The sequence below is a fragment of the Pedobacter sp. JCM 36344 genome, assembly GCF_046546555.1.
Classification (GTDB): domain Bacteria; phylum Bacteroidota; class Bacteroidia; order Sphingobacteriales; family Sphingobacteriaceae; genus Pedobacter.
On the sequence record NZ_JBKHKK010000014.1, the window covers coordinates 1 to 57,671 of the forward strand.

Below are 57,671 nucleotides of genomic sequence, written 5' to 3' on the forward strand. Positions count from 1 at the left end.
TACCAGGTCACGAAGAGAACGTCCAAGACGATCCAATTTCCAAACGACTACCTGATCACCCTTACGAAGAGTCGCCAAAAGATTTTTTAGTTCGGGTCTGTCTGTATTTTTGCCGGAGATCTTTTCCTGGTATATTGTCGTGCATCTATAATCTGTCAGCGCATTGAATTGAAGATCTAAATTTTGGTCTGCAGTACTTACTCTTGCGTAGCCTATTTTCATGTTATTTTTATTATCAAAAACTCATTATCAAAAATATAAAAATCATTTTGATTAATGGAATGGGTTTATGATAATCGGCAAAAAGAGAAAAGATATTTTAAGCTTAAATGAGATAGGTCTGATTTGTTTAAAGGCATCGGTTTATGCTCAAGATAAATTATCGAAAAAGGAGGGTTTTAGTTAAAGATACAAAAGGTAGAATCAGTCTCCAAAAGGGAAGGTTGAGATAATCAATTAATACTGCTGCCCCTTTTATGTCAGTGTATAAACTGCACATCAGTATAATATTGATTCAGTTTAAGACAACTAAGGGCACAGCCCATTATATGATGCTGTGGGCTAAGCCAACCAAAATGATCCTGGATTAGATCTTGTTGCCTGATCAGGGTGTTTGCACAATTTTCATAACTATAAATAGAAGCCTATAAGTTCTTGTTTATTAATTCTCTGAATTTGGCTTCACTGGGTCGGGGAGCATTGTCATTTAATACTCTACCTACCTTTCCGATGAGCATATATCGTGGGATACTATTGACGTTATAATGTTTGATGAATGACGCATCATCAGCATTGAGTAATAAATAATTTTCTTTCTCATCCAAAGCCTCCTCTTTTGCAGCTTTCTTCCATCCACCGACCTCACTGTCAGTCGATATGCTAATAAATATAATACTTTTCCCTTTGTACACCTTTTTCAAATCAGCAATGTAAGGCATCTCGTCACGACAAGGAATACACCAACTTGCCCAAAAATCTAAAATTATGAGTTTACCTCTATGAGTTGCGAAGACATCATTTAAGTCCTGTACGCTCTTTCCGTCTAAAGACAATAATTTATTTGTACCCTTTTTGAAGGCCGCCGCAACTTTGTTCTCCTGCAAAAGCGCGGTAACCTGGTTGAAATATCCTTTGTCCTGACACAAAACACTAAATTTATCGATGTAGCCTTTAGGAATGTCAACATGATTAGTTTTTGCTCTCTTAAGCAGATGGGCTAATAAAAAATCGCGGGTACGGCCCTTGAAGTTGTTTTCTATGAAATCGAATGACTTAAGAAAATCAGGCTCGCTTTTTCCTATCCCATCAATATCAAAGCGGTTGGTTCCCACAGCCATAGAAACCAGATCAATGCATAAACGATAGAAAGTTGCATAATTTAAAAATCCAAGTTTTTGAATACTGAAAGCTTTTGCTTCTATAAAGCTTTTGTATGATTTTTCCTTCATCAACAAGCTTCGGTTATTATGGTACAATAACAATGAATCGCGAATTGCTGTACTTGATATGCAGTGTTTGGCAAAAACAGCAAATTTCTCGCTGATTGGATGTGAATGAGAGTAGGAGTTTAAAAAAGTCAGCCTTTCCTGTTTTAAGCTGTCTATGCTAAATTCCAGTTTAGTAAGCTGATTCATACTTCCAACTGATCTCTGGTAGGACATTTTGGGAACAAAATACCACATATTTCCAGTCTGGGTTACTACTCTTCTAAAGAAATCCAGTTCGTTTGTGCGCATCACGTTTCCAGGTATATACATCTGTAACGAATCAGTACCCGCGTTCCTTACATTTATCTTTTCTCCAGGATGAATAAAAAAGGGTGTTTGCTTTTCGGTAGATTCTAGCAACAGAACCGGGCTGGTTAATGCAAATTTGGTTTTTATGGCATCCATACTTACACCATGGGTTTGTGCTAATGAATCATGATAATAAAAAAACACCCCAGAGCGTTTTCCATTTACTTGAAAATTGTCATTTGAAAGAGTAACCGTATCTACTTTAGAATCTGTTACCTTAGGCTCTACTTTGGTGTTTATAGAGCTTGAATTGCAGCAAAGGATAAATAAGGTGACCCCCGTGAGCAGGGTATTGGTATAGACGAATCGTTTCATGTAATTTGATTTAAGTAAACAGCTCCGATTATAAATAACCGTAGTATGATAGGAATTATCAAAGAATGCCAATTAAAATGTTTTCAGAGATTTTATACAAATTTGATAAACTGTGTAAGTGGGCTAAGCCCGAGATATCGAAGCCACGAAAAACATGCGGCAAAATAGTTTCATTAGAGAGCATATTTATTTGGTTAGATTTAAAATAATATTAGGGAGTAAAATTCAAAACTCAAAATAATGTATTGTTACACCCAAGCAAAGTGTATTTTTTACAGTGAATTTCATTAATTAAAAATTTAAAAAAAGTTTCACAGAGATTAAAAACGATGTTTCTTTAACCAAAATAAAAAAACGATATAAATTGTAATTTATTTATTACAATTCGAATTTGTGTGAAAATCACGACATATTGAGAAAATACAACATATTTAATCTAATCTGAATTTAATAAGCACCAGTATATAGACTTATGAGTCAGAACATTAGCAGCGATAAATTTAAGAATACAGATTACAGTATTTATTGCTATACCGGGCGTTTTACTATTCTGCGTATCGAATCAAGGCTTTCGCTCGCCCTATCCTTAGCCTTTTTGTTAGCCATGTATAAAGGCGAAACATAAAAATGAATATTTTTGATCTGATATCTTACAAAAGCCTCGAATCATATTAAGCTGCTTTGACGATCTATCTCAAAAAACGAAGGTATATCTAACTCGTAGGCTCACTTTAATCACTTGGCTCTACATTATCATTTAAGGGTGGAATAATGATAATAGTACACTACTGTTTTTTTTCTAAATTGCGAGGTGCATTCAGATGTATTAAATACTGTCGGCAGTTTTTTGGACTGGGAAAGGCTACTTTTTGAAAAGGAGGTTAAGCTTCGTTATATTGATAAGAATGAGATACTGCTCCAAAAAGGAGACGTTGCTGCATCGGTATTCTTTAATTTGAAAGGCTTGCTTTATCAACATATCCAAAGTGAAGAAAAAGGCCACACCATTGTAGATCTTCATCTGGAGAATGAATGGTTATTAAATCACAGAAGCTTTGTTACTCAGCAGCCTGCTGACAGTAGTATATCTTCATTTACAGGCGGCTTAATCCTTGAGCTCAGTATTAAATCCATACACTACCTGATCGGACGCTCGCTGTCATTTCTTCAATTGAATAAGATTATGGACAATGCGGTTTCTAGAATTGTTTTGTTTGACAATGCCTTAACGCCAAAAGAGAAATACCTTTATGTCTTAAACAACAGGCCACAATTGATTCAGGAATTTCCACTAAAGATGATTGCTTCCTATCTGAAAATTACGCCTGAGACACTTAGCAGGGTTAGGGAGAAGATTATCCGGCAATAAGGTCTTTCTTGATCCTAATCAAGTGTAGCTACGGATTTGGTTCAATATCTTTGTTCCCATTGATAAAAAACTAATCAAATATATGGAATACAATGTGATTTCAATCCGGCCATTTATTGGCTCGAGGAATTTTGAACAGTCTGGTAACTTTTACCGAGACCTTGGATTTAGCGAAATAAGCTTAGGGCCAAAGATGTCTTTTTTCCAAAATAAAAAAGTTGGATTTTACCTCCAGGATTTCTTTGTGCAGGATTGGGTGGGTAATACGATGGTGTTTCTGGAGGTCGAAAATTTGGATCAGGTTTATCATGACTTGCTCGCCTTGGATTTAAAAGCTAAATACCCAGACGCAAAGCTAATTCCGATTTGCGTAGAACACTGGGGTCGGGAGTTTTTCCTGCATGATCCCTCTGGAATTCTCTGGCATTTTGGAGAGTTTAAATAACAGGTGAAAGCGGTTTAGATGTTATCAAACTATGAAAGAATGAGAGTATTCCATAATTTCATTTGATGACCAGGTTTTCGTTGAACAGAAAGCAGCGGGTTGTAGATTCTGAGCCTGAAACCCTTTAAGCGAAGTATAAGGTGTAGGCGGGCATAGCCCGTCTACACTCCGTTTATGATGAATATCGTGTTTCTACATCCCAACTACAGCGTTCCGGGTATATTTTCTGGTTTGATCGAAATGACTTAAAGTTAGGATTGCCCTCGTTACAACCATAGTACTCAAAGTATACTCAGAGCATATTCGTTGGGATAAGGGCGGCCTTTACGCACTAATACCGCAAGGAGTATCCTAGGAGATACCTCTGAGCTCCGGTCTAGAATGAGTTTGTATCTTAAAGCAAATCGGTCGTTCAGCCTGTCATCTAGAGTCCAGTATTTTCGGATTTATCGAAAAGTAAGAAAAGTTTCGCCGACATAATAGCGGACATTTTGCATAAACGGCGGACATTCGCGGACATTTTCCTAGATAATTAGTTGTTAGGCATCTATATAGGTATTTTTGTATAAATATATATTTGCCTTCTGCGAAGCGGGCCGAGAAGTTCATTGACGTATTAATAATAAACGAGTGTTTGATCAGAAATGGTATGGTGATAGGCCCAGTTGATGCTCTCTTATGACCGCTGCAGCGGTTACAAAAGAGTTAAAGTTCATTGACGTATCGTACAATAATTACTTTAGGTGCGCTGTTCTGCATTCTGACAGGTTGTTGATGATGGTCTTTAACGTCATGCTTAATCTGTAAATTGATATTGAACAGATATAGGCTGAGTATCTAATACAGTTCCGTCACGTCGAGATGGCGATGGATAGTGACAATTAGGTTGACGCATTTGTTGGAAACAGAGGTACTGCTGTTTTTACAAGGATGTCACACTGAATTCGGTCATGGAAGAGTTGGCTTAGATCAGGAAATAGCTTAAATTTGAAATACAATTGATTTTCCATCTATTTCATTTAAAGTGAAATAATTATTAAAATTTCATAAAAGAAGAAATTTTCTTCGGAGTTATAGATAAAGTGAAATTTGTAGGTGATTTAGTATCAACCTTAAGTATCGATCTAAGTTTGGGAAACTCCCATTATGGAATAAAGTAGTATAAATCGCTAATATTTAAAATCAATTATATCTTTATCTTTGTAGTAAATGGGCACTGAAATTAATATCAATCCAACAATGCTTACTTGGGCAATAGCTCGAGCAGGATATGTAGTGGATGATTTTTTGGAAAAGTTCCCGCATGTAAAAAAGTGGATTGAGCAAATCAAAAACCCAACAGTTAAGCAGTTAGAAGAGTTTGCCCATCGTGTTCATATTCCTTTTGGTTATTTATTTCTTCAAGAGCCACCTAAAGAACAAATCCCTTTTCCTTTTTTTAGAACAGGTAATAATCAAACTCATCAGGTTAGTATAAATGTTTACGACACAATATTAATATTGCAAAGGAGACAAGATTGGCTTACCGATTATTTATTGGAGAAAGAGGAACTTCCTCTTCCTTTTGTAGGTAAATTTAATAGTGAAGCAGGCTTTGAAACAATCGTAGCGGATATTAGACAAACTTTAAATCTAATTCCAGATTGGGCTAATGATTTTCAAACCTTTGAGAATACATTAAGCTTCATTACCAAAAAAATTGAAGAGATTGGTATTATGATTAATTTCAACGGAATCGTTGAGAATAATACGCACAGAGTAATTCCTGTTGATGAATGCAGAGGTTTCGTTTTAGTAAATGAAATGGTTCCTTTTATGTTTGTGAATTCAGCTGATGCTAAAGCTGCCCAGTTATTTACTATTATTCATGAACTTGCTCATATTTGGTTAGGTGAGAGTGCAGGATTTGATAATCAAAATTTACTACCAGCAAACGATCCAATTGAAAAGTTATGTGATCAAGTGGCTGCAGAGTTTTTAGTCCCTGCTATTTCTTTCAATGAAATTTGGGCTAATAGTGCTGATATCCATAAATTGGCTAGATATTTTAAAGTTAGTCCTATTGTAATAGCTAGAAGAGCCTTAGATCTAGGAAAGATGAATAAGGGAGAATTCTTTCAGTTTTATAATCACTACATGGAGGGAATTAGACTTAAAAAGGAAAGCCAAGGAAGTGGAGGCGATTTTTATGCAACTGCAAGAAAACGAATAAGCGTAAATTTTGCTGCTTACGTTGATCAAGCTGTTAAGCAAAACAAACTTTTATACCGTGATGCCTATAAGATTACGGGTTTAAGGGGAGATACCTATCAAAATTTTGTTACTAAACATCTCTTCTAACCTAGTATGGCATCCCCTTTTGTTTTAGACTCCAACTTCTTTATTCAGGCACATAGAATGCATTACCCAATGGATGTTGTGCCAAGTTTTTGGCTGAAAATTAAAGAATTGGCTGAAAAAGGAATAGTTGTTTCTATTGATAAAGTAAAAGATGAACTTCATTTAAATAAGGATGACCTGACGGTATGGTGTGACGAAAATCTGCCAAAAGATTTCTTTAAAGAAACTGATGTCGTAATAAAGGAATATATTGCTGTGACAAGTTGGGCTAATTCAAAATCTACTCACTACAATTTAGCAGCTTTAAATGAGTTTTTAGATTCAACTGAAGCAGATGCATGGTTGGTGGCTTATTCTTTAGCGAACAGTAGTAGGATTGTTACTCATGAAACAAGTGAGCCAAATAGAAAAAGTAAAGTTAAAATCCCAGATGTTTGTTCTCCATTTGGAATAAGTTGTGTTAATACCATAGAGATGTTTAGATATTTGGGTGAACAATTCTAAGCATTAATAATAGATTGGAAATTGGAATAATTACAAGGGTTAAGTCTAAGCTTAAAAATGAAACAGTTTAAACAGTTCCACTCAATTTTTTGTTGCACAAATTTCTGAACAATCCATTTCCGCCAAGACCAAGCCCTTCGGGTTTGCTAGAAAAAAATACCTCGCAAGCGAAGCGAGCAGGGAAGATTTTTCTCTGCAAAGCCTTGTCTTGAAATGAATCGTGTTCAGGAGCGGTAGTTTACCAAAAAGATTGGAGTGGTTTGCTCGTGAATGGACGAGGCTAATTTTAAGAATTATCTCTTAGCTTACGTATTTGTTCCAGTGCTAATACATCTATTTGGTCTTTTGGTCGATTAACAGCCTTTTTGTTTTCGATCAATTGATTGATATGGAGAAAAGGAACATTTACATCCTCGATATTGGCAACAGAAGCCATTTCTAAACATTCATCGAAGGTATATCCTTCCAGGCCTTTCATATCAATTAGTATATCTAATCGAAGCCCATTGTTAAGATGAAAATCAGTCCAACCTGGAATAAATTGCATATAGTCAATCTTAGGATAGTCTCCCATATCGCATTTTAAAAAAGCTTTACGCAATGCCTTTCTATTTTCTAGATCATCCTTTAGCCAAATATCTAAATCTACAGTAAAACGCTGGTAACCGTGCAAATTTGTCGCATAACCACCAACCATAATATATTTCACATTAAATTCTTCCAGCGCTTTCCAGAAATTTAAGATTTCCTCGTCAAATATATCCACAAATTACTTGCTGATAAACGGTTTATGGGTTATGGATGCTTTACTCATTGTCTGCTGTATTTTATACAGTCGGGTTGCCATTTCAAAGCGCTCTTTATAACTGCGGTTTAATCCTTCCTTTAAGAGGTCTAATTCAGCTTTATCGAATGATTTTTTAATTTTTTCCATGACATATCTGTCTTAAAACTATATCAAATTTATGCAAAATGTTTGCCATTAACACAATAAGGCCATGGTATTTTTGGATCTAAAAAACTTGATGTTCCATTGTGGAACATCAAGTTTTAAATAACTGCTAATTTCTTTTTCAATAATGCCATATCAGCGCCAACTTTAAGTAGTGATATAACGAAGTTCTGCAGTAACATCCAATTAAAGCTGCAATATTATTTATCACTTTACATAAAAGCCACAACCATCCGAGTTCAAACCTGAAACCCAGCCAGTCAGACCTTAAGCTCACCAGAAGACTGGTAGAGGTTGGAAAATTACTGGATTTACTAATCTTGGATCACATCATCCTGACCAAACGTGGTTATTTCTCCTTTGGGGATGAAGGCTGTTATAGCCCTTTTTAAATCATGTCTGGTTATACGTCGAAGAGTGCATCCATTAGAACTTCAGATTGTACCAGCCCTGGATGGCTTCCTGGTTTTTTAACGCCATAGGTAGTGACCATTGTTAAAAAAACCGTTTTCTTTGTTCCGGTTTGTTGCTGGAAACAATCGATTTTATTGTTTAGTTCATTGGCATAAGTTTTAGTGATCTCAAAAGGCTTGGCAGAAAATTTCATTTCGCAAACGCTAACACACCCATCATTACGATCTATGAGCAGATTAATTTGTGCGCCTTTTTCTGTTTTAGCTTTTGGTTGGTATCTCCATACAGATTCTTCAGTGTAGATCGCTTCTATTCCCATCGCCTTTTTAATTTGGGGTATGTGCTTTAAACAAATACTTTCAAATGCATTTCCGCTCCAGCTTGTCCAGGATTGTCCGGTCATTGCCTTTAGCCATGTTCCGCTGCCGGTTGCCTTGCTTCCATCTATATATTTTAAATAAAATAACGAGTATTCATCGACCAGTTTGTACAGTTTGTTCCTGCTGGTTTTTCCAAATGGGGTATAATCTGCTATAAAACCAGATTCAATCAATTCATCCAATAATTTGGTAGCATGTCCACCGGTTGTCAGTTTACAGGTATCGATGATTTCTTGTCGTGACAAACCCTTTCCTTTCTTTGCGAGTGCCTTTACGATATCGATATGGCTTTGCGCATTGTCAAAAAGGGAAAAATAGAGGTTTTTGAATTCGTCCACCAGAAGCCCGTCTTTTGTAAAGCACAGCTTATCGATCATTTGGGCTGCACTCTCTCCCAGTACAATTTCCTTTAGATAATGCGGGATGCCTCCCATAGTCATATATAGTTGCAGGAGCTGGTATTTATCAAGTTTTATCTTCCTGTTTTTCAGATAAGCAGCTGTTTCTCCTATTGTAAAAGGCAGTAGTCTGATCCGTTTTGTCACCCGGTTATGTAACCCGCCCTTGTTGTTTATAATCTTTGTAATCATCCAGGAGGCGGCTGATCCGCAAATAACCACTACAAGTTTTGGCTGTCGTGATGCCCAGGTATTCCAGAATTGTTCAAATGCCGGCAAAAAACCAGACTTTGGGGTATCTATCCAGGGGAATTCGTCCATGAAGATGACTGTTCTTTGGCTTTTAACCAGAGGGGTTAAATATTGTTTGAGCATTTCAAATGCCTTAAGCCAGCTGTGCGGCTTGGCCAGGGGCAGAGATCCGGAAGCATGGGTTAACGCCAGGCTGAATCCTTCTAATTGTTGATCTAAGGTAGCGTGGTGAATACCTGAAAATTCAAACGCAAGTTCCCTGCTGAATCCATTTCTGATAAGGAAGGTTTTACCTATACGTCTCCGTCCGTAGATTGCCACTAGTTCTGCATCCCCGGATTTCTCTATATCCAGTAATAGCTTTTTTTCTATTGCCCGCCCTATTATTGTTTCCATCTGATCTTCATTTGTATAACAAAGATAAGAATTATGTCTGAGTTATGGCGTGATATAAGGTTTTATAATACGCCATAGCTATGTTTTTAGGATCACTTATGGCGTGATATAAATTTTTATAATGCGCCATAAGTGTACTTTTTAAATTGAAATTCACGAGGGGAGCCTTCATGTGTTCATAATTACACCATGTTCATGTTGATAAATAGGGTAGAGGCTAAGTCTTTATTCATCCAGTTATTTTCTAAACAGATGATTTTCAGTAATACAACAATATCATGTGGGCGCATCCCTAAACTTTAACGCTTTATGTTCTGTCATTAATAAATTAATTTAAGGAGAGAATTATATTCATGTTGTTTATTATCATCATTTAAATTATATTTGTTGATAATAAACAACATTATGAGATCTAAAAAGCAAATTTTGTTTCCTAAGTTTCAGAAAATATTGGAACAGATGGGCGAGAATATCAAGCTTGCTAGGAAACGGCGAAAGTTAACCGCTATACAGGTTGCAGAAAGAGCAAATATAGATCGTACGACTCTTTACCACATCGAAAAAGGTAATCCTAGTGTTTCCATGGGTGCCTATTTTAATGTTTTGAGAGTGCTGGGCTTGCAGGACGATTTCTTGGTATTGGCATCAGATGATGAGATGGGAAGAAAGTTGCAGGATTTAGAACTGATTGGTAAATAATGGCAGACAAAACTGATATATGGGTTTACGCCGATTGGAAAGGAATGCCCTCGCCTAAATGTATTGGTATTTTAACCGCCCAACAGGAAAAAGGGAGAAAGGCTTTTAGCTTTGCTTATGATAAAAATTGGATAAGTTCGGAAGAACAGCTATTACTCGATCCAGATATTGCATGGTACGGCGGACAGCAATATCCAAATGGAAAAGAATATTTTGGTGTTTTCTTAGATTCCATGCCCGATAATTGGGGCAGAACGCTGATGAAAAGAAGAGCTTCAATAAATGCAACACAGCAGGGGAGAACGGCGCCGGTTTTGTACGATATTGATTTTCTGCTAGGAGTACACGATTTGAGTCGTATGGGAGCTTTAAGATTCAAAAAAGATCCCAACGGAATGTTTTTAGATAATGATGCTATTTCTCCTACGCCACCATGGGCAAATATTAGAGAGTTACAATATGGCGCTTCCTTGATCGAATCTAATGAAGATAGCGACGAGGTGAAAAAATGGTTAACCATGTTAATGGCGCCAGGTTCTTCTTTGGGTGGCGCTAGGCCAAAAGCTAATATTCTGGATGACGGTGGTCAGCCATGGATTGCTAAATTCCCGTCTAAAAATGATACAATTAATAAAGGTGCGTGGGAATTTTTAGCTTGGCGATTAGCATCGGAAGCTGGTATTGAAATGGCGGATTCTAAGCTGGAAAAAATTGCCGGTAGATTCGATACATTTTTTACAAAACGTTTTGATAGAGAAGGACAAGAACGCATTCACTTTGCTTCTGCAATGACCATGACTGGCAAGAACGAAGATTTAATTCGGGACGAAACCCCGTCATACTTAGATATTGCAGAGTTTATCCAGTTTTCGGGAGCAAACATAAACGAAGATCTTCATCAGCTTTGGAGGAGAATGGCGTTTAACATCATGATATCCAATACAGATGATCACTTACGTAATCACGGATTTATTTTAACTAGTGCAGGTTGGAGGTTATCGCCTGCTTTTGACATCAACCCGTCTATTGATAAAAATGGTCTCGCTTTAAACATAGATACAGATAATAACGCACTGGATTTTGAGCTGGCAAAAAGCGTGGGTTCGTATTTTAACTTGTCTAATAATGAAATGAACCTCATTTTAGATGAACTAAAGAGCGTAGTTACCAAATGGAAATTTTTTGCTAATGAAATAGGAATATCAAGAGCCGAGCAAAATTTGATGGCAGGTGCATTTAAGGTTTAAAAAGTCGAGCAAAAAAAGGAACGACGTCCCGCCATTCCTTCTCATTTATGTTTTGTGTTCACAAGCCTAAATTACATCAGGAAAATTTCTTCCTCAAATGAGCCATGTCTTCGCCAATTTTAAAATCCAATATCTTAGCGTAATGTTGCGTCATTTGTATATTTCGTTGTTGTACATCCAAGCCCATGCCTGAGCATATTTTCTTAATTCAGCCAAGCTGTCGAACATATAACAATCAAGCACATCCTGTCTAAATGTCCTGTTAAAGCGTTCGATCAGGCTATTCTGAGTGGGTTTTCCAGGCTGTATATAATTCCAGCTGACGCTATTTGTCTTACACCATTCTGATATCGCCGTAGAGATAAACTCTGGCCCATTATCCGAACGTATGGTGTCCGGCTTTCCTCTCCAATCAACTAATTTGTCTAATTCCAGTATCACCCGTTGTGAGGGTAAGCTGCTGTCTACCGTTATGGAAAGTACTTCCCGGTTGAAATCATCAATGATATTTAATTCCTGAGCGTTTTCCCATTTGCAAGTGTATCATGCATAAAGTCCAGGCTCCAGGTGACATTTGGATAGATTGGATAAAGCAATGGTTCCTTAACTCGTGTCGGAAGCCTCTTTTTCCTCTTATTTCGAAGGTTTAGACGCATGGAAGTATAAATCCGGTAAACGCGTTTATGATTCCAAATGTATTGCAACTTTCGAAGTCGGTGAAACATCAGCCAGAATCCCCAGCTGCGATGTGATTCGGCCAGAGAAGACAACTGATCTATGATTTGTTCATCATCTTTTCGCTTAGCAGGAGGCCTGCCGAAGGCTCATCTGGAATGTCTCTCTGGCATATCCAACAAGCTCCCGCTTTTCGGCAGGCCCTAAAGCTTTTTTTCAATCACATCTTTAAGAACAGTAATCTGAAATATCTGTTCAGCTACAATCTTTTTGTATTGTACCAGCTCCTTCTCCAGGTCTTTCAGTTGCTTAACCTGGGAAACCTCCATCCCAGAATACTTGCTTTTCCATTTGTAAAATGTCCCCTGACTAATGCCATGCTCGCGGCAGATATCCGAAACTGATTTCCCTGATTCCTGTGAAGACAAAATCTTGATGATTTGTGGATCACTAAAATTGCTTTTTTTCATTACCCTAAATTTATTAAATACTACACTTATTTCTGTAGCTGTTTTTAGGGAAGATTACAGCTTGCGCGCAAGCAGTTGTTGCTGAAGATGAAAACAGAACTGGGAATAGCCATACCCATCGGAATAAACCTGGATATATTCTTCCCAAAGCAGCTTTTTAGTGACTCCAACAAGGGCAAGTTCTTTACGGAAATAATCCAGATTACTGCTTAAGTGTTCAAACCTGGGGTCTTTATAGGCCGGGTTACCCGCATGAAACCTGCTCTTCAGTACCGGATCTTCAAGGGCTAAAAGTTCTGCTACAGGCAACTTACCGGTAGCTAATTTGGTTAAATAAGACTTAACGGTATTCCTGCTGATCCCGAGATTTCGGGCCATACTTTTGATGGAATCCCCTTGCTTGTGTAAACGTAATAGTTGTTTGATCTGACTCATTGCTTTTGCTTTTCCAGCCATCAGCGTTCTGTTTAGGTGAAGAATATTCATCTAATAAACCAAAACCATATTTAAGAGGGGGTCAGCATGCTCCGGTACATGACCGATTCCACTTAATTAAGAGGGGTCAACATGCCCCGGTACGCACCGTTTCTTAATACAAGGGGGGTCAGTATCCGCCGGAATGTCAGGGTTTGTTTAAAAAAAACCCTTTTCAAATCCTTTGCTTTTAATCCAATATGGTGGGGTCAGTATGCTCCGGAATATCCACCTTATTGCCAATGCTTAACTTTTTAGCGGGATATACGGCCATAAGCCCCATGAGACGCATTAACCTTCGTATTCGCTTTACATTGACCTTATGGCCTTCACTCCTGCATAAATAAGCACAGATAGTCAGAACGCCGCTATGAGGATGTTCAAGAAAGTATTTGTCGATCAGTTTTCATCAGATCCAGGTTCAGTTCACTTTCCCCTTCAGGGGCATAGTAGAAGCCTGAACGGTGAATACCAAGCATCATGCATTGTTCAGTAATATTAAACTTCGAGTCTTTTACCACCATTTGCCTGCGCTCAATGATACCGCACTTCATAACAACTTTTTTTTTAACCACTCATTTTGCATCTGAAGCTTACCGATCTGCTCAAATAAACGGGCTTCATTTGCCTCAGCATCTTTGTTGATTGATGGTTTCTCGGAAAACAACATCGAGCTGTTATCAACAAATTGCTTCTTCCAAAGGGAAATCTGTGTAGGATGAAGATCATACTGAACCGCGAGTTCTGCAAGTGTCTTCTGCTCTTTTAATGCCTCTATGGATACTTTCGCTTTGAATTCATTAATGCTCTTTTAGTAGGGATATTTTCTTTAAATCGCTGTAGTTATAAACTTTTGATTCGCCACCTAAAATTCTTTGAGGAGAACTTTGAAATGTTTTACTAGCCAAACTTTTAGTGACATCTATATTAGGATATTGAATACTGCTTAAATCTAACAGGGTATAAAATAAATCTTGAGAACCAATAGGCTTATCTTTATTAGCATTAAAATTTTTAATTTTATCCGTAAATGAAGTTCTATATGCTTGGGAAGACCAAATAAAATACGGAATGCTTGCAACATATTCAGACGGAACAGAATTTATATGTTGGGATAATTTACGTTCATCATCAAACAAATCCTCACCATGATCTGAAATATAGGTAACTGTACTTACTGAATTTGTCTCTTTTATTAAATCAATTATTTTAGAAATTACCGCATCCGTATACAATATGGTGTTATCATAGCTATTAATAATGATTTCTTTTTTAGAATAATCTGTTGGGTTAATTACATCTGTTTTGGACGAAGGTTTAAATTTATCATAAGCATCTGGATACCTTGCAGCATAATTATAATGACTTCCTAAGGTGTGTAAAATGATGAAAACCTTTTTTTCGTTCTTATTTAAGATTTTTTGTAGATATGGAACCAGTTCCATATCTAAATTTACGTTTTTACTAAATGTGTAATTAGAAGGAAGATAAAACTGCTCATCAGATTCTCTAGCAAACATTCCGATTTTTTCAAAATCATTTTGGTTACTTAACCAATAGGTTTTAAAGCCCGCTTCTTTATACGCTGAAATGACACTCTTTTCTGAGTACACTCGCTTATAATCATCAGCAGTAGCTCTGGTTATTATCAAGGGTACTGCTATTGCTGTGATGTAACCACCCGAAACTGTATTAGAGAATTTAATAATTTCGTTTTGTTTTTTTGTTAATTCAGGTGAGTTTTTTCTATCATATCCAAACAGTTGCCAGTTTTTAGCCCTTGCACTTTCACCTATAACCAATACATAGATTTGTCTTTCTTTAAGAGCAACATTTTGATTCGCATTAAATTTGAAGTCTTTGACTTGTTTTTCGTGTTGATTGATAAGTTGAAGTTGTTCATGAAATAAATTGAAATTATAAATTAAAGATCCAGGAAGAGTCACAGTTAGGTTTTTCTTAATCTGATTTTTATAACTCAGGTTTTTTAATGATAAAAGCCCGAGAAGGGCAAACCCTATTACAGAACCTAATGATATTTTTAATGAATTATTGAAAGATATTTTAGAGGGTAATTTTTTGCTCAGGTAAATGAAAGCGCCATAATAACCTAATAAAAGAAAAATAAAATACAAAATATAACCACGAGCAAACTCTAATGCTTCGCCTGAATTGGTATTATAAACTACCACCATAATATCAAAATTTAGTGTCAGCGTGTAGAGTATTACACAAAATAGAGATATCGGTACAAAAATGATAATAGGTAATAAAAGCCAAGTGTAAAGTTTGATGTTATTACGAAATAACACAGTAGGAGCAAGAATATAAAAGGTTGTGATTAAGAAAACTAAAAGAATCTGAAAATATTCGCCCGTTATAAATGAACTTATCACCTCGGCAATACTTAACAAAAACACAATACTTAAAACCAACGAAACATTAATCAATAATCTTGATTTAGCTTCACTTTTTTTAGAGTCTAAATAGAGAGAATCTGGAGCGCTCATAAGATTTTTAACACACGATAAGTAATATAAAAAGTTCTATAATTTTATTAATTATTTAACCTACAAATATTTAAGATTAATAGCGTCCTAAACGCTAAAAAGAGAAAGGGAAAGCTTTAACACAAAGTTACCTTTGTGGTGCAAAAACAATTCCCGTTTCTCGATGGTAAACATAACATTATTTTCACAAATTATATCAAAGTTAGACCGGTCTAAGTTCAATAAACTGACTTTGAGTCAAGGAGGAGACAAGCACAATGTGACGTTCGGCCGTTCACATCTTTCTCCTGGTATCTTGATGAGGTAGCTTTGCTGCATCTGGTAGGGTAGTTTATTACATACATACAAGAATGGTTTGATTCAGAATATTATTGATCTGTCAAAGACCGATGTTTAAAAATCCTTTCTGATTCTATTTGGAGAGGTTTTTTTAGTGAAATTACCGTGCTTAAATCGTGCTCAAACTACCATTTTATACCCCTTTTTAAATATTTTGCTCATAAAAAAAACCCCTTTAAAGTTAATTAAAGGGGGTTAGTTATAATGCGGAGAGTGGGGGATTCGAACCCGCGGACCCTTTAACAAGTCAACAGTTTTCAAGACTGCCGCAATCGACCACTCTGCCAACTCTCCGCCGCAAAAGTACAAATAGAAGTTTATTATGCAAACAATGAAGGGAATATTTTCGCTTAGAATTGATAAACGCTTAAAACAGAGCAAGAAAAAGTTATTTCCTGGTTAGCCTATTTTCTATAGCTTCTGTTTTTTTGAACAAATTGAAGTTCGTCTTAATAATTTTTACACTTCTTTTGGATAAGTCAACGCTCGCATTTAGCTCAAAGCCTACCAAAAGGATCAAAGAATTCAGGTAAAGCCAGATCATAATAACGATTAATGTCCCGATCGATCCATAGATCTTGTTGTAGGAACTGAAATTATTAATGTAGAAGGAGAATCCCCAGATGGTAAGGAAGGCAAGGATAGTAGCGAGCCATGATCCAGCGCTGAAAAAACGCCACTTTTTAGCGTGTGCAGGACCATAACGGTATAAGATAGAAATGGTCACAAAGTAAAGGGTGCCGAGTAGTGCCCATCTGCTAAGCTGGATGGCAAAGGTAGCTAGGCCATCCCTGATATTTAATTCTGAATTCAAATAATTTAAGGCAAATTCTCCAATTGCCATTGCAATAATACAGGCTATCACAGAGAAGGCAATAATTATAGTGAGTACGATGGCGATAAATCGCTGCTTAAACCAAGTACGCGTTTCAATGATAAGAGAGGATTTGTTGAAAGCCATCATCAGGTTGTGTACGCCATTCGTAGAAAAGAAAAGTGCCAAAATAAAACCAAAGGAAAGTAAACCTCCATTCTGTTTTAATACGATCTCCTCGAGAGTTGATTTAAAGGCTCCATAAGCATCCTGAGGTAAGATCAGAATGATTAGCTCCATCAGCTTGTTCTGGAAGTTTAAACCACCCCATTTTGGAATAAAAGGAATCAACGTAAAAAGGAAGATAATACCGGGGAAAATAGCGAGCATAAAGTTGTAGGCCAATGAAGATGCTTTATTAACCAAAGAATCTTTACCGATCTCCGTGAAAAAGAAAGTGGCTACCGTGTAAAGTGGGAGCGGACTAAATCCAGGAAGCACACATACCTTCGTCCAGTCAATAAACAAAGAATAGATTCTGATCCTCAAGAGTTGTCTGTGTACCCAGTTCATATTTTCTTATTTAAACCACTTTTGAACCTTTTCCATAAAGTTCGCTGGTGGCAGACAAGGCTTGTTTTTCGCCATGTCAACAAATACTAATGTTGTTGCACCAACATTAATTAGCTCTTCGGCATCATTAAAAAGTTCGTACTTGAAATGTATCCTGATACCAGGCAATTGATCAATAGTTGTCTTTATGGTAATCTCTTGATCGTAAAAGGCTGGTTTGATAAATTTACAGCTCAGATCAAGTACAGGCAACATGATGCCTGTAGCTTCCATTGCTGCATAGTCCATACCTAAACTTCTAAGCATCTCCACACGTCCAACTTCATAATACTGGGCATAATTGCCGTAGTACATGTAGCCCATCTGGTCAGTCTCTCCATATCTAACCCTTATTTTCGTGGTGTGTGAGTACATGCTATTTAAAGATGTTCCTTTTGTTTAACGCATCTCTATATCTCTTCGCATTGCGTTCATGCTCCTGAACGGTTACGGCAAAATTGTGGTATCCAGAAAAGTCTTCCTTGGCGCACATGTAGATATACTTGTTATCGTTCTTATTGAGAACGGCATCAATCGCATTGATACTGGGCATCATAATCGGCCCAGGAGGCAAACCGGCAAACTTATAAGTATTGTATTTCGATTGCACCTGCAATAAGGCGTTGGTTACTCTTTTTACAGTAAAATCGCCATTAGCATAGATCACTGTCGGGTCTGCTTGAAGTAAGATGCCTTTATTAAGTCTGTTAAGATAAAGGCCTGCAATGATTGGCATTTCTTTATCGTAAATTGCTTCTGCATCTACAATGGAAGCTAAAACGGAGACCTCAATAGGTGAAAGGTTTAAAGACGCTGCTTTAGCTTTGCGCTCAGAATTCCAGAACTTATTGTATTCTGTATGCATTTTATCAAGAAACTCTGAAGCCGAGGTATTCCAGTACATTTCATAGGTATTAGGAATAAACATCACGTAGCTGTTTTCCTGATTGAAGCCATATTTCTCCAACAAAGTGGTAGAATCCAACACGCTCAGAAATTTTAACGAGTCAGCTTCGAGATTACGCGACAAATAGCCGGCAAAGTTTTCCTTCTTCCTAATGTTCTGGAACTTCAATTTAACGGGATCCTGATTACCTGCTTTTAGCATATTGATCAAGGTCCTGTTGTTCATTCCTTTCTCAATTCGATACCGGCCGGGTTTCAAAGATTTTCCTAATTCCATCTTGGCTGCTGCCTGACTAAAAGTACCAACGTCGTTCAAAATATCTTTATAGTTCAACTCCTTGAAAAGATCATCCTTTGAAAACCCTGTTCTCACAAATAAGAATTTCTCCTTGCCGGTCGTATTGGGCGCGAAATACACATTGTAAAACGTTAATCCGTAATATCCGCCAACAACAAGGATTGCCAACAATAAAGCAATGATGATTTTTCCTTTTGGAGTCCCGCTTTTCTTTTGCTCTTCTGACATAAAATATGCTCGTCTATTATTTTTTATTTGATAAGGTGATGTTTACGAGTGTTCCAATTTTGACTTTGGTGATTGAATCAGTCGCAAAAGGCTCTTGTTTAACTATAATAGCTTCTGTTGTGTCTGTAATTACACCCTCGTACATGACCATTCCGAGATTTAGCATGGCGCCGTTCCTTAGGGTGAATATCGCCTCGTCTTTAGTTAAACCAATTAGCATCGGAATATCGACCTCCTCATTTCCTTTACCATTGCCTAACAGGAAGTCTATTCTTGATCCTTTCGGAATCACCTCGCCGACTTTTAAGAGTTGTCCGCCGAAGCTTACTTCCAATACTACGTCTCTGCTCACGTCTGCCTTATAAGTGGTATCACCCAGCTTTAATCCATAGCTATCTATAATTGCTCTTGCCTGGCTAAACGGCTTAAATTCTACGTCGGGGAATTTGACATTCGGAGCAGTATTCATACTTACCGTTAGATAAATCGTTCTATTGTCTTTAACGAAAGTATTAGAATTTGGATCCTGGTCTATCACTGTACCCGGTGGTGTATCCATAATATAAACAGAGTCAACCTCGTAGCGCAGTCCTAGTTCTTCCAATTTACTTACTGCCTGAGAAAACGACAGACCCTTCAACGCAGGTACATTTAAGCCTTGCCCATGTTTGGTATAGTACCTCAAACTAAAAAATGCGACAAATATGATTACAGTAACGGTAATGATTGCTGCTATTAAATTTGATCGGAAAGATTTAGTTTTAAGATAGGATATGAATTTAGCCATGCTGTTTTCTATTCTGAAGGTATAAAATTCAAATTTAGGCTAAAAAATATTTTTAATAGAATTAAAATAACATCTCCGCAACTAATTTATATTTGCAGATATGAGAAAAACGATAGCATTGCTAACCGGAGGTACTACCGGCGAGTGGGTAGTATCTGTAAAGAGTGCTGCTACTATTGCGCAAAATCTAGATGTAGATAAGTTTGATGTTTATAAGATCATGATCACGCAACTAGGCTGGTTTTATGAGCCCTCAGATTCTGTAAAGATTGAGATAGACCGCAATGATTTTTCTCTTAAATTAAATGGTAAGAAGATTAAGTTCGATGGGGTTTTTATCGCCATCCATGGTTCTCCTGGTGAAGATGGAAAGCTGCAAGGTTATCTCGACATGCTTGGCTTACCCTACACAACCTGTGATGCCTTAACTTCTGCTATCACTATGAACAAAAGTTACACTAAGGCTATTGTTGAAGACATTGATCAGCTTTATATCTCAAGGTCGGTGCAGATTTTTAAAAACACAGCTTATGATATTGAGCGTATTAAGAGAGATTTGAAATTGCCATATTTTGTTAAACCTAACAACGGTGGAAGTAGTATCGGCATGAGTAAAGTTAATCATGCAGAGGACCTGGAGCTTGCGCTTAACAGGGCTTTTGCCGAAGATTCTCAAGTTTTAATTGAGGAGTTTATTGCTGGGAGGGAATTCACCATTGGCGTAGTAAAACTGGATGGTAAGATAACAGTACTGCCTGCGACAGAAGTTGTGACTACAAAGGAGTTTTTTGACTTTGAAGCGAAGTACACTCCGGGTGTTGCTACAGAAACTACTCCTGCTAAAATCAGACCTGAAACCCGGGACCGGGTTGCTAAAATAGCTGAGGCGGTTTACATAAAACTTAATTGTAGAGGTGTGGTAAGGATTGATTTTATTCTTACGGGTGATGAAGAAGGCTTTTATTTCATTGAAATCAATACCATTCCAGGCCAGACAGTAACAAGTTTCATACCCCAGCAGATTGCTGCTATGGGCATGAAACTTAATGATTTTTATACGAAACTGTTACGAGAAACTATTGGTTAGAATTTAAAAGCTACACTTAGTCCAGCTCTTAGTCCAGGCCAGTTGCCATCCAGATCTACGGTTGCGCCAGTACTGTTGACTGTATATTTAGTTTTAATCATTGGTATATTGTTTAAATCTGCCAGCCCGTTCCTCAGGGCATTTTGTTCATCAGTATTTAATGCTTTATTTCCAGAAATTGTTCCGGAAAGTGAGCCGTAATTTGGACCGATGTAAAGGTCAAGTCCAATTCGTCTTGTAACGTTAAACTGTGATCCAATGAAGAAGCCTCCAGTAACAGTCTTTATATCACCACTTAAAGGCATGTCCAGTGTTCCCGCTGAACTGGAGAATTGGTATGGTCCTGAAGCGTTGAAAGTTGAATAGCTTGCAAATGGTGCGAGATAAAAGCCTTTAAAGGCTTGCTTTCCAAGATAGAATCTGACTTGGGGCGTGATAGAAAAGTTCCCAGTCTCAAAATCCTTTATTCTCTCGTAGGATTCTTTGTTATTGATCAAACTTTCTAGCTGACCCTGAAAGGGTAAGGTAGCGCTAGGTGCAAATCTTATCGACAAGCCTACCGCAATCTTTTTAGTTACTGCACGCTCGTAGGAGAAAGAGAAGTTTTTCAAGAATAGGGCAGGTACATTCATTTTAACCTGGTTCTTGTAAACTGCGCTGGTGTCATCGCTTTGAGAAAACGAGTCTTTGGAAATCAAGATCATTCCAATTAGTACAATTGCACTGAGTAGTTTAGTAATGTTTTTTTTCATATTGATTGGTTTTATCTTTGATTTGATCAAAGTTAATTAAAATAGTGAATATCAAATATTTGTTAGACAGGGAGTTTAAGATACAATATGATCCATATCATATAATTCAGTTAATGGATTAAGTATCTTTGTCTGTCCATTAATGGATCGAAAATAATAAGCTTATGAAACCCATATCCAAGATTCAAGCAGTAGTGCAGTGTAAATGTCCAAGGTGTCGCCAAGGGGATATCTTTTCTGGCCCGTTATTTTCCTTTAAAGGACAGGTGACGAATGAATACTGTTCGCATTGTCATCTTCGATTTGAGCGAGAGCCAGGGTATTTCTATGTGTCAATGTTTATAAGCTATGCTATGAACGTAGCAGAGATGATTTCGATTAGTGTTGGAGCATATATTCTTGGGGCGGAGTTGACCTATGAGAACTTATGGGTTTACGTAGGAGTGATTATAGGTGGTGTGTTTTTATTTGCGCCTTTCAACTACAGGTACTCAAGAGTGATGTTGTTGCACTGGCTGACTCCCGGGCTCGGTTATGTCGCCGATGGGAGTGAAAGTCCCTCTAAACATCTATAGTTTTCCATTTTCCTTTTTTAAATAGGATGAAACCTGCGACTGCGATGCCAACTTCGGCCACAGGAATTGCGATGAATACTCCCAAAGGTCCTAGGTCAAAGTATTTAGCGAGAAAATAGGCTAGGGGTATCTGGAATAGCCAGAATCCAAAAAAGTTAACTTTTGTTGGTGTCCAGGTATCGCCGGCTCCATTGAAGGTGCTAACCAATACCATCCCCATTCCATAAAAAATATATCCTGCACTCATTATATTTAGAGCAGTTCTTGCTACTTCCCTGACTACAGGGTCATTAGTGAAAAATGCTATGAAATAGTGCCCGAAGGCGAAGGTTAGTATCATTACAACAAGCATATAAATCACTACATATTTCGCTGTTTTCATTACTGATTGCTCTGCTCTCTCCAGTTTTTTTGCTCCAAGATTTTGGCCCACAAGTGTTGCGGCAGCATTACTCATTCCCCAGGCAGGTAACATAAAGAACATCATTAATCGTAAAGCGGTCTGGTATCCTGCGGATCCATGATAACCTCCAGTGGTGGCAACGAGTTGGGCAAGAAATATCCAGCTGCAGGAAGCAATTACGAATTGAAAAATACCTGGCATGGCAATTTTTAAAAGTGCTTTTATCTGATCGAAATGCGGTTTGAAGTAAATAAGTTTTGGTTTTAACAAGCCTTTTCCACTAGTTAGGTGGTATATCTGGTAACAAACTCCTACACTTCTTCCTATTGTTGTTGCAATGGCAGCCCCAGTTAAACCGAAGGCCTTAATTGGCCCAAACCCATTGATAAATACAGGGCATAAGATAATATTAAACAAGTTGGCGATAATCAGACTTTGCATGGCGATTGCTGCATTTCCGGCACCTCTGAAAATTCCGTTGATAAGGAATAACAATACAATAATGGTACTGCTACCCATCATGATTCGTGTAAACATTACCCCTTCATTTGCAGTTTCTGGAGATGCACCCATTAGTAGCAAAATATCTGCAGCATAAATGAAAGCGAAAATGCTGATTACAAGATTTAAAGCAATTGCAACTATTATGGCTTGCATGCCTGCTTTGGACGCGGCTATAGGATCTTTTTCTCCTACTCTGCGCGCAACCACTGCTGTTGCCGCCATGCTCATGCCCACTGCAAGAGAATAAATAATAGTAAGGACAGACTCTGTTAGTCCTACGGTTTGAATGGCTATGCTGCTATTGGGCAAGTGACCAACAAAATAGAGATCGACAAGGGCGAACACAGATTCCATTGCCATTTCAAGCATCATTGGGATAGCAAGTAAAATTACAGCAAGGCGAATACTACCTTCCGTGAAGTCAAGCTCTTTGCCGCTTAACGACTGTTTGATTACCGAAATTATCTTAGTGATTTGCAAGTTTATATACTATATGCTTTTATCATTTCTTCATTCACTTTGCAGCCTTTGCCGGTGTTTGTATCAATCATTACATAGTCAAACCATCCGTCTGAAGCAATTTTTCCCGTTCGGTTGTTTTCAATTTCGAACTGTACCCGGCATCCTTTTTCATTGATTGTAAGAATTCCTGTTCTAACTTTTATATAGTCTCCGAGAATAAGGGGCCTTTTAAAATCAACGAGAGCGGTTCTTACTACCCAGCCAAATCCACTACTCAAAAAAGACTCCATAGACATTTTATAGAAATCAGCCATTTGATCGTATCGTGCGGCAAGTACATAATCAAAATACTTGCTGTTATGCACATGATTAAACATGTCAATATCATCGGGACGAACCCTTAACTCGCTTTCAAATATGCTGTATTGTGTTTTCTCCATTGTGTAGCTGTAATAGACAAATTTATACAAAATTGAATCATCTGGTCTATTGCTTATTTTTAAAACTTACAGTATCTTTGCCCCTAATTAATTAATTTATAAACACTTTAGTATCATTCAAGAATGTATTTAAGTACAGAAAAGAAAGCCGAGATTTTTAAGAAACACGGCGAAGTAGAAACTAACACGGGTTCTGCAGAAGGTCAGGTAGCGTTATTTACTTATCGTATTGCGCATTTAACCGAGCATTTAAAGAAAAATCGCAAGGATTTCTCTACTCAGTTATCACTACAAAAATTAGTAGGTAAACGTCGTGGTATTTTGGCATATCTATTTAAAAAAGATATCAACCGCTATCGTGCTATCATCAAGAACTTAGGTTTAAGAGATATCATCAAACCTTTAGGTTATAAAGAAGGTAAGTAAGCGTAACAATATCAGTAAAAGCCATTCTTTAGGGATGGCTTTTTTACTTTGAAAAATAAAAAACAATATATAAATCAGGTGTGTAGAAAGAGGAAAACACACCACAACTAATTTTAAATGAATGTAATAAAAAAATCGTTCGACCTTGGTGATGGAAGAATAATTGAAATTGAAACAGGTAAATTAGCAAAACAAGCTGATGGATCTGTAGTGGTTAAAATGGGTGACACGATGTTGTTGGCTACTGTAGTTTCTACAGTTGGCGCTAAATCTGGTGTTGATTTTTTACCATTATCTGTAGATTATCAAGAGAAATATGCTGCCGCTGGCCGTATTCCTGGAGGTTTTTTACGTCGCGAGGCGAGATTATCAGATTACGAGGTTTTGATCTCACGTTTGGTTGACCGTGCTCTACGTCCGATGTTCCCTGAAGATTATCACTCTGATACTCAGGTAATGATCTCATTGATCTCATCGGATAAAAATATAATGCCTGATTGTTTAGCTGGATTAGCTGCTTCGGCTGCTATAGCGGTTTCTGATATCCCTTTCAACGGTCCGATATCTGAAGTTCGTGTTGCTAGAATTGACGGTAAATTTGTAATCAACCCCTATGTAAGTGACCTTGAACGTGCCGATATGGAGTTTCTAGTTGCTGGTACGGAGAGAGACATTGTAATGGTTGAAGGTGAATGTGATGAAATTTCTGAAACTGAAATGGTTGAAGCAATTGAATTCGCACACAAGGCAATCGTTATTCAGGTTCAGGCTCAAAAGGAATTGGCTGAACTTGTAGGAAAAACTGTTAAACGTTCTTATTCTCATGAGAGTAACAATCCTGAATTGAAAGCGCAGGTTTATGCTGCTACTTATGATAAAGTTTACGCTATTGCTAAAAGTAACACAGGTAAAAGTGAGCGTGGAAATGCATTTGGAGCAGTCTTAATGGACTTCATTGCTACTTTAGGCGAAGATATAGATGATGTTACCGGCTTCTTGTCGAAGAAATACTTTCATGATGTACAATATGATGCGATTCGTAACCTGGTATTAGATGAAGGAATTCGTTTAGATGGTCGTGATGCTCGTACCGTACGTCCGATCTGGAGTGAAGTGGGTTATCTGCCTACAGCTCACGGTTCGGCTGTATTTACACGTGGTGAAACACAATCATTAACTTCAGTTACTTTAGGTTCAAAAGATGATGAGCAAATGATTGATGGTGCTTTCATCAATGGTTATAACAAGTTCTTATTGCATTACAATTTCCCTGGTTTCTCAACTGGTGAGGTTCGTCCTAATAGGGGAGCTGGTCGTCGTGAGATTGGTCACGGTAACCTTGCAATGCGTTCTTTGAAGAAAGTTTTACCAGGGTTGGAAGAGAATCCATACACAATTCGTATTGTTTCTGATATTTTAGAATCAAATGGTTCTTCATCAATGGCAACAGTTTGTGCTGGCACATTAGCGCTAATGGATGCAGGTATCAAAATCAAAGCTCCTGTTTCAGGAATTGCAATGGGTTTGATTACTGATGAGAAAACTGGTAAATATGCGATCCTTTCAGATATCTTAGGTGATGAAGATCATTTGGGTGATATGGATTTTAAGGTAACAGGTACTGAAAAAGGTATTGTTGCTTGTCAGATGGACTTAAAAATCAATGGTTTGAAATGGGAGGTTTTAACGAACGCACTTATTCAAGCTAAAGAAGCTCGTTTGCACATCTTAAATGAGATGAAGAAAACGATGTCTGCACCTCGAGAAGATTATAAAGATCACGCTCCGCGTATCGTTTCTTTGAGTATCGACAAGGAGTTTATTGGTGCTGTAATTGGCCCAGGTGGTAAAATTATTCAAGAAATGCAACGTGAAACCGGTGCTTCTATTTCAATTGAAGAGGTTGGAAACAAAGGTATCGTTGAGATCTTTGCTGATAATAAAGCTGCTATTGATGCCGCCGTTTCCCGCATCAATGCGATTGCTGCAAAACCAGACATAGGTGCTACTTATGATGGTAAGGTTAAATCTATTATGCCATTTGGTGCATTTGTAGAAATTATGCCAGGTAAAGACGGTCTTTTGCACATCTCTGAGATTGCGTGGGAGCGTTTAGAAACCATGGATGGCGTGCTTAAAGAAGGCGACAAAATTCAGGTTAAACTTTTGGATATCGACAAACAAGGTAAAATGAAACTTTCAAGAAAAGCTTTATTGCCTCGCCCACCGAGACCAGAGTCTGCTTCAACTGAAAATAAAACAGTTTAGTAGATTTCTTAACTCACATAACGATTAAAAACCCCTGCACTCGCGGGGGTTTTTAATTAAATGGGTTAATTAATTATATTTACTTTATGAAACATCTAGTCGCCCCATCTATACTTTCTGCTGATTTTGGAAACTTGCAGCGAGATATTGAAATGATAAATAATAGTGAAGCTGATTGGTTTCATGTAGATATTATGGACGGCGTTTTTGTTCCTAACATCTCGTTCGGTTTCCCCGTTATGGAAACATTAACTCAACATGCTAAGAAGCCACTTGATGTACACTTGATGATTGTGCATCCAGAGCATTACATTGAACGATTTGCAGAAGCTGGTGCAGCCATTATCACAGTTCATTATGAAGCCTGCACCCATTTACATCGAATCATTCAAAGTATTCATAATGCTGGCTGTAAAGCATGTGTTGCATTAAATCCACATACATCAGTTTCCTTGCTTAAAGACATTCTAGTCGATCTGGACATGGTTTTGATTATGTCGGTAAACCCGGGATTTGGAGGCCAAAAGTTTATTCCGAATACGTTAAATAAGGTTAGAGCGCTAAAAGGGATTGCCTCATCAAATAACCCTAATTTACTAATCGAAGTTGATGGTGGTGTAGGAATACACAATATTCAGGAATTGGTGACTGCAGGTGCGGATGTATTCGTTGCAGGGAATGCCATATTTGCCGCCTCGTCTCCCTCAGAAATGATCTCTTCTTTAAAAAATGCTGACACTGAGGTCTTGAAATCAATTTAGTCGATGCTTCGTCTCTGCCTGCTGTTGTTAGTTCTTTTCACTGGGTTTACAATAGTGACCGCACAGCCCTTAGTTAAGGTTTCGGGTGTAGTCACAGATAGCCTTGGAATGTCAATGTCTAAAGCAACTGTTAGTGTTTTAGGTCAAAGCCAGTTTACTACTACGGACAAGAATGGCACCTATGACATTTATTCTACCACCACCATGTTTACCTTAAAATTTACTTTGCTTGGTTACAATCCTTTATTGGTGGACTTTAAACAGGATAAGGCTGGAAGGATAAATAAGGATGTGGTTTTGATAGGTAACATCAACGAGCTGGAGCAAGTATCGATCACTACCAAGCAAAATCAATTGAGCAACAGTATGCTTCTAAATGTTAAGGAGGTGGCCGGGATGCCATCTGCTTCTGGTAATTTCGAGGTGATCCTGAAAACTTTGCCAGGAGTTTCTACAAACAATGAGTTGAGTTCTCAATATAGCGTACGTGGTGGGAATTTCGACGAAAATCTCCTGTATGTGAATGATGTAGAGATCAGTAGGCCAGTCCTTATTCGGAATGGTCAGCAGGAGGGCTTGAGTTTTATTAATCCTGAACTTTTGAGTTCAGCAAAATTTTCAGCTGGAGGCTTTGAATCACGCTACGGGGATAAACTTTCTTCGGTATTGGATGTGAAGTACGAACGACCAGACAGTACTCAACAAGTCTTAAATCTAGGATTACTAGGTGCATCTTTTAGTTCCAAAATAGTAACTAGCAATAGCTTTTTATTGGCAGGCTTAAGGTATAAAAATAATACCAGCGTTTTGAATACGCAGGATAATAGGGGTAGTTACGCGCCAAATTTTAAGGATTTTCAGTTTGTCTATTCTAGGTTTCTTTCAGAGAAATTTAGTTTGAGTTTTTTGGGTAGCTTCAATAGTGGTATTTTTAAGCTATTGCCAGAGGGCCGCGAAACGCAGTTCGGCACGCTGAATACTCGCCTTCGATTAGCCACAAATTATAATGGTAAAGAACTTGATGAATATACTACGGCAGGGGCTGCATTAACGGCAACTTGGTTTTCTAAATCGAACTTGGTTATCAAGTGGATTAATAGCTATTTCCGTATCATTGAGGATGAACGTATAGACATTGAGGGTAGTTACATTTTCGATGAGCTCAATAACGGAAACTTTGGTGTAATCCGAACAAATCGTGGTATAGGAGGATATACTAATTACGCCCGCAATAGTTTGGTCTCGCAAATCTTCAGTACTGGCTTAAAAGCGGATCAAACTTACGAGAATCATACTTTTTCGCTGGGAGCCCGGTTTGAACACAAGAACTATGTTGATAATCTAAATGAGTATAGCTTGATAGACTCAGCGGGATATATAATTGAGGGACTAAAAAGCTTTTATCAGGATAATGCAATCAGTGTTAAAAACAGGATTTCTATTCAGAATTTGACGGCCTACATTCAGGATAGTTACGCAATCAGTTCTAATACCGATTTACAAATGGGGCTTAGGACTAGTTTTAATAGTTTAAGTAGTCAGTTACTGTTTAGCCCGCGTTTACTACTTGCCTACAGACCGTCGAGCAATAACAAGATTTGGCGGTTCACAGCGGGCGTTTACCAACAGGCGCCCGACTATAGAAGTATCCGGGCCTTTGACGGAATACTGAATGTCAAGCAAAAAGCACAACGTTCCTATAATGCATCTATAGGATTGGATTATGCTTTTGACGGTTTAGGTACCAGGCTTAAATTTACTTCAGAATTATATGTAAAATACCAAGATCGACTGATCCCTTACATGATGGACAATGTTCGGATAAAATACCTTGCAAATGAGGTTGCTAAAGGATACACTTATGGTGCTGATTTTAGTGTAGGGGGAGAGTTTGTTAAAGATTTGTTATCTTATTTTAGAATTTCTTTTATGAAGGCTAATCAGGATATCGTTGGTGATAACGCGGGTTACCTCAAGCGACCTACCGATCAACGTATTAATTTCTCTGTTTATTTTCAGGACCGTCTGTTGAATAATCCCACCTATAAGGTACATCTCAATATGCTTTACGGTTCAAGACTACCCGTCGGCGCGCCATTATTGCAACGGTACTCTGATGACTTCAGCATACCAGCTTATAAAAGGGTAGATATTGGATTTTCAAAAGATTTTCTCGATGACGCTGTACAAAGAAGAGCGAGGTTTTTGGATAAATATTTTAGTTCGTTTGCAGTCCATGTGGAAGTATTTAATTTGCTTAATATAGATAATACCGTTTCATATCTGTGGTTGAAGGATGTAAACAACGTACAATATGCCATCCCTAACTACTTAACCGGGCGACAACTCAACTTAAAATTGATCATAAAGTTCAAGAATTCGAAATGATAAATAACATAAAACCGTTACATTTACGATCAATAAACAAATATTAAAATGAGACATAATTTTGGCGCAGGCCCCTGTATTTTACCTCAGGAAGTATTTAAACAAGCAGCACAAGCAGTTTTGGATTTCAAGGACGGCTTATCCATTTTAGAAATTTCACACCGCACACCAGAGTTCGAAAATGTAGTTGAAGAAACAACAAGGCTTATCAAAGAACTGATGAATGTGCCTGAAGGTTATTCAGTACTACTTTTGCAAGGTGGTGCGAGTTTGCAATTTGCTATGGTACCAATGAATTTGTTGCCTGAAGGCAAAACTGCAAGTTATATAGAAACTGGTGTTTGGGCTAATAAGGCAATTAAAGAGGTTTCTGCATTTGGCAAAGCCAATATTGTCGCTTCTTCAAAGGAGTCTAACTTTACTTTTATTCCAAAAGATTTTACCATTCCCGAAGATAGTGCATATTTTCATTTCACCTCTAACAACACGATCTACGGTACTGAGTTCTTTGATTTTCCTGAAACGTCTGTTCCTGTCGTTTGCGATATGTCGTCGGATATTATGAGCCGGGTGATCGACGTGTCTAAGTTTGATCTTATCTATGCTGGAGCTCAAAAGAATATAGGCCCTGCCGGATTGACTATTGTTATCGTGAAGGATGAAATTTTGGGTAAATCAGGAAGGAAGATCCCTTCCATGCTAGATTATAACAATCATATTGAGGGCGGATCTATGTACAATACCCCACCTGTTTTTTCTATTTATACTGCAATGTTAAACTTAAGGTGGTTAAAATCTAAAGGTGGAGTTGCTGAAATTGAGAAAGAAAATAAAGCTAAAGCGCAAGCATTATACACTGAGATTGACAGAAACCCTTTGTTTAAAGGTACCTGTGCAGTTGAAGATCGTTCAAGAATGAATGTATGTTTCGTTATGCAGAACCCGGAATTGGAAAAACCATTCTTGAAGTTTGTGGAAGAGAACGAGATTGAAGGTTTAAAAGGTCACAGAAGTGTTGGAGGATTTAGAGCTTCTATCTACAATGCACTTCCAATAACCAGTGTACACACATTAATAGAGTTAATGCAGATTTTTGAAGAAAAACATCAATAATAGACAACGTAATGATTAAAATACTTGCAAACGATGGGATTGATCCTATTGGAAAAGCGCTACTAGAAGAGGCAGGTTTTGTAGTTGATACAGAAACTGTACCTCAAGATAAATTGGTTGAAGCATTAAAAAATTACGATGCGATAACGGTAAGAAGTGCCACACAACTTCGTAAAGAAACGATTGATCAAAGCCCTAGCATCAAATTAATTGGTCGGGGTGGAGTTGGTATGGATAATATTGATGTAGAATATGCTCGCAGTAAAGGAATTGCAGTAGTCAACACTCCTGCCGCATCTTCATTGTCAGTTGCAGAACTTGTTTTTGGACATTTGTTCACGGGCGTTAGATTTCTACAGGACTCCAATAGAAAAATGCCCGTTGAAGGTGCAACAAAGTTCAATGTGTTAAAAAAAGCGTATGCTAAAGGGATCGAACTTAGGGGTAAGACTTTAGGTATCATTGGTTTTGGTCGGATAGGAAGAGAAACAGCTAGTGTTGCGTTAGGTTTAGGCATGAATGTCTTGGCGTATGATCTTTATCCCTTTGAAGGAAATATTACCTTGAACCTGCAAGGTGGTATCACAGTTGATATTCCAATTAAAACGGTTTCGCTTGAAGAGGTAATCGGCAATAGTGATTTTATCACGTTGCATACTCCATTTGCTGACAAACCAATTTTAGGAGCTGAAGAGTTTGCTAAGATGAAGGATGGGGTTGGTGTGGTCAACTGTTCAAGAGGTGGTACGATAGATGAAGAAGCCTTGTTGACTGCGTTGGATAGTGGTAAGCTTTCTTTCGCGGGATTGGATGTGTTCGATAATGAACCAACACCGCTGGCGGCCTTGTTGAGCCACTCTAAGATTTCCTTGACCCCGCATATTGGTGCTGCTACAAACGAAGCTCAGGAGAGAATTGGTGTTGAGTTAGCCAGCTTAATCATCGCGCATTTCAAGAAATGAAAATTATAGGATGAGTGGGGGAACCTCCTCTCGTCCTTCTTAGGTTTGAATTTATTTCAGACTTGTGCCTTTTATTCTAACTCATGCTTTAAAAAGGCCTCTTTTCATTCGTTGGTATCTTTACGTTTTGAAGTCTATTATGGAAATAAAAATACGTTCCTATCAATGCTGCTATCAAGATTAGTATGATGTAAATGGCCGAGCCCGCTAAAGAAGTGGTTTTATTGTTCGATTTTATTCGTTCGTTTTCCTCTTGCAACTTTTTTATAGATTGCATGTAGTTCAGCATCCTACCCTTTACTTCGGAAGCTGTGTTTTTCGCCGCGATGACTTCCTGATCTTTATATTCCATCAATATCTTTAATTCCTTAAAAATATTGTTGTCGTTCAATACAATCTGACGTAATATTTCATTTGAATTTTTAACGTCTGATTTAGTTTGCAGTCCGAAAATCCCTGTTTTTGCATCTAGGCTTTGATCGTACTGGCCAAACTTCGCACTGCGTTGGTTGAGTAAGGCGTTGACCTTAATCCGCTGCGTTTGATAAGCACTGGTGTCAATTTGCTTTGCGATGACCTGATGGCTGATGGCGAGAAGGAATAGTAAAAAGAAGGTCTTCATTAATTAGATTTTGATTAAATGAACTAAAATTAAGGATTAGTAAAGATTATGCCCTATGGATGAAACTCAACCCGGACGATGTCGTTTAGGTGTAGTCCAAGGAGACCGCTTGCCTTACCTTTGTTTATGGCAATTTCCAGGTGGTTGCTTATCCCAAATAGGCAGAGTTTTTCGCCCTCCTGCACTTCGTTATAGTGCCAACTCAGTTTGGTGATGGTTTCGTTTTTTCTAAAGTAAAGTGTAAAGTCTCTGTTTCTCTGTATTTTATTGAATAAATCTTTTGTAATGTTGGTAATCACGTTGCAAAAGGTATCAATATAGATTACGCTTCCTCTGATAATATCTCTTTCTATCACAGGATTAAGTAGCATTCTGTGCTCTATACTTTCGGTAGCAACTCCAATATCTTTTAATTTTGTGCCTTTAGCAAGCTGTACAGCAGCTTTAACAAAAATATCTACTAATGGAAAGTGAAGGTATTTGAGATCCTGCATGATATTTAGTTCAACGATATCTTCTGGAACCTCCTCAAACAAGAGTGAGAAAATTCCATTATCCGCTCCTATAAAAAAGTGATCCCGGTACTCAAGAGCGATGTATTTGGTGTTTTCACTAAATACAGAATCTATACCAATTAGGTGGACTGTTCCCTTTGGAAAATAAGGATAAACATTTTTTAGGACGAAGGCCGCATAAGATATATTAAAAGAGGGAACCTCATGTGTAACATCAACAATGTTAGCTGTAGGCATGATGCTCAGAATACTACCTTTTAGGGCAGCCTGATAGAAGTCCTTTGAGCCTAAATCTGTCGTTAATGTTATAATGGCCATTAAAAATTGAATATTTATTCTTAATCTTGCGTAAGCGGTTTGCCGCGTACAAATATTCAATTTTTAAATCAAAATATACACTTCTATCTTAAAAACAATATTTTGAACGAACTGAAATTAACATTAGAATCGATAAATCCTGCTCAATTTTGGGGTCCCAATAACGAGCATTATGAGATTATCAAAAGCGCATTTCCGAAGTTAAAAGTTGTAGCGCGCGGTACCGAGGTAAAGGTACTTGGTGATGAACATGAACTTAAAAACTTTGAGAATAAATACAATCAGCTCATCGCTCATTTGGATAAATACAGCTCGCTTACAGCAAGTGATGTAGAAACCATTGTGGCATCTAGAAAATCTTTCTCCGCTGAGGAACCTGCTGCGGAGAAACCAGCACCTACTGGTGGTGGTGGAGAAGTGATCGTGTTTGGAACGAATGGACTGATGATCAAAGCCAGAACCGCTAACCAGCGCCGGATGGTTGAAAGTATCAGTAAAAATGATGTTTTGTTTGCAATCGGTCCTGCAGGGACGGGGAAAACTTATACTGCTGTGGCACTAGCCGTTCGTGCATTGAAGAATAAGGAGATCAAAAAAATTATACTTACCAGACCTGCGGTAGAAGCTGGTGAGAACTTAGGCTTTTTGCCTGGAGATTTAAAGGAAAAGGTTGATCCATATTTGCGGCCATTGTATGATGCGCTTGACGATATGATTCCAGCAGAGAAGCTGAAGCTTTATTTGGAAAACAAGACTATTGAAATTGCACCACTCGCATTTATGCGTGGACGGACGCTTGATAACTGTTTCGTTATTCTTGATGAGGCGCAAAATTCTACAGATCTGCAGTTGAAAATGTTTTTGACCAGAATGGGCCCGTCCGCTAAATTTATTGTCACGGGAGATGTGACTCAGATCGATTTGCCTAAGAAACAAATGTCGGGTCTGCATAATGCATTGCGTATTCTTGACGATATTCCGGGGATTGAAACAATTTATCTAACAGGGGAGGATGTTGTAAGGCACAAGTTGGTTAAGCGCATTCTGAAGGCTTACGGAGATATACAATAATTCAAAATACATTATAAGCTATTTAGCTAATAACATGACAGCAATAAAAGAAACCCGTTTTAATTTTCCAAAGCAATCTAGTTTTTATAAAGGAAAAGTTAGAGACGTTTACACGATTAATGATCAATACATGGCAATGGTAGTTACGGACAGGATCTCTGCATTCGACGTTGTTCTTCCTGAACCTATTCCTTTTAAGGGACAAGTATTAAATCAGATTGCGGCGAAATTTCTTGCGGCTACGAAAGATATCGTCCCCAACTGGGTACTTGACGTACCTGATGAAATGGTGACGATCGGCAGGATATGTGAGCCTTTCAAAGTGGAGATGGTGATTAGAGGTTACTTAGCAGGTCATGCCTGGCGAGAATATAGTGCGGGCAAAAGAACTATATGTGGTGTAGAATTACCAGATGGTTTGAAGGAAAATGACAAACTCCCTGCAGCGATTATTACACCTACCACTAAAGCGTCTGTTGGACATGATGAAGATATCTCTAAAGAAGATATTTTAGCCAAGGGAATTGTTTCCATTTACGATTACACCCATTTGGAAAATTATACTCAGGCGCTTTATAAACGTGGAACTGAGATGGCCGCGGAGCGTGGTTTAATTCTGGTAGATACTAAATATGAATTTGGGAAAGTTGGTGATGAGATTTATCTGATTGATGAAATTCATACACCGGATTCTTCAAGGTATTTCTATACAGATGGATACGAGGACAGGCAAGCCAGCAACGAACCGCAAAAGCAACTTTCAAAAGAATTTGTGCGTAAATGGTTAATTGAAAACGGATTTCAAGGTAAAGATGGACAATCTGTTCCAACGATGAATGAAGAATTGGTCAATTCAATATCCGAACGTTATATCGAACTGTACGAACAAATTACTGGCGACAAATTTGTGAAAAATGAGCGTATCGATGTACTTGAACGAATTGAGAAAAACATCAATACCGGTATAAATTCATTACTTTCGTAGATACACTAATTGACGAGGCTATGAAATTCGCGGTTGATAAGCATGAAAAATATGTGGTAATTAAGCTTAAGGAGTCGAAATTTACAAACAACAACACTCCTAAGTTGAAATCAGAATTCATCCTGCTCAATGCGGAAGGATATCATAATATCGTTTTAGATCTATCTGCTGTAAAGGAGTGTAACGATTCACAAGACTTAAGTAGCCTACTGGTTGGTGACAGACTTTGCAAAAATACTCAAGGGCTTTTCATCGTGACGGGCGTCAATAATACTGTTGCAAAAATCTTGGAAATGTCCAATCTTGATCAATCGCTAACGATCGTGAAAAGGCTTGTTGAAGCGACCGATCTAATTTTTATGGATGAAATCGAGAAAGAGCTTTTAGGAAGGGTGGAACGAGATTAATGAAGTTTGAGGTAACTATTTTAGGCAGCAGCTCTGCGACACCAGTTTACAATAGAAATCCTACATCACAGCTACTAAATTGTAATGAAAAGTTTTATCTGATTGATTGTGGCGAGGGAACGCAGCAGCAGTTAAACAAATACAATTTCAAAGCAAATAAGATTGACTATATTTTTATTAGTCATCTTCACGGAGACCACTATTTCGGGTTGATAGGATTGCTTTCCAGCCTACATTTGAATGGTCGCATCAAGCCGATGAAAATCTTTGCTCCTTATCCCTTACAGGAAATTCTAGCACTGCAATTTAAACACTCTGAAACAGTCTTGAGATATCAAGTAGATTTTCATGGGATTACAGCCGATGAATCCCAGACTATTTTTGAAAATTCTGATTTAACTGTGAGCACTGTTGTCCTAAATCATAGGATACCCTGTACGGGATTTAGGTTTACGCAAAAGAAAAGAATGAAGAAGTTGTTGGTTGAGAAACTCGAGCAAAGTGGTGTAGGAGTTGAATATTATCCGCTTTTAAAGAGAGGTGCCGACTTACAACTCCCTGGCGGTAAAGTTTTTTTAAATCAAGATTACACCATCGACTCAGATCAACCCAGAAGTTATGGTTATTGTTCTGATACATTATTTGATAAACGATATTTTAACGCTATAGAACATTGCAATCTTTTATACCATGAATCAACGTTTCTTCATGAACTATTAGAGCGTGCTAACCAAACACATCATACTACTGCTTTACAGGCCGCTGAAGTAGCCAATTATACTCACGCGGAGAAACTGCTTATCGGACATTTTTCTTCACGTTACAAGGTTCTGTTGCCATTGTTGGAAGAGGCGAAGTCTGTATTTGAGAATACAGAGCTCGCTTTCGAAGGCAATACCTATCAGATTTAACTATTTGTCTTTATTACTACCTCCGCCGAATACTGAAAAGTGGACATAGCGTTTAGGATTTTCCTTCAAATCTATGATCAGATTATCTAGATTTTTTGAAGCATTATTAAGGTTGTCGTACATCTTGGTATCGTTAACAAGCATACCCAAGGTACCTTGCCCATTATTTACCTTTGTTACTATATTTTGAAGGTCTGCAACAGCTTTGTTCGCATTATCTATCGTTTGCTTAAAGTTAGCAGCCGCAACCTGGTCAGTTATTGTGTTGATATTATTAAGAATTGCATTAATTTTTTGATTGTTTTGCTTAAGGTTATTAGATATTGCTTCAAAATTTGAAAGGATAGAAGATATTCTTGAACCTTCTGAACCAACAAGATTATCTACTTTTTTTGAAGTAGCTTCTAATGATGCAAGTGTAGATGCTATGCTGTTAAAGCTCTTGTCCACATTTTTCTGAAAATTAGGATTTAATATCGTATTCACACTTGTTAATATAGAATCCATTTTAGCAATAATCAATTCTGCCTTCTTCTGAACTGGTTCAACCGTCTCAAGTAAACCCTTGGCAACGTTCGCGTTCAGTGTGTCTCCGTCCTGAGCAAAATCAGTCCCCGTACCCAACGCCATAACAATTGCTTTGCTACCTAAAAGATCTGTGCTTTCTAACTTAGCGATACTGTTTTTTGGGATCTCGTATTTGCCTTTGATTTTCAATGTCGCAACAATGGAACCATCAGGCTGCAGTTGAAGCTTATCAACCCGACCGATTTGAAAACCATTAATCATTACTGGTTTCGATACTCCCAATCCATCCACATGAGAATACTTGGCATATAGCACAGTTTCACTTGAAAAAATAGCATTCCCTTTTAAAAAGTTATATCCAATAATTAGAAGGGCGATAGAGAAGGCAGCTAATATGCCTACTTTGGTTTCATTTGCGATTTTCATTCAGTACTTAATTTGTTTCAGTTTCTTGTCTATATGTTTTGACAGCTTTAAAAATCGAATTAACAATTTCCGCTTGTCCATTTTCAGAGTTAATGTATTCTTCTTCATCAGGGCTGGAAATAAACCCAATTTCGGTAAGGACTGCAGGCATTCCACACCGTTGAAGAATAAGTAGGCCTTGCTCTTTCACACCTCTGTTAACCCTGTTGTCGTTCATTGTAAAATTATCCTGAATTAGGGTCGCTAATTTCAAACTTTTATCCCTGAATACATTTTTAAACAAAGATAATATAATAAATGTTTCAGGATCATTGGGGTCGTAACCATTATAATTCTGCTTATAATTCTTCTCCAATTTTATATCTTCATTTTCTCGAATAGCTGCATCCTGTTCATTTAGCCGATGTGATCCTGCAACAAAAGTTTCGGTACCTCTTGTAGTACGGTTTTTAGCGTAGGCATATTTTGCTACACGCCTTCCACTTTTGGTTTTTGTGTAGCCTGTTATCACTCTTTTATCCGGCATGGAGTTGCAGTGGATAGAAATGAAAATATCTGCATTGTTATCATTAGCTAGCGCAGCCCTTTTGTAAAAGTCAACGTCAACGTCGGTTTTTCGCGTATACAACACTTTAATCCCTGGCATTTCCTGCTCAAACTTCTTACCGAGTTTGAGTGCGACCGCTAGTGCAACGTTCTTTTCGAGTGATGTACTGCCTTTTGCCCCGGGCTTATTACCTCCGTGCCCGGCATCAATAACAATCGTTTTTACCCTATAAGTTTGTGAAAATAATGTGCCGGAACAGGCGATTAGGAAGATGGGTATAAGAAACAGTTTCCGTTTTAATCTCATTTATAGGTTGAATTATCCTTCAATAACTTTTCGGTAGTTCTTAATAGCTTCTAACAAACAGTTTGTGATTTCGTTTTGACCTGATTCAGAATTCATAAAGTCTTCTTCATCAGGATTGCTGATAAAGCCAATTTCAGTTAAGATAGCCGGCATACCGGCCCTCGCAAGTACGGCAAGGCTTTTTTCCTGTACTCCCCTGTCAATGCGGCCAACGTTTATGTATTGATCCTGTACCAACTTAGCCAGTTTCAAACTTTGGGTGCGGAAAGTATTTTTCATTAAGGAAAGGATGATAAAGTTTTCAGGATTATTTGGGTCAAATCCCTCATAGTTTTCCTTATAGTTCTCCTCTAGAAATATTGCTGCATTCTCTCTTTTAATGGCTTCATCCTGCTCATTCACCCGTCCCATACCCGATACGAATGTTTCTACCCCACGAGTGCTTGTGCTTTTTCGAGAAACTGTTTTCGTGATCGGAATTTTCTTTCCTTTACTGTTTCTTCTACTACCCGTCACTATTGTAGACCTGTAGACAGGCATATCATTGCAATGAATGGAAATAAATAGGTCTGCTTTAGCATTGTTTGCAATAGCAATTCTCTCATATAACGGAACAAAAAAGTCCTCAGTTCTGGTGTAGATTACCTTGACATCTTTCATGTTTGCTTCTATAGCGGCACCCAAATGTAGTGCTGTCTTTAGCGCCACATCTTTTTCTGTGGAATAGAGCCCTCTTGTACTTCCATCTTTGCCTCCATGACCAGCGTCAATAACGATTGTTTTTATTTTGTATTCCTGCGTAAAACCTTGATAACTAGACATTGTATTAAGGGTTGAGGAAATAAAAGCGATCAAAATAAGTTTTGATCTAAGCAATGGTATATTTTTCATTAATTTTGGACGTTTTGGATTAAACATTAATGCAAAAATAACATTCACAGACGAATTTGAAACTTTTACTGAATATCATTTTTTTTAGCTCAATTGTATTGTTGGTATTTACCGGTAATAGGGTTCTAGCATATTCCAATTTATCACTACAGCAAGACACTACGATCAGAAGGCCAAATAGTGGTCAAATGCGACCTCAGTCTCCCTTAACCGGATCAACTTCGACTCAAGGTAAACCTAAAGATACGACTGCTTCAGAAAAGGTGGAATATAAAGCCAAAGATTCTACCGTTGTAGATAAAACGAGCGAAATCGTTTATTTGTATGGGGAGGCGCGTGTTATATATCAGGGTTTTGAATTGGATGCAGATTATATTGAATTTAATACCAAAACTAACCTGGTCTATGCAAGGGGAAGAACCAATGCAAAAGGGAAGTATGTGGGTAGGCCTATATTAAAGATGGAGGGGCAGGGAACATCAATGGCGGATTCCCTTCGGTATAACCTTAAAACGGGTGCCGGCACTATTCATGGTGTATTTTCAGAGCAGGAGGGAGGGTTTTTCTCTGGCGGCAAGGCAAAAAAGCAACCTGATGATGAAATTCATAGCAAGGGTCAGATTTATAGTACTTGTAACTTGCCACATCCACATTTTGGGATTTACATTACAAAAGGTATCGTTACAAAGAACCAGATCATCACTGGTCCGGTATATCTTGAAATTGAAGATGTACCCTTACCATTAGGCTTACCCTTTGCGTTTTTTCCAAAGCCAAACAAGAAAAGTTCAGGATTTATTCTTCCTAGTCCTGGGGAGGATTTTACAAGAGGATTTTTTCTTAGAGATGGGGGGTATTATCTGGGGCTGAATGATTTCTGGGATGCAAAGGTATTAGGGACCATATTTACCCGTGGCTCTTATGAAGGGTCATTGCTTTCGAATTATATCAAACGATATAAGTATACGGGGACAATAAATTTCCGCTATGCCAATTCAAGATATGGTTCTGAAGGTTCCTCTGATTTTTCTGCACAGAAAGATTTTAACATCATCTGGAATCACAGTCAGAATGCAAATGCAAATCCTGGAACAAACTTTTCTGCTTCAGTTGACGCGGGTACTAGTAGTTACAACAGGAATACTGCTGGTGGCAATAGCTACGATCCAAACCAGACCGCTAAGAATACTCTTCGTTCAAGCATCGCTTATGGCAAGATATTCGGCAATGGCATAACATTTGGATCCGATGTTTCGGGTTACCAGGATACCCAGAATAAAAGCGTGGGTATTACCCTTCCAAACATTAGTTTGGCTGTTCCTACCTTTAATCCTTTTGACTCGAAAGAACGGCTAGGGGAGCAAAAATGGTATCAGAAGATAACTGTAGGATACAGTTTACAAGCCAGTAACTCAATAACGACAACAGAGAGCGAGCTTTTTAAAAAAGAAAGCTTAAGAAAATTCAAGAATGGTTTAAATCACCAGATACCGATCAACATGGCATTTAATGTGCTTACGTTTTTCAACTTCAATACAGGAGTCTCTTACACCGAAAGATGGCATTTTCAAACCATAGAAAGAACATATCTGAGAGTAGTGAATTCTTCTGATCAGATAATCACAGATACCATCCCTGGTTTCAAAAGAAACAATGAATACAATGTGAGTATGGGTACTTCTACCAAGATTTACAGCACCGCTCAATTTACGAAATTTGGAAACTTCAAAGCATTAAGACATGTAATGACTCCTTCTGTAAACTTTAGCTACCGTCCAGATTTTTCCAATGTTCAGCGTGGCTACTATAAAGAAGCTAAGTATATTGATGGAACAAGTGTAATAGGATCAGATGGACGGCCATTGACTTACTCGATCTTTGAAGGGTCATTATATGGTGGGCCAGGTGCCGGGCAAAATGCTTCTATTTCCTTCGGGTTAGACAATACGGTAGAAGCAAAGGTCTTAACTCCGAAAGATACCACTGGAAAGGGCGAGCGAAAGATCCCGATCATCCAAGGTTTGAGTATTAATGGTAGCTACAATTTTCTGGCTAAAAGTTATAAACTGTCAACACTGAGTTTTAACGGGCGTTCACAATTTTCAGATAAATTAGGTGTCAATTATTTCGGTACACTTGATCCGTATCAAACCGAGGATGTCACAGCTAACAATAAAACAACCAGGCAGCTTGTCGATAAATATACCTGGGAGGCTGGTCAGCTTCCACGCTTGACCAGCTTTGGTTTTAGTTTCAACTATAGCTTAAATCCCGAGGCTTTGAAGCGCAGAAATATGAATGAGAATGAACTTCGGCAAAATGCCTCAAAGCTTGGTGCTGTCACGAAAGAGCAAGCTGATGCACTTGCAATGGTGAGCCGGGATCCCAATGCATTTGTTGATTTTAAAATTCCATGGAACTTTGCATTTGACTATGCTTTTCAATACACTACAAATAGGGAAGGCTTAAATGGCTCAGTTACGAATACGCTAAACTTCAACGGTGACGCAAATATTACCCCCAAATGGAAAGTGCAGTTCTCTTCAGGATGGGATTTTAAAGCAAGCACCTTCTCTTACACCAGCTTGTCAATTTACCGTGACTTGCACTGTTGGGACATGAGCGTGAGCTGGGTTCCATTTGGTGCTTATCAATCGTATTCCGTAGATATAAAAGTAAAGGCATCCGTTCTTCAGGATCTTAAACTCAGTAAAAGAAAAGCTTACTACACCCGTTTCTAAACATCAACATATGCTAGCTGAAATTATAACCATAGGAGACGAAATTCTAATTGGTCAGATCGTGGATACTAACTCTGCCTGGATGGCACAGCAGTTGAACCAGATCGGAATCCAGGTGAAGCAGGTCAGCTCGATATCTGATGATGCTGATCACATAGTTGAGGCCTTAAATCTTGCTCGGAAGCGAGCTACAGTAATATTGATCACAGGTGGATTAGGGCCAACAAAAGATGATATCACCAAATTTACGCTGGCTCGGTATTTTAACATGACTCTTAGGCGTGATGGAGAAACATTAAAACACATTGAGGGTATTTTCGAACGCCTAAACCGTCCGATGATTGACCTGAATATACAGCAGGCCGATGTGCCAGATGGCTGTACAGTAATTCAGAATAAAAATGGAACCGCACCTTGTATGTGGTTCGAATCTGATGGAAACATCATTGTCTCCATGCCTGGCGTGCCTTTTGAGATGATGTACTTGATGCAGGAAGAGATTTTACCGCGATTAAAGCGCGCATTTAAACTTCCCTTTATAGTTCATAAAACAATTCTTACTGCAAATATTGGAGAGTCTTTCCTCGCTACCGAAATAGAATCAATCGAAGATAGTTTGCCCACTTATATCAAACTTGCTTATCTACCAAAACTTGGTCAGGTTCGTTTAAGACTAAGCGCAACAGGTGATGATGAGGAAATTTTGAAACAGGAAGTCAAATCCTTCGCACAGCTTATCATTGAAAGAATTAAACCGTATGTCGTTGTAGAGGATGATATTGCGTTAGAAAAGGCAGTATTTGATGTGATGGAAAGTAAAGGATTGTCGCTATCTACAGCAGAAAGTTGCACAGGGGGCTATATTGCTCATTTAATCACCAAGCATCCGGGTTCTTCAACTGTTTATAAGGGTGGAGCGGTGGTGTATGCTAATGAGCTTAAGCAATCCGTACTAGGTGTTTCCGCAACTACGCTTAACAGTTTTGGTGCTGTCAGTGAAGAGGCAGTAAGAGAAATGGCTCAGGGAGCTTTGAAAAATTTCCAAACAGATTACGCTGTTTCCGTCAGCGGTATCGCAGGGCCTGGCGGCGAGCTGCCTAATAAACCTGTGGGCACTGTTTGGATTGCCGTTGCAAGCAAACATGGAGTAGTTTCAAAGGTATTTCAGTTTGGCAATAAAAGAATGCAAAATATAGAACGTTCTTCTTCAGCCGCTTTAATGATGATTCTAAATGAACTAAAGCTAAACACAGTTTAAGTGTTCTAAATACTTTACTTTTGCAGTTGTTACCAATAATGAAATAAAAGATGGCTCAATACGAATTATTGTTACCTAAAATGGGGGAAAGTGTTGCCGAAGCTACTGTTATTAAATGGATAAAGCAGCCCGGGGATAAAGTAGAGTTAGACGATACCATTCTGGAAATTGCTACTGATAAGGTTGATTCTGAGGTTCCTTCTCCAGTAGCTGGCACATTAGTTAGGCACCTATATAGGGAAGATGAGGTGGTACAGGTTGGTTCAATTATCGCTATTATTGATACAGAAGATATTGATGAACCTACCGAAGTTCCTTTTGTTAATCAAATTAAAGAAGAGGATATTCTGGAGTTGAATGCTCCCGCGATAACAGAGGACTTGCCGACTGCTCAAGATTCACTAGAAAGTGAATCATCGCACCGTTTTTATTCACCACTTGTAAAAAACATCGCAAATCAAGAAAATATTTCTTTACCGGAACTAGAAGGTCTAAAAGGAACCGGCGCCGACGGGAGATTAACAAAAGATGATCTTCTGAGTTACATTTCAAACAAACCAAGTAAAGACAGCCCAAAGCCTTTAGTTTCTGAACCAACAATAACTGCTAACAAGCCAGCATACAGCGTAAGTGGGGGAGATGAAGTCATCGAGATGGACAGAATGCGTAGATTTATTGCTGACCACATGGTAATGAGTGCCTCGACTGCACCACATGTTACTTCTTTTGTTGAGGCTGACGTAACTAATCTTGTGTTGTGGAGAGAAAGGGTTAAAGTAAGCTTTGAAAAAAGAGAAGGTGAAAAAATAACTTTCACGCCCATCTTTATAGAAGCAGTCACAAAAGCCATTAAAGACTTTCCGATGATCAATGTTAGTGTCAATGGTACCCAAATAATTAAAAAGCGGGATATTAACATTGGGATGGCCGCTGCACTACCAAGTGGTAATTTAATTGTGCCTGTTATTAAAAACGCTGATCAGCTCAATCTTGTTGGCTTAACAAAGTCAGTCAATGATTTAGCTGGCAGAGCTAGAAATTCTAAACTGAAGCCTGATGAAACGCAAAATGGAACCTTCACATTAACTAATGTGGGTTCGTTCGGAAATGTAATGGGAACTCCAATCATCAATCAACCTCAGGTAGCAATACTGGCAGTCGGTGCCATCAAAAAAAAGCCAGCTGTATTGGAGACAGAATTTGGAGATGTGATAGCAATCCGGCACATGATGTTCTTATCGTTATCATACGATCATCGTGTGGTAGATGGGGCATTGGGTGGATCATTTGTTAGAAGGGTAGCTGATTATCTGGAAAACTGGGATATTAATAGAGAAATATAAATCGATTAGGGCCCCAATTGAGGCCCTAATACTATCAAAGCAAAACAAAGTATAAAAACTAGTTCAACGAAATTTCTTCTTCAGCAATGGTTTGAAACTCCCTCTCTGTATAAGTATATTTACCTGTATGGGCAATAAAAACATCTTTCTGTTCTAATAAGCCACGATTAGCTAGAAGGGATCTCAAGCTTATATTTCCAATTACATATTTATAATCGTTTCTTGAGAAACGTTCCGTTATGTGTTCCACTTTCAGCTTCTCAAGCGTATATTCATGTGTGTACCTTAAATATACCTCAATATTGACATTGTCTGTATGGATTAAACCATTCAATTGATGATGTTTCTTGTATTCATAGCGATAATCATAACGCAATGCTGCTATGTCGGACAGTACAGCTGCACCGGTTGGATGCCCACCAGCGCCTTTTCCAAAGAAAAATTGTTTATCTGCAAAAGCCGCTTGAACGGTTACGCCATTGTATTCATTCTCCACGTTAAAAAGAAAGTCGTCTGACTTTACAAACTTAGGTAGAACGTAGGTTACAACTTGCTTAGTGCTGATTTTTCTTGCAGTTGGGACAAGCTTAATCTTATAATTCTTTTCCCTCGCGTAACGTATGTCGTGCTCAGAAAGATTTTGAATTCCAACGTTCAGGATTTTGTCCGGATCAATGAATAGGCCATAAGCATGTGCTGTAGCTATCGCTAACTTAAATTTCGGGTCGTAACCTCCAACGTCAAGGATTGGATTTGATTCTGCAAATCCCAGGTCTTGAGCTTGTTTTAAAGCCACTCCGTACTCAAGATCCTCATTGAAAATCTTTGAGAGTATGTAATTCGATGAGCCATTGAAAATTCCGCTGATCCCATGAAGCAATTCGTTGTCATAATACTCTTCCAGGTTTCTGATAATAGGGATACTTCCGCAAACCGCCCCTTCATATAGTAGTGATGAACCGTACTTTGCTTGCAATTGAACAAGTTCCGCTAGATGCATAGCAATCATTTTCTTGTTTGCCGAAACCACATTTTTACCACCAATTAAAGCACGTTTCACTATTGTAAATGCAACATCAGCATCATCAATAAGCTCAACTATTGTATTGATTTCCGGGTTATTTAAAATTTCATTGTGGTCTGTGGTAAACAAGTTCGCATTTAAGCTCCTTTTCTTATCAGAATTCTTAATGGCGATTTTAACGATCTCTAAATTAAGATCCTGACCGCGTATAATATCGTTAAGCCCTTGTCCAACGACACCAAATCCAAAAAGGCCAATTTTAAGTCTTTTGCTCATTTAATTATGCAGTTCTATTGAGTTTTACTATTTTTTTATTTGCACTATCTTTAAGGAAATTGCCAATAATACGTGTGAGACTATCTGTTTCAATCAAAAATCCGTCATGACCATAGGCAGAGTTGATGCTTTTAAAAGTAGCGTTTTGAATATTTTCTCCAAGGTACGCTTGTTCAGAAACTGGGAAAAGAACATCGTTATCTATGCCAATCACTAAAGTATTTGCTTTAATCTGCCTTAAAGCATTAGCTACACTCTTACGACCTCTGCCAACATTATGACTGTCCATGGCCTTAGTCAGATAATAATAACTGAACGCATTGAATCTATTGCAGAGCTTCTCTCCCTGATAACATTGGTATGACGATGCTCTGAAATTTGTCGTCTTATCATTAACGCTTTCAAGTTGAGTAGCCGAATACGCTTCATAAGTCCTATATGACAACAATGCAATGCTTCGGGCAGTCTTAAGACCTTTTAAGCCTCCTTTAGGATTTTGAGCATAAAAGCTGCGGTCTGTTGAGATTGCTAGTCGTTGACTCTCATTGAATGCTATTCCCCATGGGGAATGTGATGCATTTGTGGCCATTAGGATTAAATTCTCAATTTTGTTGTTATCGGCAATAGCCCACTCCATGGCCTGATGACCGCCTAAAGAACCTCCTATTAGGACTTTTATCTTCCCAATGTTTAAGTGATCAGCTAATAAACGATGTCCATTAACGATATCTCTTATCGTAAATTCAGGAAAAGATAAATAATAAGGCTGGCCGGTAGCTTCATTTACACTTAAGGGATTTGTGCTTCCATAATGGGATCCCAGTATATTGGCACAAACTATAAAGTGTTCCTCTGGATTAAACAGGTCATTATTACCAAACAATCCTTTCCACCATTCAAGAACGTCAGAATTGGCGGTAAGTGCATGACAAACCCAGATTACATTATCTTTATTACTGTTTAATTTCCCATAAGTTTGATAAGCAATTTGAATGTTTGCAAGTTCATTTCCGCTTTCTAACCTAAACGGATTATCGTAATTGTAAGTAGCCTTAGTACTCATTATATGTGTAAACGTATTGTTATTATTTATGGTTTATTATTGCGAAGGCCTGTTCAAAGTCTGCCTTGATATCATCTATATGCTCCAGACCAACTGAAACCCTTAAGAGATTAGGCAATACCCCTGATGCTGCTTGTTCCTCCATGCTCAGTTGTTGATGTGTTGTTGCTGATGGCTGAATGATCAGCGTTTTTGCGTCGCCGACATTTGCAACATGACTCACTAATTTGAGGCTATCTACAACTGTGGTCGTGCTACTCGCATCTCCATTTAATTCAAAAGACAACATGGCACCAAAACCGTTTTGTAAATATTTTTTAGCATTGGCGTGATAAGGGCTACTTTCCAGTCCTGGATAATTGACTTTCTTGACCGCTTCGTGACCGTCGAGCCATTGCGCAAGGGACAAAGCGTTATCTACGTGACGCTGAACCCTCAATGATAAGGTTTCTAAACCTTGAATTAGCAAAAATGAGTTGAAAGGCGACAAAGATGGGCCAAAGTCGCGTAGGCCCTCAACTCTGGCGCGAATGGCAAATTGTATGTTTCCAAAAGGGCTACCTATTCCAAAAACATCGCTAAATACCAGTCCGTGGTAGCCTTCGGACGGCTCGCTAAACTGAGGGAACTTTCCATTTCCCCAATTGTAAGTTCCGCCATCAACTATCACCCCGCCAATGCTCGTGCCATGGCCTCCAATCCATTTGGTCGCAGACTGCACTACGATGTGTGCTCCATGCGCTAGAGGCTTGAATAGGTATCCTGCTGCGCCAAAAGTATTATCCACAATCAAGGGTAAATCGTGTTTATTTGCTATCGCAGAAAGCCTTTCAAAGTCAATAATGCTGAAAGAAGGATTCCCTATACTTTCTAGGTATATCGCCTTTGTTTTGCTATCGATTTGTGCTTCGAAATCTTCCACATTATCACCATTGGCGAATTTGACTTCGATTCCAATACGCTTAAATGCTACCTTAAATTGATTGTAGGAACCGCCGTATAAGTGTGATGACGAAACGAAATTGTCCCCTACCTGAAGAATATTATTAAGCGCTATAAACTGCGCCGCCAGTCCTGATCCCACAGCCAATGCTGCGACTCCGCCTTCCAATGCCGCAACTCGTTTCTCAAATACATCAGTAGTTGGGTTCATGATGCGGGTGTAAATATTGCCGAACTCTTTTAATGCAAAAAGGTTTGCGCCATGTTCCGAGTTCTTGAATGCGTAAGAAGTGGTTTGGTAAATTGGGACGGCTCGTGAACCTGTTGTTGGGTCTATTTCTTGGCCAGCATGTATTTGTAGTGTTTCGAATTTGTAGGAAGTTGACATAATTTAAGTTTAGAAAAGTAAATTTTAATTGTACATAGTTCTTTGGCGTACCCTTTTGAAGGGCCTTCCGGATTGAATTATTTACACAAAGGGAAGATTGTTGTTTTTATAGCATGCAACAGCACATACAGGGAGTATGCTTATGGCTACAACAATTGATTAGATATGGTAAGAATTTAACTGTTTTCATCTTGTTTAAATTTATCTTTCCAAGAAGCACCATGCACCCTGGTCAGGAATTGGCACCTTCTCCAATTGGAGGGTTGCCAGTGGGTCATTGAGCCTGTCTCTCGCCACTTCTTTATAAATCAAACCATATAATAAGGCATGACTTCATAGCTATTGCTATGTGTTGGTACAAATGTATAATATACACTTAAATATACCAAAATATTATTCTGATTATTTTATAATATACTGAATTTCAGTTGAATGAAATTTAATGAATAGATCTTTTAGCTTGATTCACTGGGTTTTATTAGCTTAAAGCCTGATTTATATCCTCAATTAGGTCGTCAATATGTTCTAGGCCGACCGATATCCGAATTAAATTCTGTGGAGTTTTTGTGTCAGGTCCTTCAACGGATGCCCTGTGCTCTATTAAGCTTTCTACGCCGCCCAGACTAGTAGCCTGAGCGAAAATCTTTACTGTGTTTACAACTTTTCTTGCTTCCTGGGCACCACCTTTAACCAAGATAGACATCATTCCACCAAACGAACTCATTTGTTTTTTGGCGATCTCGTGCTGCGGATGCGAAACTAAGCCAGGGTAGTACACAGCCTCAACCTGTTGGTGTTGCTCAAGAAATATGGCCAGAGCCATACCATTTTCACTATGGCCACGCATCCGGTAAGGCAGTGTCTTTATGCTTCGTAATAAAAGAAAGCAATCAAAAGGAGATGGTACCGCTCCACCTATTTGTTGTATATTTCTGATAGCTTCCCAAAGATCATCTATTTTAGCAGTTATCAAAATGCCGCCTAGCACGTCACTGTGGCCACCGATGTATTTGGTTGAAGAATGCATTACGATATCTGCCCCAAGATCTATTGGATTTTGGAGACAAGGGGAGGCAAAAGTACTGTCACATGCCATAACGAGGTTGTGTTTTTTGGCGATGGCAGAAATCGCACTTATATCGGTCACTTTTAGTAGTGGATTTGATGGCGTCTCGATCCAGATCAAGGCTGTATTGTCTTTAATAAAAGATTCTAAAGATTCAAGGTTCGTTAGGTCGACAAAATCAAACTCCAGCGTACTTGCGAAGATGGACATCAACTGCTTTTTAAAACCCCAATACATATCATCCGGCGCGATGATGTGACTCCCCGGTTTTAACGCCTGAAACAAGCTCATTCCTGCAGTATTGCCAGATGAAAAAGCACAGGCTTCCTCACCATGCTCCAGATCTGCCAGTGTTTTTTCAAGATTAGACCTGTTTGGATTACTTACCCTGCTGTAGATATGTCCGCCTGAATAGCCACCTTCTTCATTTCTTAAAAAAGTTGTAGATAGGTTAATAGGGCTGGTCACATCATTGGTGCTTGCTTTGAATAAATTTCCGGAATGTATAGCAAGTGTTTCGGGCTTCATTATGATATTGTTAGGTAGATAAGCGCTTATTAAGCTTAACAGTGATAAAGGTAGAAAATATTCTGTTTAAGTTTTGGCAAGATTTGTGTAATTGAAAAGCAAAACAACATTGATATGAAAAGAATAATCCTAATAGCAGCCATTTTATGTAGTTCATTAATGGTTTTGCAAAGCTGTTCCCCTAAGGGTGCTGCAAACTCAACGGTCAAAAGAGGCGACATAACTGGTAACTGGGTATTGAGCGATATTACTTTTGAAGGACTTCCGCAATCTGCGGTTAAATCTTTGTTTGATGAAGGTTCCTATACTTGCTTTCAAGGAAGTACCTGGAGCCTAACAAACAGCGGTAATGGAACTTATACGCTCCCCGGTGGTGGAGCTTGCGCAGCAAAAACACAATCTATCTATTGGTCAGCTTCACCAGCAGATCAAACTTTTCAATTCAAAAAGATTTTTGAAGGAGATAAAGCTAAGAATGTAACCTCTGGATATCGACTGGTACTTACTTCTAGCGATGGAAATAATATGGTGATTAAGTCACCTGTTGAATATGGTACATCACCAGCCTACATCGTGCTTAACTTTACAAAGGCAGTAAAATAATTTGACACTTTGGTTACGTGAAAAGGGATTCAATTGATTTTGAATTCCTTTTTGTATTACAGCTCTTTTACACAACCCTGACAGGTAATAGTTCTTGAGGAAATGTGTTCTCTTGATTTTATCTTACTTTTGCCATATTATAAAAACTTAATGAGTACTACGTCAACATTATCAGTTTTAATTCACGATCAGGACTTATCTGAACAACTTAGGTTCATCGCTGAGAAAGTTTCAAATCAAGAGCGGATTACTTTTGATGAGGGTGTTTACCTTTACGAGCATGGAGAGCTTGGATATCTTGGGGCCCTTGCCAACTATATTCGGGAACAAAAACATGGTGACAAGACTTATTTTAATAAGAACTTTCATCTTGAGCCTACTAACCTTTGTGTGTACGATTGTAAGTTTTGTTCTTATTCCCGGCTGATAAAACAGAAAGAAGAGGGCTGGGCATTAACGCTGCAGGAGATGTTGGATGTAGTTAAAATATATGATGATGAACCAGTGACTGAAGTTCATATTGTGGGTGGCGTTTTGCCGCAATACGATGTAGCTTTCTATTCTGCGCTTTTCACTGCTATCAAACATCACCGCCCAAATCTACACGTGAAAGCCTTAACTCCGGTTGAATATCACTATATATTCAAAAAGGCCAAGATAGATTATGCCACTGGGATGAAGCTTATGAAAGATGCCGGACTGGAATCTATACCAGGTGGTGGTGCTGAAATTTTTCATCCGGAAGTACGTGAAATTATAGCAAAAGATAAATGTACTGGTGAGCAGTGGTTACAGATCCATGAGGAGTGGCATAAACTCGGTATGCGTTCCAATGCGACAATGCTTTATGGCCATATAGAAAAATATGCACATAGAATTGACCACATGGAACAACTGCGACAACTGCAGGATAGGACCGGTGGTTTCCAGACTTTCATTCCTCTGAAGTTTAGAAATCAACACAACCAGATGGAGAATGTTCCAGAGGTGTCAGTTATTGAGGATTTAAGAAATTATGCAATCTCAAGGATCTACCTTGATAATTTCGATCATATCAAAGCTTATTGGGCGATGATTAGCAGACAAACTGCTCAGCTCTCCTTGAATTTTGGTGTAGATGACATCGACGGAACGCTAGATGATACCACCAAAATCTACTCAATGGCTGGAGCGGAGGAACAACATCCGGCAATGAGTACAAAAGAGCTTGTTAACTTAATTATGCAAGTAAAACGTAAGCCAATAGAAAGAGATACCTTATATAATGTGGTGACTGATTTCACAGACGTTGTTTTCGAAGAGGATGTTAAGCCTCAGTTTTATAAGTTGCCGGTGATTAATTAGATGGACAAAGAACTATATATCATCAGACATGGTGAAACTGAATTAAATAAGCAAGGAATTGTACAAGGCAGGGGTATCAATAGTGATCTCAATGATACAGGCCGTGCACAGGCTGCAGCTTTTTATGAGATGTATAAAGATGTCCCTTTTCAAAAAATTTATACATCAACTTTGAAGCGAACACATCAGACTGTTCAGCGTTTCATCGACGGAGGTATCCGATGGGAACAGCTTTCTGGTTTAGATGAGCTTGCCTGGGGGGAATGGGAAGGTAAATCGAACGATGCCAATGCTATAGCAGCTTTTAAATCGATAATGGAAAAATGGCAGTCAGGTGATTACGATTCTAAGTTTGATGGGGGAGAAAGTCCAAATGAAGTACTCTTGCGCTTAACAGAAGCGGTCGAGATAATTAAAAGTCATAAAGAAGAAAAGTTGGTTCTAATTTGTATGCATGGTCGCGCAATGCGGTTACTCCTATGTTTACTTGCAAATAAACCACTTTCTGAGATGGGTGATTTCCCACATCTGAATACCACGCTTTACAAAGTAGAATTGACTGACGATATTTTTAATATCGTGGAGTTCAATAATACTGACCATTTAAAATAAGTGCTTTGAGTAGAATAAAAATATCTGCAGTAGCCTACACCAATACTAAACCTTTTATCTACGGTATATCACACTCTGAAATATTTGATAAAATAGACCTTAGCCTTGATATACCGTCAGATTGTGCTGCGAAACTAATCAATCGGCAGGTTGATATTGGTCTTATCCCTGTAGCAGCAATACCTTTTGTGCCAAATGCAAACATAGTGGCAGACTATTGCATAGGGTCTGTAGGTGCGGTTAATTCCGTATTTATATTCAGCAATCTTCCCGTAGAAGAGATAAAAACAGTAAGACTTGACAGTCATTCAAGAACTTCCAACAATCTTGCTAAGGTTCTCCTTAAGTTTCACTGGAAGAAAGAAGTTGAATTCACCACAGATATCGACGCTACAACGGATGCCTTCGTACTAATTGGAGATCGTACTTTCGGAAAAAGAGACACCTATCCCTTCGTGTATGATATGGGGGAGGAGTGGATGCTATTCACGGGACTTCCCTTTGTTTATGCAGCATGGGTTGCAAATAAGCCAATCGATCAATCATTCATTGACGAATTCAATAAAGCACTTGCTTTCGGTTTGGCCCATAGAACAGAGTTGTTGAACGAATTGCCTGTTCAGAAAGGTTTTGATCTCAAAGATTATCTTTTCAATAAACTCGATTTCGATTTGACTCACAAAAAACGGGAAGCTCTGGATCTTTTCCTATCTTATATCTCAAGATTGTAAACCTATTCACAATCCATAAATTTTCCACAAATCATAAAGGCTCCAAATGAAGGTGGTATATTTACGATTTTGTAAACAGATATATTTTGGCGAAAGACGTGTATAAAGAAACCCCCTTAATGCAACAATATAATGCTATCAAGGCGAAATATCCCGGTGCATTACTTTTGTTTAGAGTTGGTGACTTTTATGAAACCTTTGGCGAAGATGCTGTTAAAACTGCACAGATTCTAGGTATTGTTCTGACCAGAAGAGGTACAGGACCTAACGGCGCATTGGAGCTTGCTGGTTTTCCTCACCATTCACTTGATAACTACCTTTCTAAATTAGTTAGAGCCGGTCAGCGGGTAGCGATATGCGATCAGTTGGAAGACCCGAAAACTACTAAAACTATTGTCAAAAGAGGCGTCACTGAACTTATAACACCAGGCGTTGCATACGGTGACAACATTTTAAACCAAAAATCTAATAACTACCTCGCCGCTGTTTATTTTGAGAAAAACACTTTAGGTGTGTCTTTCGTAGACATCTCTACGGGTGAATTTTTGGTAGCCCAGGGCGACGCAGAATATATTGATAAACTTTTACAAGGCTTCAAGCCTAATGAAGTCGTTTATCAAAAAACCAAACGTAAGGAGTTTCTGGAATTTTTCGGCGATAAGTTTTATACTTTTCACCTGGATGACTGGGCTTTTACATCAGACTATGCAAATGAAATCCTGACTAAGCATTTCGAAGTGAATTCGTTAAAAGGCTTCGGGGTAGATAAGCTTCAGGCAGGTATTGTAGCCGCGGGTGTAGTCTTACATTACCTGAATGATACGGAGCACCGCAATTTAAAGCACATTAGCGCCATCTCCAGGCTGGAGGAGGATAAATACGTTTGGCTAGATCGATTTACAATCCGAAACCTGGAGCTGGTAAGTTCTCCGCATGACAATGCGGTAACCCTGTTTGAAGTCTTAGATCAGACTTCCACTCCTATGGGGGCACGATTATTATACAAGTGGATCATCATGCCTTTGAAGGAACTGAAGCCTATTAAGGAGCGGCTAGGTATGGTAGAATATCTTGTTAAAGATGAGTCCCTGCTTGAATCTTTTAACAACCACATCAAGCAAATTGGAGACTTAGAGCGCTTGATCTCTAAAGTCGGCTTACAACGCGTAGGTCCCAGAGAGCTATGCGCTCTAAAAAGGGCCTTATACCATATCGAGTCGGTCAAAAGTATTGCAGAAGAAACAAAGAATCCCTTCCTTGGTGTACTGGCAGAGCAGCTTAATCCCTGTTTAACGATCAGAGAAAAGCTAGAAAGAGAGCTACAGCAAGATCCTCCAGCACTATTAATTAAAGGAAATGTGATTGCCGACGGTATAGATGAAGAGCTTGACCGCTTGAGAAAGATTGCTTTTGGCGGTAAGGATTATTTGGTTGAAATCCAGAAGCGGGAAGCGGCCTCAACCGGAATTCCTTCTTTGAAGGTAGCATTTAATAATGTTTTTGGATACTACCTGGAAGTAACTCATACCCATAAAGATAAGGTACCAGAAGACTGGATCAGGAAGCAGACCTTGGTAAGTGCTGAACGATATATTACACCAGAGCTGAAGGAGTACGAAGAACAGATTCTTGGAGCAGAAGAGAAAATCCAGGTGATCGAAGTCCGCATGTACAACGAACTTATGTTCAAGGTATCTGCATACATTAAACAGATTCAGTTAAATGCCTTCCTTATCGCTCAGCTTGATGTGCTCTTGTGTTTCGCTCAGCTTGCCATTAAAAATCATTACGTAAAACCTGAAGTAAATAACGGAATGGCACTTGACATCAAAGGTGGAAGACATCCTGTTATAGAAAGAAGACTTCCGGTTGGTGAAGAGTATATTACCAATGATGTATTTCTTGATAACGAAACTCAACAAATAATTATCATTACCGGGCCAAATATGTCGGGTAAGTCGGCAATCTTGAGGCAGACAGGCTTGATTGTCCTGATGGCTCAGATGGGATGTTTCGTGCCCGCTAAAACCGCGGCTATCGGGTTGGTTGACAAGATTTTCACCAGGGTTGGCGCATCAGATAATCTTTCTTCAGGAGAAAGTACCTTCATGGTTGAGATGAATGAAACCGCGAGTATATTAAACAATATTTCAGACAAGAGTCTGATCCTTCTAGATGAGATTGGCCGAGGAACTAGTACCTATGATGGTATCTCTATTGCCTGGGCAATTGCAGAGTTTCTACACCAACATCCCACAGCAAAGCCCAAGACTTTATTCGCTACTCATTACCATGAACTGAATGAGCTTGTGAATACAATGGGAAGGATTAAGAACTTTAATGTTTCAATAAAAGAAGTCGGCAACCGCGTTATTTTTTTAAGAAAGCTAGTTCCTGGAGGCAGCGAACATAGTTTTGGTATTCATGTAGCAAAGATGGCTGGTATGCCTCCCAAACTGATCTATCGTGCTAATGAGATTCTTAAAAAGCTTGAAATTGACAGAACTGAAGGGCAGAGCATTAAAGATAGCATCAAAAAAGTACAGAATCAGGCCTACCAGTTACAAATGTTTGCTGTTGAAGACCCCGTCCTTATTAAAATTCGTGATTCTATAAATAACCTGGATGTAAACATCCTAACTCCGGTAGAAGCGCTTCTTAAACTAGATGAAATTCAACGCATTATAAAACAATAAGCTATGTACATGACCAAAAGTGATACGCTCCATTTCAAGCTGATTTTTGGATTAATACTTATGATGGTTTTCGCTTCATGTGCCTCTAGAAGACCACCAGTCAAAACCAATGCTGCTGCGGCTAAAATTGCTGACGCCATGTCGAACTTGAAAAGTAAGCAGTTGTACCGATTCATTACAGACTGGACTGGAGTAAAGTATAAGCTTGGTGGTTTGGATAAAGGGGGGATTGATTGCTCTGGTTTTGCGCTTCTACTAGAGAAACACATTTATAGTATTGGCTTGCCAAGACGGTCAATAGACCAGGCAGAAACAATCCGGGAAAAGAACATTGATCAGCTAAAAGAAGGCGACCTTATATTTTTTTCGTTTAAAGGCAGAGAGGTTGATCACGTTGGTGTATATTTGAATAATAACTACTTTGTCCATGCCTCGACTACAAGAGGGGTTGTTGTAGACGATTTAACCTTACCCACTTATCAAAAGGCTATGGTGAAGGCCGGGTCTTTTAAAAACTAAATGATGTCAGAAAACAATCAAGATTCTTTTTGGAAAAAGTACAAGCGTTTTGCTACAACAGAAATTCTGATGTATCTTATCATGATCATTGGTATTACACTTGGCATAATAATCCTAAGCTAGTTTACACTGAAAATGATCTTGTTTTGATCGTTACTGCTTACGGCGTTAAAAAAGTCAGCAAACTTAGTATAATCCTCAGCAGGGAATGTACCATTGTTTAGTACAATCTTCCTTTTATAGGTCAGCTTTTTTCCCTCGATCTTTGATGTCAATGTGTAAGATCCGAAGGGTGATTTAAGATCAATATCGTTCGGCTTGAGGTCAATTTTATATCCGTCAGGTAAATTATAAACCACTTCATCAATATCGGTATAACCACGGTTTATGTACAATGCTAGCGTTCTATTTCTTACTTCCGGAACTTGTCTTGATTTATTAAAGGCATTCAATGTAAGATAAACGTGTTTGTTGTTCTCTGGTGCATACCTTGGAATGGTAAGATTCAATATTTCTGTAGTAACTGGATCAATGTCCTTATTTTGAGTTAGTTTCAGATCTGTAAAATCAATATTATCTATATCATATTCGTCCTTTAAAAGTTTAAGTTGCTCTGAATAGGGTTTATTTATCAAGCCGTTATAATTTTCATATTGTGAACCTGCAAATATAGTTTTCAGTTTCCCATTTATGCTGCCGTCTGCAGTCAGCGTCAGTTCGGCTTCTCTCTCCAGTAAATTGTTGTCTGTGAAAAGCGTTGGCGTCCTCAATACTTTTCCACCCTCAGGGGTACAAGCGAGAACAAATCTGTCATCCGTAAAGGTGCCAAGGTAACCGAATGGAGCATCCTGACTGGTGCATTCCAGCCATGTGGTGTCGTTTTCGAAAGGGAGACATAAAATAATGTGGTTTCCCTGATCCATACTAGCAAAATCCGGATCTATGCTTTTTTTTAAGCTACCCGCAAAGACAACGCAGTAATAGCTTTCAATATTAACAGCTTTTAGCAGACTCTGCGCATAGTTAACCAGTGCCTTGCAATCTCCATACGAAAGTCTGTCGACCTCAGCTGCCTGAAAGGGCTGGTACCCACCAATTCCAACTTGAACACTGATGTACCTCGTTTTTTTCTGAAGATACTTATATACTATTCTTGCTTTTTCTTTATCATTAATAGCACCCTTCACCAGATCATTAATCATCTTAACAGTCTCCGCATTCAACTGCTGCCTGCTTTTGATCAGGTCAT

58 protein-coding genes, 1 tRNA gene and 1 riboswitch (1 of these 60 running past the window's edge) are annotated in these 57,671 nt (G+C 38.5%); of the genes, 28 read left to right on the forward strand and 31 right to left on the reverse strand.

The window, feature by feature from the left end; genetic code table 11:
* The 3 genes from ACHFIZ_RS13600 to ACHFIZ_RS13610 all read right to left on the reverse strand — a co-directional run.
* Nucleotides 1-222 (reverse strand): recombinase family protein (locus ACHFIZ_RS13600; protein WP_410886751.1); only part of this gene is annotated, 222 nt, incomplete at its 3' end.
* A gap of 257 nt (nt 223-479) precedes the next feature.
* Nucleotides 480-638, reverse strand: a complete 159-nt coding sequence (locus tag ACHFIZ_RS13605; RefSeq protein WP_410886950.1) for a DUF6734 family protein — start codon at nt 636-638, stop codon at nt 480-482.
* Between the two features lie 6 nt (nt 639-644).
* Nucleotides 645-2,111, reverse strand: a complete 1,467-nt coding sequence (locus ACHFIZ_RS13610) for a TlpA family protein disulfide reductase (RefSeq protein WP_410886753.1) — start codon at nt 2,109-2,111, stop codon at nt 645-647.
* An 811-nt stretch (nt 2,112-2,922) separates the two neighbouring features.
* Between ACHFIZ_RS13610 and ACHFIZ_RS13615 the strand changes: the two genes are divergently transcribed.
* The 4 genes from ACHFIZ_RS13615 to ACHFIZ_RS13630 all read left to right on the forward strand — a co-directional run bounded on the left by ACHFIZ_RS13615 (nt 2,923) and on the right by ACHFIZ_RS13630 (nt 6,769).
* Nucleotides 2,923-3,480: a Crp/Fnr family transcriptional regulator gene (locus ACHFIZ_RS13615; RefSeq protein ID WP_410886755.1), complete on the forward strand. Its 558-nt coding sequence runs from the start codon at nt 2,923-2,925 to the stop codon at nt 3,478-3,480.
* Nucleotides 3,481-3,562: 82 nt separating this feature from the next.
* A complete protein-coding gene (locus ACHFIZ_RS13620; RefSeq protein ID WP_410886757.1) occupies nt 3,563-3,925 on the forward strand; it encodes a glyoxalase in 363 nt (120 codons plus the stop codon).
* Nucleotides 3,926-5,134: 1,209 nt separating this feature from the next.
* A complete protein-coding gene (locus ACHFIZ_RS13625) occupies nt 5,135-6,265 on the forward strand; it encodes an ImmA/IrrE family metallo-endopeptidase (protein ID WP_410886759.1) in 1,131 nt (376 codons plus the stop codon).
* 6 nt (nt 6,266-6,271) lie between these two features.
* A complete protein-coding gene (locus tag ACHFIZ_RS13630) occupies nt 6,272-6,769 on the forward strand; it encodes a DUF4411 family protein (RefSeq protein ID WP_410886760.1) in 498 nt (165 codons plus the stop codon).
* Between the two features lie 286 nt (nt 6,770-7,055).
* Here ACHFIZ_RS13630 and ACHFIZ_RS13635 read toward each other — a convergent pair whose 3' ends face one another.
* Both ACHFIZ_RS13635 and ACHFIZ_RS13640 read right to left on the reverse strand, forming a co-directional pair.
* Nucleotides 7,056-7,535 carry a hypothetical protein gene (locus tag ACHFIZ_RS13635; RefSeq protein ID WP_410886762.1) on the reverse strand — a complete coding sequence of 160 codons (480 nt, stop codon included), beginning with the start codon at nt 7,533-7,535 and terminating at the stop codon, nt 7,056-7,058.
* A 3-nt stretch (nt 7,536-7,538) separates the two neighbouring features.
* The gene (locus ACHFIZ_RS13640) at nt 7,539-7,703 is read right to left on the reverse strand and encodes a hypothetical protein (protein ID WP_410886764.1); all 165 of its coding nucleotides are present in this window, start codon (nt 7,701-7,703) and stop codon (nt 7,539-7,541) included.
* A gap of 224 nt (nt 7,704-7,927) precedes the next feature.
* On the opposite strand from ACHFIZ_RS13640, the gene ACHFIZ_RS13645 reads away from it, so the two are divergent.
* Nucleotides 7,928-8,113, forward strand: a complete 186-nt coding sequence (locus ACHFIZ_RS13645) for a JAB domain-containing protein (protein ID WP_410886952.1) — start codon at nt 7,928-7,930, stop codon at nt 8,111-8,113.
* A gap of 11 nt (nt 8,114-8,124) precedes the next feature.
* On the opposite strand, the gene ACHFIZ_RS13650 is transcribed toward ACHFIZ_RS13645, so the two are convergent.
* On the reverse strand, nt 8,125-9,561 hold the full coding sequence (locus ACHFIZ_RS13650) for an AAA family ATPase (RefSeq protein WP_410886766.1): 1,437 nt from the start codon (nt 9,559-9,561) through the stop codon (nt 8,125-8,127).
* A gap of 405 nt (nt 9,562-9,966) precedes the next feature.
* Here ACHFIZ_RS13650 and ACHFIZ_RS13655 point away from each other — a divergent pair, with 405 nt between their 5' ends.
* Both ACHFIZ_RS13655 and ACHFIZ_RS13660 read left to right on the forward strand, forming a co-directional pair.
* Nucleotides 9,967-10,260, forward strand: a complete 294-nt coding sequence (locus tag ACHFIZ_RS13655) for a helix-turn-helix domain-containing protein (protein ID WP_410886768.1) — start codon at nt 9,967-9,969, stop codon at nt 10,258-10,260.
* A complete protein-coding gene (locus tag ACHFIZ_RS13660; RefSeq protein WP_410886770.1) occupies nt 10,260-11,507 on the forward strand; it encodes a type II toxin-antitoxin system HipA family toxin in 1,248 nt (415 codons plus the stop codon). Before ACHFIZ_RS13655 ends, ACHFIZ_RS13660 begins: the two co-directional genes overlap by 1 nt.
* 150 nt (nt 11,508-11,657) lie before the next feature.
* On the opposite strand, the gene ACHFIZ_RS13665 is transcribed toward ACHFIZ_RS13660, so the two are convergent.
* From ACHFIZ_RS13665 to ACHFIZ_RS13720, 12 genes are all read right to left on the reverse strand, one after another.
* Nucleotides 11,658-12,014: an integrase core domain-containing protein gene (locus ACHFIZ_RS13665; protein WP_410886954.1), complete on the reverse strand. Its 357-nt coding sequence runs from the start codon at nt 12,012-12,014 to the stop codon at nt 11,658-11,660.
* Between the two features lie 2 nt (nt 12,015-12,016).
* Nucleotides 12,017-12,289: a hypothetical protein gene (locus ACHFIZ_RS13670; protein WP_410886956.1), complete on the reverse strand. Its 273-nt coding sequence runs from the start codon at nt 12,287-12,289 to the stop codon at nt 12,017-12,019.
* A 96-nt stretch (nt 12,290-12,385) separates the two neighbouring features.
* Complete coding sequence (gene tnpA, locus ACHFIZ_RS13675; RefSeq protein ID WP_410886772.1) at nt 12,386-12,652, reverse strand: IS66 family insertion sequence element accessory protein TnpA; 267 nt, start codon at nt 12,650-12,652, stop codon at nt 12,386-12,388.
* A gap of 54 nt (nt 12,653-12,706) precedes the next feature.
* Nucleotides 12,707-13,108, reverse strand: coding sequence for a helix-turn-helix domain-containing protein (locus tag ACHFIZ_RS13680; protein ID WP_410886774.1), 402 nt, complete (start codon nt 13,106-13,108; stop codon nt 12,707-12,709).
* Between the two features lie 208 nt (nt 13,109-13,316).
* Nucleotides 13,317-13,529: an IS3 family transposase gene (locus tag ACHFIZ_RS13685; RefSeq protein WP_410886958.1), complete on the reverse strand. Its 213-nt coding sequence runs from the start codon at nt 13,527-13,529 to the stop codon at nt 13,317-13,319.
* The gene (locus ACHFIZ_RS13690; RefSeq protein ID WP_410886776.1) at nt 13,507-13,680 is read right to left on the reverse strand and encodes a hypothetical protein; all 174 of its coding nucleotides are present in this window, start codon (nt 13,678-13,680) and stop codon (nt 13,507-13,509) included. The genes ACHFIZ_RS13685 and ACHFIZ_RS13690 overlap by 23 nt, the downstream gene beginning before the upstream one ends.
* A 246-nt stretch (nt 13,681-13,926) precedes the next feature.
* Nucleotides 13,927-15,636, reverse strand: a complete 1,710-nt coding sequence (locus tag ACHFIZ_RS13695) for a phosphoethanolamine transferase (protein WP_410886778.1) — start codon at nt 15,634-15,636, stop codon at nt 13,927-13,929.
* 546 nt (nt 15,637-16,182) lie between these two features.
* Nucleotides 16,183-16,269, reverse strand: a tRNA-Ser gene (locus ACHFIZ_RS13700).
* Nucleotides 16,270-16,363: 94 nt separating this feature from the next.
* On the reverse strand, nt 16,364-17,362 hold the full coding sequence (locus ACHFIZ_RS13705) for a YihY/virulence factor BrkB family protein (protein WP_410886780.1): 999 nt from the start codon (nt 17,360-17,362) through the stop codon (nt 16,364-16,366).
* 6 nt (nt 17,363-17,368) lie between these two features.
* Nucleotides 17,369-17,776, reverse strand: a complete 408-nt coding sequence (locus ACHFIZ_RS13710; protein WP_410886782.1) for an acyl-CoA thioesterase — start codon at nt 17,774-17,776, stop codon at nt 17,369-17,371.
* A 1-nt stretch (nt 17,777) separates the two neighbouring features.
* Entirely contained in the window at nt 17,778-18,833 is a 1,056-nt protein-coding gene (gene mltG / locus ACHFIZ_RS13715; RefSeq protein WP_410886784.1) for an endolytic transglycosylase MltG, read from the reverse strand.
* Between the two features lie 16 nt (nt 18,834-18,849).
* A complete protein-coding gene (locus ACHFIZ_RS13720) occupies nt 18,850-19,620 on the reverse strand; it encodes a PASTA domain-containing protein (protein WP_410886786.1) in 771 nt (256 codons plus the stop codon).
* Nucleotides 19,621-19,720: 100 nt separating this feature from the next.
* Here ACHFIZ_RS13720 and ACHFIZ_RS13725 point away from each other — a divergent pair, with 100 nt between their 5' ends.
* A complete protein-coding gene (locus ACHFIZ_RS13725; protein WP_410886788.1) occupies nt 19,721-20,707 on the forward strand; it encodes a D-alanine--D-alanine ligase in 987 nt (328 codons plus the stop codon).
* Here the strand turns inward: ACHFIZ_RS13725 and ACHFIZ_RS13730 are convergent.
* Nucleotides 20,704-21,459, reverse strand: coding sequence for a DUF3575 domain-containing protein (locus ACHFIZ_RS13730; RefSeq protein WP_410886790.1), 756 nt, complete (start codon nt 21,457-21,459; stop codon nt 20,704-20,706). The two genes, ACHFIZ_RS13725 and ACHFIZ_RS13730, sit on opposite strands and share 4 nt — an antisense overlap.
* A 164-nt stretch (nt 21,460-21,623) precedes the next feature.
* Here ACHFIZ_RS13730 and ACHFIZ_RS13735 point away from each other — a divergent pair, with 164 nt between their 5' ends.
* The gene (locus ACHFIZ_RS13735) at nt 21,624-22,034 is read left to right on the forward strand and encodes a DUF983 domain-containing protein (protein WP_410886792.1); all 411 of its coding nucleotides are present in this window, start codon (nt 21,624-21,626) and stop codon (nt 22,032-22,034) included.
* Here the strand turns inward: ACHFIZ_RS13735 and ACHFIZ_RS13740 are convergent.
* Both ACHFIZ_RS13740 and ACHFIZ_RS13745 read right to left on the reverse strand, forming a co-directional pair.
* Nucleotides 22,021-23,421 (reverse strand): MATE family efflux transporter, encoded by a 1,401-nt coding sequence (locus tag ACHFIZ_RS13740; protein WP_410886794.1) that lies wholly within the window; start codon nt 23,419-23,421, stop codon nt 22,021-22,023. The genes ACHFIZ_RS13735 and ACHFIZ_RS13740 overlap by 14 nt on opposite strands.
* 2 nt (nt 23,422-23,423) lie before the next feature.
* A complete protein-coding gene (locus ACHFIZ_RS13745; RefSeq protein ID WP_410886796.1) occupies nt 23,424-23,843 on the reverse strand; it encodes an acyl-CoA thioesterase in 420 nt (139 codons plus the stop codon).
* A gap of 123 nt (nt 23,844-23,966) precedes the next feature.
* On the opposite strand from ACHFIZ_RS13745, the gene rpsO reads away from it, so the two are divergent.
* The 6 genes from rpsO to ACHFIZ_RS13775 all read left to right on the forward strand — a co-directional run bounded on the left by rpsO (nt 23,967) and on the right by ACHFIZ_RS13775 (nt 31,761).
* Nucleotides 23,967-24,269 carry a 30S ribosomal protein S15 gene (gene rpsO / locus ACHFIZ_RS13750; protein WP_410886798.1) on the forward strand — a complete coding sequence of 101 codons (303 nt, stop codon included), beginning with the start codon at nt 23,967-23,969 and terminating at the stop codon, nt 24,267-24,269.
* A 117-nt stretch (nt 24,270-24,386) separates the two neighbouring features.
* Complete coding sequence (pnp, locus tag ACHFIZ_RS13755; RefSeq protein ID WP_410886800.1) at nt 24,387-26,537, forward strand: polyribonucleotide nucleotidyltransferase; 2,151 nt, start codon at nt 24,387-24,389, stop codon at nt 26,535-26,537.
* Between the two features lie 86 nt (nt 26,538-26,623).
* Complete coding sequence (gene rpe, locus ACHFIZ_RS13760; RefSeq protein WP_410886802.1) at nt 26,624-27,298, forward strand: ribulose-phosphate 3-epimerase; 675 nt, start codon at nt 26,624-26,626, stop codon at nt 27,296-27,298.
* A gap of 3 nt (nt 27,299-27,301) precedes the next feature.
* The gene (locus tag ACHFIZ_RS13765) at nt 27,302-29,686 is read left to right on the forward strand and encodes a carboxypeptidase-like regulatory domain-containing protein (protein ID WP_410886804.1); all 2,385 of its coding nucleotides are present in this window, start codon (nt 27,302-27,304) and stop codon (nt 29,684-29,686) included.
* A 48-nt stretch (nt 29,687-29,734) separates the two neighbouring features.
* Complete coding sequence (gene serC, locus ACHFIZ_RS13770; protein WP_410886806.1) at nt 29,735-30,799, forward strand: 3-phosphoserine/phosphohydroxythreonine transaminase; 1,065 nt, start codon at nt 29,735-29,737, stop codon at nt 30,797-30,799.
* Between the two features lie 11 nt (nt 30,800-30,810).
* The gene (locus ACHFIZ_RS13775) at nt 30,811-31,761 is read left to right on the forward strand and encodes a D-2-hydroxyacid dehydrogenase (RefSeq protein WP_410886808.1); all 951 of its coding nucleotides are present in this window, start codon (nt 30,811-30,813) and stop codon (nt 31,759-31,761) included.
* Nucleotides 31,762-31,849: 88 nt separating this feature from the next.
* On the opposite strand, the gene ACHFIZ_RS13780 is transcribed toward ACHFIZ_RS13775, so the two are convergent.
* Together ACHFIZ_RS13780 and ACHFIZ_RS13785 are read right to left on the reverse strand one after the other, a co-directional pair.
* Entirely contained in the window at nt 31,850-32,383 is a 534-nt protein-coding gene (locus ACHFIZ_RS13780; protein WP_410886810.1) for a hypothetical protein, read from the reverse strand.
* Nucleotides 32,384-32,436: 53 nt separating this feature from the next.
* Nucleotides 32,437-33,216, reverse strand: coding sequence for an S-adenosyl-l-methionine hydroxide adenosyltransferase family protein (locus ACHFIZ_RS13785; RefSeq protein WP_410886811.1), 780 nt, complete (start codon nt 33,214-33,216; stop codon nt 32,437-32,439).
* 102 nt (nt 33,217-33,318) lie between these two features.
* On the opposite strand from ACHFIZ_RS13785, the gene ACHFIZ_RS13790 reads away from it, so the two are divergent.
* From ACHFIZ_RS13790 to ACHFIZ_RS13805, 4 genes are read left to right on the forward strand one after another with little or no spacing between them, the layout of a single operon-like run.
* Nucleotides 33,319-34,287: a PhoH family protein gene (locus ACHFIZ_RS13790; protein WP_410886813.1), complete on the forward strand. Its 969-nt coding sequence runs from the start codon at nt 33,319-33,321 to the stop codon at nt 34,285-34,287.
* 34 nt (nt 34,288-34,321) lie between these two features.
* Nucleotides 34,322-35,272 (forward strand): phosphoribosylaminoimidazolesuccinocarboxamide synthase, encoded by a 951-nt coding sequence (locus tag ACHFIZ_RS13795; RefSeq protein WP_410886815.1) that lies wholly within the window; start codon nt 34,322-34,324, stop codon nt 35,270-35,272.
* Between the two features lie 20 nt (nt 35,273-35,292).
* The gene (locus ACHFIZ_RS13800; RefSeq protein ID WP_410886817.1) at nt 35,293-35,679 is read left to right on the forward strand and encodes an STAS domain-containing protein; all 387 of its coding nucleotides are present in this window, start codon (nt 35,293-35,295) and stop codon (nt 35,677-35,679) included.
* Nucleotides 35,679-36,590, forward strand: coding sequence for a ribonuclease Z (locus ACHFIZ_RS13805; protein ID WP_410886819.1), 912 nt, complete (start codon nt 35,679-35,681; stop codon nt 36,588-36,590). The genes ACHFIZ_RS13800 and ACHFIZ_RS13805 overlap by 1 nt, the downstream gene beginning before the upstream one ends.
* On the opposite strand, the gene ACHFIZ_RS13810 is transcribed toward ACHFIZ_RS13805, so the two are convergent.
* From ACHFIZ_RS13810 to ACHFIZ_RS13820, 3 genes are read right to left on the reverse strand one after another with little or no spacing between them, the layout of a single operon-like run.
* Nucleotides 36,591-37,544, reverse strand: a complete 954-nt coding sequence (locus ACHFIZ_RS13810) for an MlaD family protein (protein ID WP_410886821.1) — start codon at nt 37,542-37,544, stop codon at nt 36,591-36,593.
* A 7-nt stretch (nt 37,545-37,551) separates the two neighbouring features.
* Nucleotides 37,552-38,397: an N-acetylmuramoyl-L-alanine amidase family protein gene (locus tag ACHFIZ_RS13815; RefSeq protein WP_410886823.1), complete on the reverse strand. Its 846-nt coding sequence runs from the start codon at nt 38,395-38,397 to the stop codon at nt 37,552-37,554.
* A 12-nt stretch (nt 38,398-38,409) separates the two neighbouring features.
* Complete coding sequence (locus tag ACHFIZ_RS13820; RefSeq protein ID WP_410886825.1) at nt 38,410-39,315, reverse strand: N-acetylmuramoyl-L-alanine amidase family protein; 906 nt, start codon at nt 39,313-39,315, stop codon at nt 38,410-38,412.
* A gap of 161 nt (nt 39,316-39,476) precedes the next feature.
* Between ACHFIZ_RS13820 and ACHFIZ_RS13825 the strand changes: the two genes are divergently transcribed.
* Genes ACHFIZ_RS13825 through ACHFIZ_RS13835 form a run of 3 tightly spaced genes read left to right on the forward strand, consistent with a single transcriptional unit; the run spans nt 39,477 to nt 44,630 of the window.
* Nucleotides 39,477-42,029 (forward strand): putative LPS assembly protein LptD, encoded by a 2,553-nt coding sequence (locus ACHFIZ_RS13825; RefSeq protein WP_410886827.1) that lies wholly within the window; start codon nt 39,477-39,479, stop codon nt 42,027-42,029.
* Nucleotides 42,030-42,039: 10 nt separating this feature from the next.
* Nucleotides 42,040-43,287, forward strand: a complete 1,248-nt coding sequence (locus ACHFIZ_RS13830) for a competence/damage-inducible protein A (protein WP_410886829.1) — start codon at nt 42,040-42,042, stop codon at nt 43,285-43,287.
* A 50-nt stretch (nt 43,288-43,337) separates the two neighbouring features.
* Nucleotides 43,338-44,630 carry a dihydrolipoamide acetyltransferase family protein gene (locus ACHFIZ_RS13835; protein ID WP_410886831.1) on the forward strand — a complete coding sequence of 431 codons (1,293 nt, stop codon included), beginning with the start codon at nt 43,338-43,340 and terminating at the stop codon, nt 44,628-44,630.
* A 58-nt stretch (nt 44,631-44,688) separates the two neighbouring features.
* On the opposite strand, the gene ACHFIZ_RS13840 is transcribed toward ACHFIZ_RS13835, so the two are convergent.
* From ACHFIZ_RS13840 to ACHFIZ_RS13855, 4 genes are all read right to left on the reverse strand, one after another.
* Nucleotides 44,689-45,930, reverse strand: coding sequence for a homoserine dehydrogenase (locus ACHFIZ_RS13840; RefSeq protein WP_410886833.1), 1,242 nt, complete (start codon nt 45,928-45,930; stop codon nt 44,689-44,691).
* A gap of 4 nt (nt 45,931-45,934) precedes the next feature.
* A complete protein-coding gene (gene metX / locus ACHFIZ_RS13845; protein ID WP_410886835.1) occupies nt 45,935-46,993 on the reverse strand; it encodes a homoserine O-acetyltransferase in 1,059 nt (352 codons plus the stop codon).
* Between the two features lie 22 nt (nt 46,994-47,015).
* On the reverse strand, nt 47,016-48,323 hold the full coding sequence (locus tag ACHFIZ_RS13850; RefSeq protein ID WP_410886837.1) for an O-acetylhomoserine aminocarboxypropyltransferase/cysteine synthase family protein: 1,308 nt from the start codon (nt 48,321-48,323) through the stop codon (nt 47,016-47,018).
* Nucleotides 48,324-48,521: 198 nt separating this feature from the next.
* A riboswitch (SAM riboswitch) is annotated at nt 48,522-48,633 on the reverse strand.
* A gap of 168 nt (nt 48,634-48,801) precedes the next feature.
* A complete protein-coding gene (locus ACHFIZ_RS13855) occupies nt 48,802-49,917 on the reverse strand; it encodes a trans-sulfuration enzyme family protein (protein ID WP_410886839.1) in 1,116 nt (371 codons plus the stop codon).
* Nucleotides 49,918-50,031: 114 nt separating this feature from the next.
* Between ACHFIZ_RS13855 and ACHFIZ_RS13860 the strand changes: the two genes are divergently transcribed.
* The 6 genes from ACHFIZ_RS13860 (at nt 50,032) to ACHFIZ_RS13885 (ending at nt 56,422) form a co-directional block, all read left to right on the forward strand.
* A complete protein-coding gene (locus tag ACHFIZ_RS13860; protein WP_410886841.1) occupies nt 50,032-50,520 on the forward strand; it encodes a hypothetical protein in 489 nt (162 codons plus the stop codon).
* Nucleotides 50,521-50,670: 150 nt separating this feature from the next.
* Nucleotides 50,671-51,864 (forward strand): aminofutalosine synthase MqnE, encoded by a 1,194-nt coding sequence (gene mqnE, locus ACHFIZ_RS13865; RefSeq protein ID WP_410886843.1) that lies wholly within the window; start codon nt 50,671-50,673, stop codon nt 51,862-51,864.
* Nucleotides 51,865-52,476 (forward strand): histidine phosphatase family protein, encoded by a 612-nt coding sequence (locus ACHFIZ_RS13870; protein WP_410886845.1) that lies wholly within the window; start codon nt 51,865-51,867, stop codon nt 52,474-52,476. It begins immediately after the preceding gene.
* 5 nt (nt 52,477-52,481) lie between these two features.
* Nucleotides 52,482-53,207 carry a menaquinone biosynthetic enzyme MqnA/MqnD family protein gene (locus ACHFIZ_RS13875; protein ID WP_410886847.1) on the forward strand — a complete coding sequence of 242 codons (726 nt, stop codon included), beginning with the start codon at nt 52,482-52,484 and terminating at the stop codon, nt 53,205-53,207.
* A gap of 119 nt (nt 53,208-53,326) precedes the next feature.
* A complete protein-coding gene (gene mutS, locus ACHFIZ_RS13880) occupies nt 53,327-55,903 on the forward strand; it encodes a DNA mismatch repair protein MutS (protein WP_410886849.1) in 2,577 nt (858 codons plus the stop codon).
* A gap of 3 nt (nt 55,904-55,906) precedes the next feature.
* The gene (locus tag ACHFIZ_RS13885; protein WP_410886851.1) at nt 55,907-56,422 is read left to right on the forward strand and encodes a C40 family peptidase; all 516 of its coding nucleotides are present in this window, start codon (nt 55,907-55,909) and stop codon (nt 56,420-56,422) included.
* Nucleotides 56,423-56,541: 119 nt separating this feature from the next.
* Here ACHFIZ_RS13885 and ACHFIZ_RS13890 read toward each other — a convergent pair whose 3' ends face one another.
* A protein-coding gene (locus ACHFIZ_RS13890) for a DUF3857 domain-containing protein (RefSeq protein ID WP_410886853.1) crosses the window boundary here: on the reverse strand, nt 56,542-57,671 show its 3' portion. 775 nt of this gene lie beyond the right edge of the window; only the last 1,130 of its 1,905 coding nucleotides appear in the window; its start codon lies beyond the right edge, outside the window; it ends in the stop codon at nt 56,542-56,544.

Excerpts from the sequence above, each read along its gene's own strand:
- ACHFIZ_RS13795 (WP_410886815.1), top strand. The coding sequence starts at position 34,322 with ATGACAGCAATAAAAGAAACCCGTTTTAATTTTCCAAAGCAATCTAGT.
- ACHFIZ_RS13610 (WP_410886753.1), bottom strand. The coding sequence starts at position 2,111 with ATGAAACGATTCGTCTATACCAATACCCTGCTCACGGGGGTCACCTTA.
- mqnE (WP_410886843.1), top strand. The coding sequence starts at position 50,671 with ATGAGTACTACGTCAACATTATCAGTTTTAATTCACGATCAGGACTTA.
- ACHFIZ_RS13730 (WP_410886790.1), bottom strand. The coding sequence starts at position 21,459 with ATGAAAAAAAACATTACTAAACTACTCAGTGCAATTGTACTAATTGGA.
- ACHFIZ_RS13870 (WP_410886845.1), top strand. The coding sequence starts at position 51,865 with ATGGACAAAGAACTATATATCATCAGACATGGTGAAACTGAATTAAAT.
- ACHFIZ_RS13720 (WP_410886786.1), bottom strand. The coding sequence starts at position 19,620 with ATGGCTAAATTCATATCCTATCTTAAAACTAAATCTTTCCGATCAAAT.
- serC (WP_410886806.1), top strand. The coding sequence starts at position 29,735 with ATGAGACATAATTTTGGCGCAGGCCCCTGTATTTTACCTCAGGAAGTA.
- ACHFIZ_RS13655 (WP_410886768.1), top strand. The coding sequence starts at position 9,967 with ATGAGATCTAAAAAGCAAATTTTGTTTCCTAAGTTTCAGAAAATATTG.
- ACHFIZ_RS13710 (WP_410886782.1), bottom strand. The coding sequence starts at position 17,776 with ATGTACTCACACACCACGAAAATAAGGGTTAGATATGGAGAGACTGAC.
- ACHFIZ_RS13860 (WP_410886841.1), top strand. The coding sequence starts at position 50,032 with ATGAAAAGAATAATCCTAATAGCAGCCATTTTATGTAGTTCATTAATG.
- ACHFIZ_RS13815 (WP_410886823.1), bottom strand. The coding sequence starts at position 38,397 with ATGAGATTAAAACGGAAACTGTTTCTTATACCCATCTTCCTAATCGCC.
- ACHFIZ_RS13630 (WP_410886760.1), top strand. The coding sequence starts at position 6,272 with ATGGCATCCCCTTTTGTTTTAGACTCCAACTTCTTTATTCAGGCACAT.
- ACHFIZ_RS13620 (WP_410886757.1), top strand. The coding sequence starts at position 3,563 with ATGGAATACAATGTGATTTCAATCCGGCCATTTATTGGCTCGAGGAAT.
- mltG (WP_410886784.1), bottom strand. The coding sequence starts at position 18,833 with ATGTCAGAAGAGCAAAAGAAAAGCGGGACTCCAAAAGGAAAAATCATC.
- ACHFIZ_RS13640 (WP_410886764.1), bottom strand. The coding sequence starts at position 7,703 with ATGGAAAAAATTAAAAAATCATTCGATAAAGCTGAATTAGACCTCTTA.
- ACHFIZ_RS13765 (WP_410886804.1), top strand. The coding sequence starts at position 27,302 with ATGCTTCGTCTCTGCCTGCTGTTGTTAGTTCTTTTCACTGGGTTTACA.
- rpe (WP_410886802.1), top strand. The coding sequence starts at position 26,624 with ATGAAACATCTAGTCGCCCCATCTATACTTTCTGCTGATTTTGGAAAC.
- ACHFIZ_RS13735 (WP_410886792.1), top strand. The coding sequence starts at position 21,624 with ATGAAACCCATATCCAAGATTCAAGCAGTAGTGCAGTGTAAATGTCCA.
- ACHFIZ_RS13745 (WP_410886796.1), bottom strand. The coding sequence starts at position 23,843 with ATGGAGAAAACACAATACAGCATATTTGAAAGCGAGTTAAGGGTTCGT.
- ACHFIZ_RS13885 (WP_410886851.1), top strand. The coding sequence starts at position 55,907 with ATGTACATGACCAAAAGTGATACGCTCCATTTCAAGCTGATTTTTGGA.
- ACHFIZ_RS13800 (WP_410886817.1), top strand. The coding sequence starts at position 35,293 with ATGAAATTCGCGGTTGATAAGCATGAAAAATATGTGGTAATTAAGCTT.
- ACHFIZ_RS13835 (WP_410886831.1), top strand. The coding sequence starts at position 43,338 with ATGGCTCAATACGAATTATTGTTACCTAAAATGGGGGAAAGTGTTGCC.
- ACHFIZ_RS13830 (WP_410886829.1), top strand. The coding sequence starts at position 42,040 with ATGCTAGCTGAAATTATAACCATAGGAGACGAAATTCTAATTGGTCAG.
- ACHFIZ_RS13705 (WP_410886780.1), bottom strand. The coding sequence starts at position 17,362 with ATGAACTGGGTACACAGACAACTCTTGAGGATCAGAATCTATTCTTTG.
- ACHFIZ_RS13690 (WP_410886776.1), bottom strand. The coding sequence starts at position 13,680 with ATGAAGTGCGGTATCATTGAGCGCAGGCAAATGGTGGTAAAAGACTCG.
- ACHFIZ_RS13725 (WP_410886788.1), top strand. The coding sequence starts at position 19,721 with ATGAGAAAAACGATAGCATTGCTAACCGGAGGTACTACCGGCGAGTGG.
- ACHFIZ_RS13810 (WP_410886821.1), bottom strand. The coding sequence starts at position 37,544 with ATGAAAATCGCAAATGAAACCAAAGTAGGCATATTAGCTGCCTTCTCT.
- ACHFIZ_RS13775 (WP_410886808.1), top strand. The coding sequence starts at position 30,811 with ATGATTAAAATACTTGCAAACGATGGGATTGATCCTATTGGAAAAGCG.
- ACHFIZ_RS13825 (WP_410886827.1), top strand. The coding sequence starts at position 39,477 with ATGCGACCTCAGTCTCCCTTAACCGGATCAACTTCGACTCAAGGTAAA.
- ACHFIZ_RS13780 (WP_410886810.1), bottom strand. The coding sequence starts at position 32,383 with ATGAAGACCTTCTTTTTACTATTCCTTCTCGCCATCAGCCATCAGGTC.
- ACHFIZ_RS13680 (WP_410886774.1), bottom strand. The coding sequence starts at position 13,108 with ATGGCTGGAAAAGCAAAAGCAATGAGTCAGATCAAACAACTATTACGT.
- ACHFIZ_RS13625 (WP_410886759.1), top strand. The coding sequence starts at position 5,135 with ATGGGCACTGAAATTAATATCAATCCAACAATGCTTACTTGGGCAATA.
- pnp (WP_410886800.1), top strand. The coding sequence starts at position 24,387 with ATGAATGTAATAAAAAAATCGTTCGACCTTGGTGATGGAAGAATAATT.
- mutS (WP_410886849.1), top strand. The coding sequence starts at position 53,327 with ATGCAACAATATAATGCTATCAAGGCGAAATATCCCGGTGCATTACTT.
- ACHFIZ_RS13650 (WP_410886766.1), bottom strand. The coding sequence starts at position 9,561 with ATGGAAACAATAATAGGGCGGGCAATAGAAAAAAAGCTATTACTGGAT.
- rpsO (WP_410886798.1), top strand. The coding sequence starts at position 23,967 with ATGTATTTAAGTACAGAAAAGAAAGCCGAGATTTTTAAGAAACACGGC.
- ACHFIZ_RS13820 (WP_410886825.1), bottom strand. The coding sequence starts at position 39,315 with ATGTTTAATCCAAAACGTCCAAAATTAATGAAAAATATACCATTGCTT.
- ACHFIZ_RS13805 (WP_410886819.1), top strand. The coding sequence starts at position 35,679 with ATGAAGTTTGAGGTAACTATTTTAGGCAGCAGCTCTGCGACACCAGTT.
- ACHFIZ_RS13840 (WP_410886833.1), bottom strand. The coding sequence starts at position 45,930 with ATGAGCAAAAGACTTAAAATTGGCCTTTTTGGATTTGGTGTCGTTGGA.
- ACHFIZ_RS13660 (WP_410886770.1), top strand. The coding sequence starts at position 10,260 with ATGGCAGACAAAACTGATATATGGGTTTACGCCGATTGGAAAGGAATG.
- ACHFIZ_RS13855 (WP_410886839.1), bottom strand. The coding sequence starts at position 49,917 with ATGAAGCCCGAAACACTTGCTATACATTCCGGAAATTTATTCAAAGCA.
- ACHFIZ_RS13785 (WP_410886811.1), bottom strand. The coding sequence starts at position 33,216 with ATGGCCATTATAACATTAACGACAGATTTAGGCTCAAAGGACTTCTAT.
- ACHFIZ_RS13850 (WP_410886837.1), bottom strand. The coding sequence starts at position 48,323 with ATGTCAACTTCCTACAAATTCGAAACACTACAAATACATGCTGGCCAA.
- metX (WP_410886835.1), bottom strand. The coding sequence starts at position 46,993 with ATGAGTACTAAGGCTACTTACAATTACGATAATCCGTTTAGGTTAGAA.
- ACHFIZ_RS13695 (WP_410886778.1), bottom strand. The coding sequence starts at position 15,636 with ATGAGCGCTCCAGATTCTCTCTATTTAGACTCTAAAAAAAGTGAAGCT.
- tnpA (WP_410886772.1), bottom strand. The coding sequence starts at position 12,652 with ATGAAAAAAAGCAATTTTAGTGATCCACAAATCATCAAGATTTTGTCT.